Annotated in this window: 59 protein-coding genes and 4 tRNA genes (2 of these 63 running past the window's edge); 13 read left to right on the top strand and 50 right to left on the bottom strand. The window is 60.2% G+C overall.

Annotated elements, in window-relative coordinates; all coding sequences use genetic code 11:
- From AC3WWH_RS07120 to rpsL, 30 genes are all read right to left on the bottom strand, one after another.
- A protein-coding gene (locus AC3WWH_RS07120) for a DNA-directed RNA polymerase subunit alpha (RefSeq protein WP_034795592.1) crosses the window boundary here: on the bottom strand, positions 1–885 show its 5' portion. The gene continues 126 nt to the left of window position 1, outside the view; the window shows 885 of its 1,011 coding nt (coding positions 1–885); its start codon is at positions 883–885; its stop codon lies off the left edge, out of view.
- A 103-nt stretch (positions 886–988) separates the two neighbouring features.
- Positions 989–1,378 (bottom strand): 30S ribosomal protein S11, encoded by a 390-nt coding sequence (gene rpsK / locus AC3WWH_RS07115; protein ID WP_003536496.1) that lies wholly within the window; start codon positions 1,376–1,378, stop codon positions 989–991.
- A 226-nt stretch (positions 1,379–1,604) separates the two neighbouring features.
- The gene (gene rpsM / locus AC3WWH_RS07110; RefSeq protein WP_034795586.1) at positions 1,605–1,973 is read right to left on the bottom strand and encodes a 30S ribosomal protein S13; all 369 of its coding nucleotides are present in this window, start codon (positions 1,971–1,973) and stop codon (positions 1,605–1,607) included.
- A 232-nt stretch (positions 1,974–2,205) separates the two neighbouring features.
- On the bottom strand, positions 2,206–2,784 hold the full coding sequence (locus tag AC3WWH_RS07105; protein WP_057255584.1) for an adenylate kinase: 579 nt from the start codon (positions 2,782–2,784) through the stop codon (positions 2,206–2,208).
- The gene (secY, locus tag AC3WWH_RS07100) at positions 2,781–4,121 is read right to left on the bottom strand and encodes a preprotein translocase subunit SecY (protein ID WP_058324770.1); all 1,341 of its coding nucleotides are present in this window, start codon (positions 4,119–4,121) and stop codon (positions 2,781–2,783) included. The genes AC3WWH_RS07105 and secY overlap by 4 nt, the downstream gene beginning before the upstream one ends.
- A gap of 235 nt (positions 4,122–4,356) precedes the next feature.
- Positions 4,357–4,827 (bottom strand): 50S ribosomal protein L15, encoded by a 471-nt coding sequence (gene rplO / locus AC3WWH_RS07095; RefSeq protein ID WP_057255582.1) that lies wholly within the window; start codon positions 4,825–4,827, stop codon positions 4,357–4,359.
- A 13-nt stretch (positions 4,828–4,840) separates the two neighbouring features.
- On the bottom strand, positions 4,841–5,044 hold the full coding sequence (gene rpmD, locus AC3WWH_RS07090; RefSeq protein WP_057255581.1) for a 50S ribosomal protein L30: 204 nt from the start codon (positions 5,042–5,044) through the stop codon (positions 4,841–4,843).
- A 12-nt stretch (positions 5,045–5,056) separates the two neighbouring features.
- Positions 5,057–5,626, bottom strand: coding sequence for a 30S ribosomal protein S5 (gene rpsE, locus AC3WWH_RS07085; RefSeq protein ID WP_057255580.1), 570 nt, complete (start codon positions 5,624–5,626; stop codon positions 5,057–5,059).
- A 128-nt stretch (positions 5,627–5,754) separates the two neighbouring features.
- Entirely contained in the window at positions 5,755–6,117 is a 363-nt protein-coding gene (gene rplR, locus AC3WWH_RS07080; RefSeq protein ID WP_025426679.1) for a 50S ribosomal protein L18, read from the bottom strand.
- Positions 6,118–6,129: 12 nt separating this feature from the next.
- On the bottom strand, positions 6,130–6,663 hold the full coding sequence (gene rplF / locus AC3WWH_RS07075; protein ID WP_057255579.1) for a 50S ribosomal protein L6: 534 nt from the start codon (positions 6,661–6,663) through the stop codon (positions 6,130–6,132).
- A gap of 40 nt (positions 6,664–6,703) precedes the next feature.
- Positions 6,704–7,102, bottom strand: coding sequence for a 30S ribosomal protein S8 (gene rpsH, locus AC3WWH_RS07070; protein ID WP_025426677.1), 399 nt, complete (start codon positions 7,100–7,102; stop codon positions 6,704–6,706).
- 12 nt (positions 7,103–7,114) lie between these two features.
- Positions 7,115–7,420 (bottom strand): 30S ribosomal protein S14, encoded by a 306-nt coding sequence (gene rpsN, locus AC3WWH_RS07065; RefSeq protein ID WP_057255578.1) that lies wholly within the window; start codon positions 7,418–7,420, stop codon positions 7,115–7,117.
- A 34-nt stretch (positions 7,421–7,454) separates the two neighbouring features.
- Positions 7,455–8,012, bottom strand: a complete 558-nt coding sequence (gene rplE / locus AC3WWH_RS07060) for a 50S ribosomal protein L5 (RefSeq protein ID WP_057255577.1) — start codon at positions 8,010–8,012, stop codon at positions 7,455–7,457.
- Positions 8,005–8,316, bottom strand: a complete 312-nt coding sequence (rplX, locus tag AC3WWH_RS07055) for a 50S ribosomal protein L24 (protein ID WP_025426674.1) — start codon at positions 8,314–8,316, stop codon at positions 8,005–8,007. Before rplX ends, rplE begins: the two co-directional genes overlap by 8 nt.
- A gap of 14 nt (positions 8,317–8,330) precedes the next feature.
- The gene (rplN, locus tag AC3WWH_RS07050) at positions 8,331–8,699 is read right to left on the bottom strand and encodes a 50S ribosomal protein L14 (protein ID WP_034795548.1); all 369 of its coding nucleotides are present in this window, start codon (positions 8,697–8,699) and stop codon (positions 8,331–8,333) included.
- A 178-nt stretch (positions 8,700–8,877) separates the two neighbouring features.
- Positions 8,878–9,114 carry a 30S ribosomal protein S17 gene (gene rpsQ, locus AC3WWH_RS07045; RefSeq protein WP_057255576.1) on the bottom strand — a complete coding sequence of 79 codons (237 nt, stop codon included), beginning with the start codon at positions 9,112–9,114 and terminating at the stop codon, positions 8,878–8,880.
- Positions 9,115–9,126: 12 nt separating this feature from the next.
- Entirely contained in the window at positions 9,127–9,327 is a 201-nt protein-coding gene (gene rpmC / locus AC3WWH_RS07040; protein ID WP_057255575.1) for a 50S ribosomal protein L29, read from the bottom strand.
- A gap of 11 nt (positions 9,328–9,338) precedes the next feature.
- Complete coding sequence (rplP, locus tag AC3WWH_RS07035; RefSeq protein WP_011975175.1) at positions 9,339–9,752, bottom strand: 50S ribosomal protein L16; 414 nt, start codon at positions 9,750–9,752, stop codon at positions 9,339–9,341.
- A 38-nt stretch (positions 9,753–9,790) separates the two neighbouring features.
- Positions 9,791–10,525 (bottom strand): 30S ribosomal protein S3, encoded by a 735-nt coding sequence (gene rpsC, locus AC3WWH_RS07030; RefSeq protein WP_057255574.1) that lies wholly within the window; start codon positions 10,523–10,525, stop codon positions 9,791–9,793.
- Positions 10,525–10,914 (bottom strand): 50S ribosomal protein L22, encoded by a 390-nt coding sequence (gene rplV, locus AC3WWH_RS07025; RefSeq protein ID WP_057255573.1) that lies wholly within the window; start codon positions 10,912–10,914, stop codon positions 10,525–10,527. The genes rpsC and rplV overlap by 1 nt, the downstream gene beginning before the upstream one ends.
- A 2-nt stretch (positions 10,915–10,916) precedes the next feature.
- The gene (rpsS, locus tag AC3WWH_RS07020; protein WP_018239488.1) at positions 10,917–11,195 is read right to left on the bottom strand and encodes a 30S ribosomal protein S19; all 279 of its coding nucleotides are present in this window, start codon (positions 11,193–11,195) and stop codon (positions 10,917–10,919) included.
- A gap of 15 nt (positions 11,196–11,210) precedes the next feature.
- The gene (rplB, locus tag AC3WWH_RS07015; RefSeq protein ID WP_057255572.1) at positions 11,211–12,047 is read right to left on the bottom strand and encodes a 50S ribosomal protein L2; all 837 of its coding nucleotides are present in this window, start codon (positions 12,045–12,047) and stop codon (positions 11,211–11,213) included.
- A gap of 43 nt (positions 12,048–12,090) precedes the next feature.
- Complete coding sequence (locus tag AC3WWH_RS07010) at positions 12,091–12,384, bottom strand: 50S ribosomal protein L23 (RefSeq protein WP_057255571.1); 294 nt, start codon at positions 12,382–12,384, stop codon at positions 12,091–12,093.
- On the bottom strand, positions 12,381–13,001 hold the full coding sequence (gene rplD / locus AC3WWH_RS07005) for a 50S ribosomal protein L4 (protein ID WP_058324771.1): 621 nt from the start codon (positions 12,999–13,001) through the stop codon (positions 12,381–12,383). Before rplD ends, AC3WWH_RS07010 begins: the two co-directional genes overlap by 4 nt.
- A 12-nt stretch (positions 13,002–13,013) precedes the next feature.
- On the bottom strand, positions 13,014–13,700 hold the full coding sequence (gene rplC / locus AC3WWH_RS07000; RefSeq protein ID WP_057255569.1) for a 50S ribosomal protein L3: 687 nt from the start codon (positions 13,698–13,700) through the stop codon (positions 13,014–13,016).
- Positions 13,701–13,838: 138 nt separating this feature from the next.
- A complete protein-coding gene (gene rpsJ / locus AC3WWH_RS06995; protein ID WP_003507767.1) occupies positions 13,839–14,147 on the bottom strand; it encodes a 30S ribosomal protein S10 in 309 nt (102 codons plus the stop codon).
- Between the two features lie 320 nt (positions 14,148–14,467).
- Positions 14,468–15,643: an elongation factor Tu gene (gene tuf, locus AC3WWH_RS06990; protein ID WP_065374644.1), complete on the bottom strand. Its 1,176-nt coding sequence runs from the start codon at positions 15,641–15,643 to the stop codon at positions 14,468–14,470.
- 70 nt (positions 15,644–15,713) lie between these two features.
- On the bottom strand, positions 15,714–17,813 hold the full coding sequence (fusA, locus tag AC3WWH_RS06985) for an elongation factor G (protein ID WP_057252176.1): 2,100 nt from the start codon (positions 17,811–17,813) through the stop codon (positions 15,714–15,716).
- 33 nt (positions 17,814–17,846) lie between these two features.
- A complete protein-coding gene (rpsG, locus tag AC3WWH_RS06980) occupies positions 17,847–18,317 on the bottom strand; it encodes a 30S ribosomal protein S7 (protein WP_057252175.1) in 471 nt (156 codons plus the stop codon).
- A gap of 78 nt (positions 18,318–18,395) precedes the next feature.
- Positions 18,396–18,767: a 30S ribosomal protein S12 gene (gene rpsL / locus AC3WWH_RS06975; RefSeq protein ID WP_003507760.1), complete on the bottom strand. Its 372-nt coding sequence runs from the start codon at positions 18,765–18,767 to the stop codon at positions 18,396–18,398.
- A 564-nt stretch (positions 18,768–19,331) separates the two neighbouring features.
- Between rpsL and AC3WWH_RS06970 the strand changes: the two genes are divergently transcribed.
- Entirely contained in the window at positions 19,332–19,628 is a 297-nt protein-coding gene (locus AC3WWH_RS06970; RefSeq protein ID WP_057252174.1) for a hypothetical protein, read from the top strand.
- Between the two features lie 134 nt (positions 19,629–19,762).
- Here the strand turns inward: AC3WWH_RS06970 and rpoC are convergent, their stop codons facing one another.
- From rpoC to AC3WWH_RS06925, 9 genes are all read right to left on the bottom strand, one after another.
- Entirely contained in the window at positions 19,763–23,968 is a 4,206-nt protein-coding gene (rpoC, locus tag AC3WWH_RS06965; RefSeq protein ID WP_058325124.1) for a DNA-directed RNA polymerase subunit beta', read from the bottom strand.
- A 183-nt stretch (positions 23,969–24,151) separates the two neighbouring features.
- Positions 24,152–28,291, bottom strand: a complete 4,140-nt coding sequence (gene rpoB / locus AC3WWH_RS06960; RefSeq protein ID WP_058325123.1) for a DNA-directed RNA polymerase subunit beta — start codon at positions 28,289–28,291, stop codon at positions 24,152–24,154.
- Positions 28,292–28,558: 267 nt separating this feature from the next.
- Positions 28,559–28,942: a 50S ribosomal protein L7/L12 gene (rplL, locus tag AC3WWH_RS06955; protein WP_057252171.1), complete on the bottom strand. Its 384-nt coding sequence runs from the start codon at positions 28,940–28,942 to the stop codon at positions 28,559–28,561.
- A 58-nt stretch (positions 28,943–29,000) separates the two neighbouring features.
- Complete coding sequence (gene rplJ, locus AC3WWH_RS06950; protein ID WP_057252170.1) at positions 29,001–29,519, bottom strand: 50S ribosomal protein L10; 519 nt, start codon at positions 29,517–29,519, stop codon at positions 29,001–29,003.
- A 331-nt stretch (positions 29,520–29,850) separates the two neighbouring features.
- Entirely contained in the window at positions 29,851–30,549 is a 699-nt protein-coding gene (rplA, locus tag AC3WWH_RS06945) for a 50S ribosomal protein L1 (RefSeq protein WP_057252169.1), read from the bottom strand.
- 4 nt (positions 30,550–30,553) lie between these two features.
- Positions 30,554–30,985, bottom strand: a complete 432-nt coding sequence (gene rplK, locus AC3WWH_RS06940) for a 50S ribosomal protein L11 (protein ID WP_043626293.1) — start codon at positions 30,983–30,985, stop codon at positions 30,554–30,556.
- Between the two features lie 207 nt (positions 30,986–31,192).
- The gene (gene nusG / locus AC3WWH_RS06935) at positions 31,193–31,723 is read right to left on the bottom strand and encodes a transcription termination/antitermination protein NusG (RefSeq protein ID WP_034795476.1); all 531 of its coding nucleotides are present in this window, start codon (positions 31,721–31,723) and stop codon (positions 31,193–31,195) included.
- A 16-nt stretch (positions 31,724–31,739) separates the two neighbouring features.
- A complete protein-coding gene (gene secE / locus AC3WWH_RS06930) occupies positions 31,740–31,940 on the bottom strand; it encodes a preprotein translocase subunit SecE (RefSeq protein ID WP_034795473.1) in 201 nt (66 codons plus the stop codon).
- Positions 31,941–32,138: 198 nt separating this feature from the next.
- Positions 32,139–32,214 (bottom strand) — tRNA-Trp (locus AC3WWH_RS06925).
- Positions 32,215–32,589: 375 nt separating this feature from the next.
- Here AC3WWH_RS06925 and AC3WWH_RS06920 point away from each other — a divergent pair.
- Complete coding sequence (locus AC3WWH_RS06920; protein ID WP_245299309.1) at positions 32,590–33,000, top strand: GrpB family protein; 411 nt, start codon at positions 32,590–32,592, stop codon at positions 32,998–33,000.
- Positions 33,001–33,015: 15 nt separating this feature from the next.
- On the opposite strand, the gene tuf (AC3WWH_RS06915) is transcribed toward AC3WWH_RS06920, so the two are convergent.
- The 3 genes from tuf (AC3WWH_RS06915) to AC3WWH_RS06905 all read right to left on the bottom strand — a co-directional run bounded on the left by tuf (AC3WWH_RS06915) (position 33,016) and on the right by AC3WWH_RS06905 (position 34,646).
- Positions 33,016–34,191, bottom strand: a complete 1,176-nt coding sequence (gene tuf, locus AC3WWH_RS06915; protein WP_065374644.1) for an elongation factor Tu — start codon at positions 34,189–34,191, stop codon at positions 33,016–33,018.
- 273 nt (positions 34,192–34,464) lie between these two features.
- A tRNA-Gly gene (locus tag AC3WWH_RS06910) sits at positions 34,465–34,538 on the bottom strand.
- 23 nt (positions 34,539–34,561) lie between these two features.
- Positions 34,562–34,646: transfer RNA gene (locus tag AC3WWH_RS06905), tRNA-Tyr, on the bottom strand.
- A gap of 218 nt (positions 34,647–34,864) precedes the next feature.
- Between AC3WWH_RS06905 and AC3WWH_RS06900 the strand changes: the two genes are divergently transcribed.
- Positions 34,865–35,740 carry a TrmH family RNA methyltransferase gene (locus AC3WWH_RS06900; protein ID WP_058321459.1) on the top strand — a complete coding sequence of 292 codons (876 nt, stop codon included), beginning with the start codon at positions 34,865–34,867 and terminating at the stop codon, positions 35,738–35,740.
- 132 nt (positions 35,741–35,872) lie between these two features.
- A complete protein-coding gene (locus tag AC3WWH_RS06895; RefSeq protein ID WP_245299082.1) occupies positions 35,873–36,589 on the top strand; it encodes an AprI/Inh family metalloprotease inhibitor in 717 nt (238 codons plus the stop codon).
- Here AC3WWH_RS06895 and AC3WWH_RS06890 read toward each other — a convergent pair.
- Entirely contained in the window at positions 36,579–36,830 is a 252-nt protein-coding gene (locus tag AC3WWH_RS06890) for a hypothetical protein (protein WP_162752544.1), read from the bottom strand. The genes AC3WWH_RS06895 and AC3WWH_RS06890 overlap by 11 nt on opposite strands.
- Before the next feature lie 160 nt (positions 36,831–36,990).
- On the bottom strand, positions 36,991–37,611 hold the full coding sequence (locus AC3WWH_RS06885; RefSeq protein ID WP_058321461.1) for an FMN-dependent NADH-azoreductase: 621 nt from the start codon (positions 37,609–37,611) through the stop codon (positions 36,991–36,993).
- A 137-nt stretch (positions 37,612–37,748) separates the two neighbouring features.
- Here AC3WWH_RS06885 and AC3WWH_RS06880 point away from each other — a divergent pair, with 137 nt between their 5' ends.
- Positions 37,749–38,690, top strand: a complete 942-nt coding sequence (locus tag AC3WWH_RS06880) for a LysR family transcriptional regulator (RefSeq protein ID WP_058321462.1) — start codon at positions 37,749–37,751, stop codon at positions 38,688–38,690.
- A gap of 73 nt (positions 38,691–38,763) precedes the next feature.
- Here the strand turns inward: AC3WWH_RS06880 and AC3WWH_RS06875 are convergent, their stop codons facing one another.
- Positions 38,764–39,027 carry a hypothetical protein gene (locus AC3WWH_RS06875; protein WP_058321463.1) on the bottom strand — a complete coding sequence of 88 codons (264 nt, stop codon included), beginning with the start codon at positions 39,025–39,027 and terminating at the stop codon, positions 38,764–38,766.
- An 80-nt stretch (positions 39,028–39,107) separates the two neighbouring features.
- Positions 39,108–39,183, bottom strand: a tRNA-Thr gene (locus tag AC3WWH_RS06870).
- 157 nt (positions 39,184–39,340) lie between these two features.
- Here AC3WWH_RS06870 and AC3WWH_RS06865 point away from each other — a divergent pair.
- A complete protein-coding gene (locus AC3WWH_RS06865) occupies positions 39,341–40,114 on the top strand; it encodes an NAD kinase (RefSeq protein WP_057252257.1) in 774 nt (257 codons plus the stop codon).
- Between the two features lie 208 nt (positions 40,115–40,322).
- Positions 40,323–40,811, top strand: a complete 489-nt coding sequence (locus tag AC3WWH_RS06860) for a hypothetical protein (RefSeq protein WP_058321464.1) — start codon at positions 40,323–40,325, stop codon at positions 40,809–40,811.
- 64 nt (positions 40,812–40,875) lie between these two features.
- Here the strand turns inward: AC3WWH_RS06860 and prfB are convergent.
- The 3 genes from prfB to AC3WWH_RS06845 all read right to left on the bottom strand — a co-directional run bounded on the left by prfB (position 40,876) and on the right by AC3WWH_RS06845 (position 46,106).
- Positions 40,876–42,007, bottom strand: a protein-coding gene (prfB, locus tag AC3WWH_RS06855; protein ID WP_112995481.1) for a peptide chain release factor 2 whose coding sequence is annotated in 2 segments (ribosomal slippage) — positions 40,876–41,937 and positions 41,939–42,007 — 1,131 coding nt in all. Because the reading frame shifts where the segments join, the coding sequence is not laid out codon by codon here.
- Positions 42,008–42,103: 96 nt separating this feature from the next.
- On the bottom strand, positions 42,104–44,557 hold the full coding sequence (locus AC3WWH_RS06850) for a penicillin-binding protein 1A (RefSeq protein WP_057252260.1): 2,454 nt from the start codon (positions 44,555–44,557) through the stop codon (positions 42,104–42,106).
- Between the two features lie 337 nt (positions 44,558–44,894).
- Positions 44,895–46,106 carry an N-acetylmuramoyl-L-alanine amidase gene (locus AC3WWH_RS06845; RefSeq protein WP_245299083.1) on the bottom strand — a complete coding sequence of 404 codons (1,212 nt, stop codon included), beginning with the start codon at positions 46,104–46,106 and terminating at the stop codon, positions 44,895–44,897.
- 778 nt (positions 46,107–46,884) lie between these two features.
- On the opposite strand from AC3WWH_RS06845, the gene AC3WWH_RS06840 reads away from it, so the two are divergent.
- Complete coding sequence (locus AC3WWH_RS06840) at positions 46,885–49,689, top strand: Rne/Rng family ribonuclease (protein ID WP_058321466.1); 2,805 nt, start codon at positions 46,885–46,887, stop codon at positions 49,687–49,689.
- 169 nt (positions 49,690–49,858) lie between these two features.
- Here the strand turns inward: AC3WWH_RS06840 and AC3WWH_RS06835 are convergent, their stop codons facing one another.
- Positions 49,859–51,016 (bottom strand): pyridoxal phosphate-dependent aminotransferase, encoded by a 1,158-nt coding sequence (locus tag AC3WWH_RS06835; protein WP_093232283.1) that lies wholly within the window; start codon positions 51,014–51,016, stop codon positions 49,859–49,861.
- 234 nt (positions 51,017–51,250) lie between these two features.
- Here AC3WWH_RS06835 and AC3WWH_RS06830 point away from each other — a divergent pair, with 234 nt between their 5' ends.
- The 5 genes from AC3WWH_RS06830 to aat form a co-directional block, all read left to right on the top strand.
- A complete protein-coding gene (locus AC3WWH_RS06830) occupies positions 51,251–52,018 on the top strand; it encodes a DsbA family protein (protein ID WP_057252264.1) in 768 nt (255 codons plus the stop codon).
- A 106-nt stretch (positions 52,019–52,124) separates the two neighbouring features.
- Positions 52,125–52,571 (top strand): type II 3-dehydroquinate dehydratase, encoded by a 447-nt coding sequence (gene aroQ, locus AC3WWH_RS06825; protein WP_058321467.1) that lies wholly within the window; start codon positions 52,125–52,127, stop codon positions 52,569–52,571.
- A gap of 25 nt (positions 52,572–52,596) precedes the next feature.
- Complete coding sequence (accB, locus tag AC3WWH_RS06820; RefSeq protein WP_057252266.1) at positions 52,597–53,082, top strand: acetyl-CoA carboxylase biotin carboxyl carrier protein; 486 nt, start codon at positions 52,597–52,599, stop codon at positions 53,080–53,082.
- A gap of 12 nt (positions 53,083–53,094) precedes the next feature.
- Positions 53,095–54,438, top strand: coding sequence for an acetyl-CoA carboxylase biotin carboxylase subunit (gene accC, locus AC3WWH_RS06815; RefSeq protein ID WP_057252267.1), 1,344 nt, complete (start codon positions 53,095–53,097; stop codon positions 54,436–54,438).
- A 10-nt stretch (positions 54,439–54,448) separates the two neighbouring features.
- A protein-coding gene (aat, locus tag AC3WWH_RS06810) for a leucyl/phenylalanyl-tRNA--protein transferase (RefSeq protein WP_057252268.1) crosses the window boundary here: on the top strand, positions 54,449–55,020 show its 5' portion. 43 nt of this gene lie beyond the right edge of the window; 572 of the gene's 615 nt are visible here — the first part of the coding sequence; the start codon lies at positions 54,449–54,451; its stop codon lies off the right edge, out of view.

Raw genomic sequence — 55,020 nt, 5'->3', positions numbered from 1 at the left:
ACCAAAATTCGGCGTGCGGAGCATTTCTGCTTCGGTCTTCTGAATGAGGTCGCCGATGTAGACGATGTTGTCGTTCTTCAGGCAGTTGGCCGAACGGACCGAAAGTTCCAGTTCGTCGACCTTCTTGAGAAGCGCCGGGTTGAAGGCGAGTTCGGTGACTGCCTCTTCCTCTGCTTCCTTCTGCGGCTCGTCGAAGTTGACGAAAACCGACAGCTGGTCCTGAAGGATGCGGGCCGCAAATGCGATCGCATCTTCACCGGTGACGGAACCGTCCGTCTCGATGGACATCGTCAGCTTGTCGTAGTCAAGAACCTGGCCTTCACGGGTGTTTTCCACCTTGTAGGACACCTTCTTGACCGGCGAGTACAGGCTGTCGACCGGGATCAGGCCGATCGGAGCATCTTCCGAACGGTTGCGATCAGCCGGCACGTAGCCCTTGCCGTTGTTGACGGTGAACTCCATGCGGATCTCGGCGCCCTCGTCGAGGGTGCAGATCACATGGTTCGGGTTGAGGATTTCGATATCGCCAACCGTCTGGATGTCACCGGCGGTTACAACGCCCGGACCCTGCTTGCGCACAACCATGCGCTTTGCGTCGTCGCCATCCATCTTGATGGCGATTTCCTTGATGTTGAGCACGATGTCCGTCACATCTTCCCGGACGCCCGGGATAGAGGAGAACTCGTGCAGGACGCCGTCGATCTGCACTGCGGTGACAGCAGCACCACGCAGCGACGACAGAAGCACGCGGCGAAGCGCGTTGCCGAGGGTCAGACCGAAGCCGCGCTCAAGCGGTTCCGCAACCAGCGTTGCCTTGGTGCGGCCGGAGGAGACGAACTCCACCTTGTTCGGCTTGATCAGTTCCTGCCAATTCTTCTGGATCATGTTTTCTGCCTTCCGTTCGTTGCCACCATCCAATCGTGACAACCGAGCCCCGAAGACCGGGAGAGAGCGGATGCCCCCTCACCGGCATGTTGAACGCAAATGATCAGACGCGGCGCTTCTTGCGCGGGCGGCAACCGTTGTGCGGGATCGGGGTCACATCGCGGATCGAGGTGATCATGAAGCCCGCAGCCTGCAGCGCGCGAAGAGCGGATTCACGGCCGGAACCCGGGCCGCAAACTTCGACTTCCAGCGACTTCATGCCGTGTTCCTGAGCCTTCTTGGCGCAGTCTTCAGCGGCGATCTGAGCGGCAAACGGGGTCGACTTACGCGAACCCTTGAAACCCTTGGCACCGGCAGACGACCAGGCAATCGCGTTGCCCTGTGCGTCGGTGATGGTGATCATGGTGTTGTTGAACGACGAATTGACGTGAGCAACGCCAGACGTGATGTTCTTGCGTTCGCGACGGCGAACGCGGGTGGCTTCCTTGGCCATAGGATCCCTTTCTTAGATCTCTGCACCGCCGTAATTCCAGCGGCTCCACCGGGAAAAGGATTTGTCGTCCCCTGCCCTGCATCTTCATTCTCCCGCCGAGAGGATATCCACTCCGCGGACTTCACACCCGGTCATTGGACCGGACGGCGGTCAGGCAAGCGCCTTTCCAAACTGCAAAAGGAGGCCGGCGCTTGACGCCAGCCTCCCAATCTCCCTTTTCGGGAAATTACTTCTTCTTACCGGCAATCGCCTTCGCCGGACCCTTGCGGGTGCGAGCGTTGGTGTGGGTGCGCTGACCGCGAACCGGCAGGCCACGACGGTGACGCAGGCCGCGGTAGCAGCCGAGGTCCATCAGGCGCTTGATGTTCATCGAGGTCTCGCGACGCAGGTCACCTTCGACCTGGTAGTCACGGTCGATCGTTTCGCGGATCTGCAGGACTTCAGCGTCCGTCAGCTGATGCACGCGACGATCAGCCGGGATACCGACCTTCTCGATGATTTCCTGTGCGAATTTCGGGCCGATCCCGTGAATGTAGGTCAGCGCGATAACTACGCGCTTCGCCGTCGGGATGTTGACGCCAGCGATACGTGCCACGTCTATTCTCCTTGCGTTCCAGTTGCCATCCGGCAATAGGTGCTTCGTTACGCGACCTCGAAGAGCCGCACGTTGATTGAGGTTCGAGACACGTCAAAAACGACCGTACTCGGACTTCATTTTCTTTGAAGACCGCGCCGATCGCTCTCATGTCGCGAGTTGGCGCTGTCTTTGGCGGAATCGGCCGGAAAAGTCAACTCCCCGGCGGTTCCTTTTCGGCAAAGACCAGTGTCTAAGCCAGAATCTTCTCGATCTCGGCAGTAACGGTGTTCACATCCGCCATGCCATCCACCGTTCTCAGCTGCCCCGTACCGGCATAATGCTCCGACAACGGTGCGGTCTTTTCACGATACTCGGTCAGCCGGCGCTTGAACGCCTCCGGATTGTCGTCCGAACGGACCGTGCCTCCCGCAGCGATGGTTTCCGCTACGCGATTCTCCATCCGCTTTACAAGGGCTGCCTCGTCGACCTTCAGCTCGATGACTGCGTCGAGCTTCAGACCTTTGCCCTCGAGCATCTTGCCGAGCGCAATCGCCTGCGGAACGGTACGCGGGTAACCATCAAGGATGAAACCCTTTGCACAATCCGGCTGGTCGATGCGATCCGACACGATTTCGTTGACGATCTCATCGGATACCAGCTGACCGGCATCCATGACGGCCTTGGCACGCTTGCCGACCTCAGTCGCCTGGGCAACGGCCGCCCGCAGCATATCGCCTGTGGAAAGCTGCGGAATGCCGTATCTCTCCGTCAGAAGCTTGGCTTGCGTCCCCTTGCCAGCGCCCGGCGGTCCCAAAAAAATCAGTCTCATCGTCCCCTCTTTCCTCCGCGCAGCTTCGACTTCTTGATCAGCCCCTCATATTGCTGTGCGATGAGGTGGCCCTGGATCTGTGCTACCGTATCAAGGGTCACGCTGACAACAATCAAAAGCGACGTACCACCAAGGTAGAACGGCACGCCGGTCTGCGAAATCAGAACTTCCGGCAGAATGCAGACGAAGATCAGGTAGACCGCACCGATGACGGTGATGCGCGTCAGGACGTAATCGATGTATTCCGCGGTGCGCTCACCCGGACGAATGCCCGGAATGAAGCCGCCGTGCTTCTTGAGATTGTCGGCCGTGTCCTTCGGATTGAAGACGATTGCCGTGTAGAAGAAGGCGAAGAAGGCAATCATCGCACCGTAGAGGACCATGTAGAGCGGCTTGCCGTGAGCAAGTGCGCCAACGATGGTGGTGGCCCAGCCCGGCAGCGCCGCCGTGTTGGCAAAGCCCGCGAGCGTTGCCGGCAAGAGCAGCAGTGAGGATGCGAAGATTGCCGGGATGACGCCCGAAGTGTTGAGCTTCAACGGTAGGTGCGAGGTGTCGCCCTGGAACATGCGGTTGCCGACCTGGCGCTTCGGATACTGGATCAGAAGTCGGCGCTGCGCCCGTTCGACAAAGACGATAAGGGCGATGACGGCAACGACCATGATGATGATCGCAAGGATCAGCGGCGTCGAAAGCGCGCCGGTGCGGCCGAGTTCGAGCGTACCGGCGAGAGCCGTCGGCAGGTGCGCGACAATACCAGCGAAGATGATCAGCGAAATACCGTTGCCGATACCGCGCGAGGTGATCTGCTCACCGAGCCACATCAGGAACATGGTGCCGCCGAGCAGGGAAATGACAGTCGAAATGCGGAAGAACCAGCCCGGATCGTTCACAAGGCCATTGCCGCTCTCGAGGCCGACGGCGATGGCGTAAGCCTGCGCCGTGCCGAGAAGCACCGTGCCGTAGCGGGTGTACTGGTTGATGATCTTGCGTCCCTGCTCACCTTCCTTCTTCAGCTGTTCCAGAGCCGGAACGACCGAGGTCATCAGCTGAACAATGATCGAGGCAGAGATATAGGGCATGATGCCGAGCGCGAAGATCGCCATGCGCTCAACTGCACCGCCCGAAAACATGTTGAAGAGGCCGAGAATGCCGCCGCTCTGGCCGCGGAATGCCTGGGCAAACGCTTCCGGGTTAAGACCGGGCAGCGGAATATAGGTGCCAAGACGGTAAACCAGAAGCGCACCAAGCGTGAACCAAAGCCGTTTCTTCAGATCTTCCGCCTTGGCGAAAGTCGAGAAATTCAGGTTCGAGGCGAGCTGTTCCGCTGCAGAAGCCATGCAATTCTCCGCGTACCAAATCTCGGAATCAGCGGGAACACCCGGTCCGTTCCGGAAGGAGTAACTTTTCGTATTGAAAACCGGACGCGAGGCGATTGTGTCTGCAATCGGATGCCTCACCGTGGTTTCCGCTATGTCCGCTTGCGGCAAGCGATTCGCCGGCTGCGGACGTGAGGCTCACATATGGGAGCAAAACCGCCCGGAGTGAAGCACCCCGGGCGGTTCATCAATAATATTATTCAGCAGCGGCTGCGAGCAGCTTGACCGAACCGCCGGCCTTTTCGATCTTTTCGATCGCCGACTTGGAAGCGCCAGCGACTTCGATCGAAACCTTCGCCTTCAGTTCGCCGTCAGCGAGAACGCGGACGCCGTCCTTTTCGCGACGGATGACGCCGGCAGCCTTGAGGGCAGCCGCATCGACGGTCTTCGAAGCGTCGAGCTTCTTGGCGTCGATTGCCGTCTGGATACGGCCGAGCGACACGACAACAAACTCCGAAGCGAAGATGTTGTTGAAGCCGCGCTTCGGCAGACGACGGTAGATCGGCATCTGGCCGCCTTCGAAGCCGTTGATAGCAACGCCCGAACGAGCCTTCTGACCCTTGACACCGCGGCCGGCCGTCTTGCCGGAACCCGAACCGATACCACGGCCGAGACGCTTACGGCTGTGGGTAGAGCCTTCGTTGTCCTTGATTTCATTCAGTTTCATGAGCTTATCCCCCTCACTTCTCGTCGACGACGCGAACGAGGTGCTGGACAGTCCGGATCATGCCGCGAACAGACGGAGTGTCTTCGAGCGTGCGAACCCGGTGCATCTTGTTGAGGCCCAGACCGATGAGCGTCTGACGCTGTACGGCCGGACGGCGAATGGGGCTACCGATCTGCTCGACGGTAACCGTCTTCTTGGCAACTTCTTTCTTAGCCATCTGTCAGCTCCCTTATTCTTCGGAAGCAGCGCCGGAGGAAACACGACGAGCCTGGAGCGTGGCGTACTTGATGCCGCGCTGAGCTGCGATGTCCTTCGGGTGCATCTGGTTCTTGAGGGCGTCGAAGGTTGCGCGAACCATGTTGTAGGGGTTCGACGAACCGGTCGACTTGGCGACGACGTCATGAACGCCGAGCGTTTCGAAGACGGCGCGCATCGGGCCACCGGCGATGATACCGGTACCGGCCTTGGCCGAACGCAGCAGCACCTTGCCGGCGCCGTGACGGCCATGAACGTCGTGATGCAGGGTACGACCACCACGCAGCGGGACGAAAATCAGGTCGCGCTTGGCAGCTTCGGTCGCCTTGCGGATGGCTTCCGGCACTTCGCGTGCCTTGCCATGGCCGAAGCCGACGCGGCCCTTCTGGTCGCCAACGACGACGAGAGCGGCGAAACCGAAACGACGACCGCCCTTCACCACCTTGGCGACGCGGTTGATTGCTACGAGCTTATCGACAAATTCGCTGTCGCGCTCTTCGCGGTTCTGGCGATCTTCGCGAGAACCCTTTCTTTCTTGTGCCATTGTCCTTTTCCTTTTTCTTTTCCGGGTGCAATCGGCAGATTGACAAAAGTCGCCTCCGTCTTTCCGACTGGAAGCGACCGGAAACCACTGATCGTCCAGGGCGGACTCGAGGCCCGCCCTGTAATCGATCAGAAGTTCAGACCACCTTCACGTGCAGCTTCGGCCAAAGCCTTGATGCGGCCGTGATAGATGAAGGCGCCACGATCAAAGACAACGTCCTTGACGCCAGCCTTTACGGCGCGCTCAGCGATGAGCTTGCCGACGGCAGCAGCAGCTGCCGCGTCAGCGCCCGTCTTCAAAGACGAACGCAGATCGGTATCGAGCGTGGAGGCAGACGCAAGCGTCTTGCCGGCAACGTCATCGATAACCTGTACGTAGATGTTCTTCGACGAGCGATGAACCGACAGGCGCGGACGGCCATTGGCGACCGCCTTGATTTGACGGCGCACGCGGTTGGCGCGACGCACAAGAGTATCTTTCCTGCTAGCCATTTCGCGTGATCCTTACTTCTTCTTGCCTTCTTTGCGGACAATCCGCTCTTCGGCATACTTGACGCCCTTGCCCTTGTAGGGCTCGGGGCCACGGTATTCGCGGATTTCCGCGGCAACCTGGCCGACCTGCTGCTTGTTGATGCCGGACACGATGATTTCGGTCGGCTTCGGAACAGCAATCGTGATGCCTTCCGGCGTCTGGTAGACGACGTCGTGGCTGAAACCGAGCGCCAGTTGCAGGTTCTTGCCCTGCAGCGACGCACGATAACCAACGCCGTTGATTTCGAGCTTGCGCTCGTAACCGTCCTTGACGCCCTTCAAGATGTTCTCGATCATCGTGCGGGACATGCCCCACTTCGAACGAGCATCCTTGCTCTGGCTGAGCGGCTGTACGACAACCGCATTATCTTCGAGCTTTACCGAAACTTCGTCGTTTGCAACAAAGAACAGTTCGCCCTTCGGGCCCTTCGCCGTTACCTTCTGGCCATCAACGCTTGCCGTGACGCCTGCCGGAACCTGAACGGGCTTCTTACCGATACGAGACATTTTTATACCTGTCTGTTCGCTATGGAGAACTTGCTACGCCTTAGAAGACGGAGCAAAGAATCTCGCCACCAACATTCTGTTCGCGTGCCTGGTGATCGGCCATCACACCCTTCGGGGTCGAAAGGATGGTGATGCCGAGGCCGTTCGCGACCTGCGGAATGGACTTAACCGAGACATAAACTCGGCGGCCCGGCTTGGAAACGCGTCCGATCTCACGGATTACGGAAGCGCCTTCGTAGTACTTCAGTTCGATGTTCAGCTCGGCCTTGCCGTTGCCAAACACGACTTCAGAGTATCCACGGATGTAGCCTTCAGCCTGAAGGACATCCAGAACGCGTGCGCGGAGCTTCGAAGCCGGCGTGGAAACGCTCGACTTGCGGCGAGCCGCGCCGTTACGGATACGGGTGAGCATATCGCCCAGCGGATCAGTCATTGCCATGTGCCCGTCTCCTTACCAGCTCGACTTGACGATGCCCGGCACCTTGCCGAGATTGCCCAGTTCGCGAAGCGCAATACGCGACATACGAAGTTTACGATAGTAGGCGCGCGGACGGCCGGTGACTTCGCAGCGGTTGCGAATGCGGGTCTTGGATCCATCGCGCGGCAGACCTGCCAGCTTGATGGTTGCCTTGAACCGCTCTTCGATCGGCAGAGACTGGTTCATGATGATTGCCTTCAGCGCGGCACGCTTTGAAGCTTGCCCGGCAACCAGTTTGCGGCGGCGCTTGTTCTTTTCAACTGCGCTCGTTTTCGCCATAACAGTTATCCTTCTTTACGCTTGTCGTTACGGATTACTGACGGAACGGGAAGTTGAACTCTGTGAGCAGAGCGCGTGCTTCGTCGTCGTTAGTAGCCGTCGTGCAAACGATGATGTCCATGCCCCACATCTGATCAACCTTGTCGTAGTTGATCTCAGGGAACACAATGTGCTCCTTGACGCCCATGGCGAAGTTGCCACGGCCATCGAAGGACTTCGGATTGAGGCCACGGAAGTCGCGAACGCGCGGAAGAGCGATGTTCACGAGACGATCCAGGAACTCATACATCCGAACGCCGCGCAGGGTAACCTTGGCACCAATCGGCATGCCTTCGCGAAGCTTGAAGCCTGCGATGGAGTTGCGAGCGCGGGTGATTACCGGCTTCTGACCAGCAATCGCAGCGAGGTCGGCAGCAGCAACGGTCGGCTTCTTCGAGTCGCCCGTCGATTCGCCAACACCCATGTTGATGACGATCTTGTCGAGGCGCGGGATCTGCATTTCGTTGGCGTAGGAGAACTTCTCCTGCATCGCCTTGCGGATGCGCTCTACGTATTCCTTCTTGAGCCGCGGCTCGTAAGCGGACTTAGCCATCGATCACTACTCCCGAACGCTTGGCCACGCGGACCTTCTTGTCACCGTCGATCTTGAAACCGACGCGAGTCGGCTTGCCGTCCTTCGGATCGGCAATCGCGATGTTCGAAAGATGGATCGAGGCTTCCTTGTTGATGATGCCGGCTTCCTGGCTCTGGGTCTGGCGCTGGTGACGCTTCACCATGTTGACGCCACGCACAACAGCCCGGTCTTCCTTCGGCATAACCTGGACGACTTCGCCGGTACGGCCCTTGTCCTTACCGGTGAGAACGACAACCTTGTCGCCTTTGCGAATCTTTTGCATCTCTCTACGCTCCTTTAGAGTACTTCTGGAGCCAGCGAGATGATCTTCATGTGGTTCTTGGCGCGAAGTTCGCGCGGAACCGGTCCGAAGATACGGGTGCCGATCGGCTCTTTCTTGTTATCGATAAGAACGGCTGCGTTGGTGTCAAAGCGGATGACAGAGCCATCCGGACGGCGGATGTCCTTCGCAGTGCGAACGACAACAGCCTTCATGACATCACCCTTCTTTACGCGGCCGCGCGGAATGGCTTCCTTGATCGAAACGACAATGATGTCGCCGACCGACGCATACTTGCGCTTGGAGCCGCCCAGCACCTTGATGCACATGACACGACGTGCGCCGGAATTATCCGCCACGTCGAGGTTTGTTTGCATCTGAATCATGTCAGGTCGCCTTCTTGTTGTTACCCGGCCGGTTGGGTCGAAACCCCCTCGCCTGGCTTATAGTGCTCATCTCAAAGCAAAAGAACGCCCGGACTCGAGCGTTCCCCTGCTTCAATTGCGTGCTTCATACAGGTATTTGCCCAAGACGCAAGGGTCTTCAGGTCAAAACCTGCAGAAATCAAGCGTGGACGGCTACAACCGTCCAGCGCTTATCCTTCGAGATCGGCGCACATTCCTCAATGGAAACGACGTCACCAACCTTGAACTGGTTGTTTTCGTCGTGCGCCTTGTACTTCTTCGAGCGACGGACAGTCTTCTGGAGGATCGGGTGCGCAAAACGGCGCTCGACCCGGACGACGACGGTCTTGTCGTTCTTGTCGCTGACAACAGTGCCCTGCAGAATGCGTTTCGGCATATTTTCTGGTCCTTAGGCCTTGGCTTCTGCCGCCTTCTGGCGGGCAATGGTTTTGACGCGTGCGATGTCCTTGCGGACTTCGTTGATACGCGAAGACTTCTCGAGCTGGCCGGTTGCCTTCTGGAAGCGCAGGTTGAACTGCTCCTTCTTCAGCTTGGCAAGCTCTTCGTTGAGTTGATCGGCGCTCAGAGCGCGAACTTCTACGGCTTTCATGAGTTCACTCCTTACTCTGCGATACGCTGCACGAAGCGCGTCTTGACAGAGAGCTTGGCAGCGCCAAGACGAAGTGCCTCACGGGCAAGTTCTTCGCTGACACCATCGATCTCAAACATCATACGGCCGGGCTTGACCTTGCATGCCCAGTATTCGACCGAACCCTTACCCTTACCCATGCGGACTTCCGTCGGCTTGGCGGTTACGGGAACGTCGGGGAACACACGGATCCACACGCGGCCGGCGCGCTTCATGTGACGCGTGATCGCGCGGCGGGCCGCTTCGATCTCGCGCGCATTGACGCGGTTCGGCTCTTGAGCCTTCAGGCCGAATTCGCCGAAGGCAAGATCAGAACCGCCCTTGGCTACGCCCTTGATGCGGCCCTTGAACTGCTTGCGATACTTCGTACGCTTTGGCTGCAACATTTTTTTACTTCTCCGATATTGGCTGCCAAACGCGAATGTTACGCGTTTTCACGACGGCGGTCACGATCGCCACGGTCGCGATCACGGCTGCCAGGGCCCTGGTTGTCACTTTCGATCGCACGGCGCTCGGAAGCCATCGGATCGTGCTCAAGGATTTCGCCCTTGAAGATCCAGACCTTGATGCCGCAGATACCGAAAGCGGTTTCCGCTTCGGCCGTGCCGTAGTCGATGTCCGCACGCAGCGTGTGCAGCGGAACGCGACCTTCGCGGTACCATTCGGTACGAGCGATTTCGGCGCCACCGAGACGACCGGCGCAGGTGATCTTGATGCCTTCGGCGCCAAGACGCATGGCCGACTGAACAGCGCGCTTCATCGCACGGCGGAAAGCCACGCGGCGCTCGAGCTGCTGGGCGATCGACTGGGCAACGAGCGTTGCGTCAACTTCCGGCTTGCGCACTTCAACGATGTTGAGGTGCGTTTCGGAGTTGGTCATCTCGGAAAGCTTCTTGCGGAGCTTTTCGATGTCGGCGCCCTTCTTGCCGATGATGAGACCCGGGCGAGCCGAGTGGATCGTGACGCGGCACTTCTTGTGCGGACGCTCGATGACCACCTTGGCGATGCCGGCAGCCTTCAGCTCTTCCATCAGGTAAGCGCGGATCTTCAGGTCTTCATGAAGCAGCTGGCCGTATTCGGCGTTGTCTGCAAACCAACGGCTATCCCAGGTCCGGTTGATACCGAGACGGAAACCGATCGGATTAATCTTCTGACCCATTATGCGGCCTCCCCTTTGGCTTCCACTTCGCGAACGACGATCGTCAAGTGCGAGAACGGCTTTTCGACGCGCGATGCACGGCCGCGACCACGGGCGTGGAAGCGCTTCATGACGATCGACTTGCCAACGTAAGCTTCTGCAACGACGAGCGAATCGACGTCGAGATCGTGGTTGTTCTCTGCGTTTGCGATGGCAGATTCAAGGGTCTTCTTGACCGTTTCCGCAATGCGCTTACGGGAGAACTCCAGTTCGGCCAGAGCGCGGTCGACCTTCTTGCCGCGGATCATCGCGGCAACCAGGTTGAGCTTCTGGGGGCTGACGCGGATCGTGCGCGCAATTGCCTGCGCCTCATTATCCTTCAGCCGGCGTTCGGCTTTTGCCTTGCCCATTGTTACTTCCTCTTTGCCTTCTTGTCCGCGCCATGACCGTAGTAGGTCCGGGTCGGAGAGAATTCGCCAAACTTGTGACCGACCATGTCTTCATTGACGCTGACCGGAACGTGCTTGCTGCCGTTGTAGACGCCGAAGGTGAGGCCGACAAACTGCGGAAGGATCGTGGAGCGGCGGCTCCAAATCTTGATCACTTCGTTACGACCGCCTTCGCGGACCTTCTCAGCCTTCTTGAGAAGATAACCGTCAACGAACGGACCTTTCCATACTGAACGAGTCATTCGAGACTTCCTCTCTTACTTCTTCTTCTGGTGCCGCGAGCGCATGATGAACTTGTCGGTCGACTTGTTCGAGCGCGTACGCTTGCCCTTCGTGGGCTTGCCCCACGGGGTAACCGGGTGACGACCACCCGAGGTACGGCCTTCACCACCGCCGTGCGGGTGGTCAACCGGGTTCATGACGACGCCGCGAACGTGCGGACGCTTGCCGCGCCAACGCGAACGACCAGCCTTACCGTCATTGATGTTGCCGTGATCGGGGTTCGATACGGCGCCGATCGATGCGAGGCAGGAACCGTGCACGAGACGCTGTTCGCCCGAGTTCAGACGAAGGATCGCCATGCCCTGGTCGCGACCGACGAGCTGCGCGTAGGTACCGGCCGAGCGGGCCATCTGGCCGCCCTTGCCCGGCTTCATTTCCACGTTGTGGATGATGGAGCCGACCGGGATGTACTGCAGCGGCATCGTGTTGCCGGGCTTGACGTCAACGGCCTTCTCCGAAGCGATGACCTTGTCGCCGGCAGCGAGGCGCTGCGGAGCGAGGATGTAGGCCTTTTCGCCATCGGCATAGTTGACGAGCGCGATGAACGCGGTGCGGTTCGGGTCGTATTCCAGACGCTCGACCGTGCCTTCAACGTCGAACTTGCGACGCTTGAAGTCGACCAGGCGGTAGGTACGCTTGTGACCGCCGCCCTGGAAGCGAACGGTGATGCGACCGAGGTTGTTGCGACCGCCCTTGGAGGACAGGCCCTCGGTCAGCGCCTTGACCGGCTTGCCCTTGTAGAGGCCAGCCCGGTCAACGATGACCAGCTGGCGCTGGCTCGGGGTCGTCGGATTGAAACTTTTCAATGCCATTTTCTTGTTCCCTTTTGGGTTTTTACCCTAATGGGCCTATCCGTTAGAGACCGGTGGAGACGTCGATGGACTGACCGTCGGCGAGCGTAATGATCGCCTTCTTCACGTCCTTCTGCTTTCCGGCAAAGCCGCGGAAACGCTTCGTCTTGCCTTTGCGGACGAGCGTGTTCACGGCCGTAACCTTGACGCCGAACAGAGCTTCGACAGCAGCCTTGATTTCAGGCTTCGAAGCGTCCTTGGCGACGTTGAAGACGACCTGGTTCTGCTCGGAAACCAGCGTCGACTTTTCAGTGATCGAGGGAGACACGATCACGTCGTAGTGGCGAAGATCCGTCATTTGAACCGCTCCTCCAGAGCTTCCACGGCAGCCTTGGAAAGCACGAGCTTGCCACGGCGCAGAATGTCGTAAACGTTGATGCCCTGAACCGGCAGAACGTCCACGTTCGGGATGTTCTGGGCTGCGAGCTTGAAATTGTTCTCGATCTCGGCGCCGCCGATGATGAGAGCGTTGGTGAGGCCGAGCGATGCGAATACGCCGGCGAGAGCCTTGGTCTTGGCTTCCTTGGCAACGAGATCGTCGATGACGATGATCTCTGCAGCCTTCAGCTTGGCCGACAGTGCATGACGCAGGCCGAGGGCGCGAACCTTCTTCGGCAGATCATGCTCGTGGCTGCGGACGACCGGGCCATGGGCCTTGCCACCGCCGCGGAACTGCGGAGCGCGAGCGGAGTGGTGGCGGGCGCGGCCCGTACCCTTCTGCTTGTACATCTTGGCGCCGGTGCGCGAAACTTCTGCGCGGCCCTTGGCCTTGTGCGTGCCCTGCTGCTTCTTGGCGAGCTGCCAGCGAACGACGCGGGCAATGATGTCTTCACGGGGTTCGAGGCCGAAAATGGCGTCAGAAAGGGAAACCTTTCCCGCGTCCTTGCCCTCGAGGGTTTTGACGTTGAGATCCATTACTCGGCTCCCTTACTTCGATGCTTCGGCGCGCACAGCGGCCGGGCGCGGAGCGCCTTCCGGGGTGCCCGACTTGATGGCGTCACGAACGACGATCCAGGCACCCTTGGAGCCGGGGACTGCGCCCTTGACCAGGATCAGACCGCGGTCTTCATCGGTCGATACGACTTCGAGGTTCTGGGTGGTGACGCGGGTTTGACCCATGTGACCAGCCATGCGCTTGCCCTTCCAAACGCGGCCCGGATCCTGGTTGGAACCGGTAGAACCATGCGAACGGTGCGATACGGAAACGCCGTGCGTTGCACGCAGACCACCGAAGTTGTGGCGCTTGATCGCACCAGCAAAGCCCTTGCCGATCGTGGTACCGGTGACGTCAACGAGCTGGCCGGCAACGAAATGGTTGGCCGTCAGTTCTGCACCGATGTCGATCAGGTTGTCCGCGGAAACGCGGAACTCGACGAGCTTCGCCTTCGGCTCGACGTTGGCAGCAGCAAAATGGCCGCGCATTGCCTTCGGCGTGTTCTTGACCTTCGAACGGCCGGCGCCCAGCTGGACAGCCACGTAGCCGTTCTTCTCTTCCGTACGCTGGGCTACCACCTGGCAGTTCTCCAGCTTCAATACTGTAACCGGGATATGCTCACCGGCGTCGTTATAGACGCGGGTCATTCCCACTTTCTGTGCAATCACACCTGAACGCATCGGTTCATTCCTCTTGAGAGTTAGTGATGGGGCGAGCCCCCTCACATCTCTGGTTTAAGGTTTCCTTGAGATCATCCGATCTTGAGGTCGCCCGTTTTCGGAAGCCGTTGGACCGGGGTCCACGTACCTTCCTTGTTATTAAAGCTTGATTTCCACGTCGACGCCGGCAGCCAGGTCGAGCTTCATCAGCGCGTCAACGGTCTGCGGGGTCGGGTCTACGATATCGAGAAGGCGCTTATGGGTGCGCATTTCGAACTGTTCACGGCTCTTCTTGTCGACGTGCGGCGAGCGGTTGACCGTAAACTTTTCAATGCGCGTCGGCAGCGGTACGGGACCGCGCACGCTTGCACCGGTACGCTTTGCCGTCGACACGATTTCGCGCGTCGAGGCGTCGAGGATCCGGTGATCAAACGCCTTGAGGCGGATGCGGATGTTCTGGCCGTTCATACGACTTATCCTTGTTCATGTTGTCTGCGGTTTCCGTGGAAAAACACGCATTGAACTTCGTTTAATGTTCGGCCAGTCCGCTAATTTTCAAAGATCGGAGGGACAGGGTTTCCCCTGCCCCTTCCTATTTGAGCGGCCGTGGCCGGCCTGTCTTTTTGTGAGCGCACAACGTCGAAGCACCGTGCAAATCACGCGTGGGCGCCATTTGCACTATTTCGTCGTCTTCGGCAAGCCGTGCGACCAACTAATTCTTTCGGGGCGGGTATGTTCGAGGCGCATAGCACATGCGCCTCGCATTTCTCCGCCCTCAGTCTCGTCGATTACTCGACGATCGAGGCAACGATGCCTGCGCCGACGGTACGGCCACCTTCGCGGATCGCGAAGCGCAGCTTTTCTTCCATCGCGATCGGAACGATCAGCTCGACGGCAACGGTGACGTTGTCGCCCGGCATGACCATTTCCGTGCCTTCCGGCAGCGTCACGATGCCCGTCACGTCCGTCGTGCGGAAGTAGAACTGCGGACGGTAGTTCGTGAAGAACGGCGTATGACGGCCGCCTTCTTCCTTCGTCAGGATGTAGGCTTCAGCCATGAACTTCTTGTGCGGCTTGACCGAACCCGGCTTGCACAGGATTTGGCCACGCTCAACGCCGTCACGGTTAACACCACGGATCAGCGCGCCGATGTTGTCGCCGGCCTGGCCCTGGTCGAGCAGCTTGCGGAACATTTCAACGCCCGTAACCGTCGTCTTCGACGTGTCGCGGATGCCGACGATTTCAACTTCTTCGCCGACCTTGACGATACCGCGCTCAACGCGACCGGTCACAACCGTACCACGGCCCGAGATCGAGAACACGTCTTCGATCGGCATCAGGAACGGCTGGTCGATCGGACGCTCCGGCGTCGGGATGTAGGCGTCAACAGCAGCCATCAGCTCGCGGATCGCGTCTTCGCCGATCTTCTTGTCCGAATCTTCCAGAGCAGCAAGAGCCGAGCCCTTGATGATCGGAATGTCGTCGCCCGGGAATTCGTAGGACGACAGAAGTTCGCGAACTTCGAGTTCGACGAGCTCGAGAAGCTCGGCGTCGTCAACCTGGTCGACCTTGTTGAGGAACACGACGATTGCCGGAACGCCAACCTGGCGAGCGAGCAGGATGTGCTCGCGGGTCTGCGGCATCGGGCCGTCAGCGGCCGAGCAAACCAGGATCGCGCCGTCCATCTGCGCAGCACCGGTGATCATGTTCTTGACGTAGTCGGCGTGGCCGGGGCAGTCAACGTGAGCGTAGTGACGGTTCGCCGTCTCATACTCAACGTGGGCCGTCGAAATGGTGATACCACGGGCCTTTTCTTCCGGCGCAGCGTCGATCTGGTCATACGCCTTGAACTCGCCGAAGTACTTCGTGATCGCTGCGGTCAGCGACGTCTTGCCATGGTCAACGTGGCCAATCGTGCCAATGTTAACGTGCGGCTTGTTGCGCTCAAATTTGCTCTTTGCCATTTCCGGCTCTCCGTTTTCTATCCCCTACCGGGGAAAACTTTTAACTTCTGTCAGCGAAAGGGTATTCCGGTCACTTCTGACCGGAATACTTCGCCTGGATTTCCTGTGCGACGTTCGACGGAACCGGCGCGTAGTGATCGAAGGTCATCGTGTACTGTGCGCGACCCTGAGACATCGAACGCAGGTTGTCGACGTACTTGAACATGTTCGCGAGCGGCACGTTTGCGGCGATCACGACAGCAACGCCACGCGATTCCTGGCCCTGGATCTGGCCACGACGAGAATTCAGGTCGCCGATAACGTCACCGACATAGTCTTCCGGCGTTACGACTTCGACCTTCATCATCGGCTCGAGAAGCTGTGCGCCAGCCTTCTTGGCCGCTTCACGGAAGCAAGCACGCGATGCGATTTCGAAGGCCAGGACCGACGAGTCGACGTCGTGGAATGCGCCGTCGATGAGCGTCGCCTTGACGCCCAGCATCGGGAAGCCAGCGAGCGGACCCGAAGACAGAACGCTTTCGATACCCTTCTGAACGCCCGGGATGTATTCCTTCGGAACAGCACCGCCGACGATCTTGGATTCGAACTTGAAGTCTTCGCCTTCCGGGTTCGGTTCGAAGACGATCTTGACGCGCGCGAACTGACCGGTACCACCGGACTGCTTCTTGTGCGTGTAATCTTCTTCGTGCTGGCGCGTGATGGTTTCGCGGTAAGCAACCTGCGGCGCGCCGACGTTTGCTTCAACCTTGAACTCGCGACGCATGCGGTCGACGATGATGTCGAGGTGAAGTTCGCCCATGCCGGCGATGATCGTCTGACCGGATTCCTGGTCAGTCTTGACGCGGAAGGACGGGTCTTCGGCAGCCAGACGGTTGAGCGCGAGGCCCATCTTTTCCTGGTCGCCCTTGGACTTCGGCTCGATCGCGATCTGGATGACCGGCTCGGGGAACTCCATGCGCTCGAGGATAACCGGCTTCAGCGGGTCACAGAGCGTATCACCCGTCGTGGTTTCCTTGAGACCAGCCAGAGCAACGATGTCGCCAGCAAATGCTTCTTCGATGTCTTCACGGCTGTTGGAGTGCATCTGCAGCATGCGGCCGACGCGCTCGCGCTTGTCCTTGACCGTGTTCATGACCGACGAGCCCTTTTCGAGCTTGCCCGAGTAGATGCGCGCAAAGGTCAGCGAACCGACGAAGGGGTCGTTCATGATCTTGAACGCGAGCATCGAAAGCGGCTCGGCATCATCAGCGTGACGCTCGATCTCTGCTTCGGTCTTGGCGTCGATACCCTTGATCGCCGGAATGTCGAGCGGCGACGGCAGGTAGTCAACGACGGCGTCGAGAAGCGGCTGAACGCCCTTGTTCTTGAACGCGGTACCGCAGAACATCGGGTGGAACTTCACGTCGATGGTGCCGCGGCGAACGAGTTCGCGGATCTTGTCATTCGAGGGCATGTTGCCTTCGAGGTAGGCTTCCATCGCAGCTTCGTCGATCTCGACAACGGTCTCGATCAGCTTTTCGCGATATTCTTCGGCCTTGTCCTTCAGGTCGTCCGGGATTTCGACAACGTCCCACTGAGCGCCGAGGGACTCGTCGCGCCAGACGAGAGCGTTCATCTCGATCAGATCGATAACGCCCTTGAATTCGGTTTCAGCACCGATCGGCAGCTGCATGACGACAGCCGTTGCACCGAGACGGGTCTTGATCATCTCGACCGAGCGGTAGAAGTCGGCGCCGGTCTTGTCCATCTTGTTGCAGAAGATCATGCGCGGAACATTGTACTTCTCAGCCTGACGCCAGACGGTTTCCGTCTGCGGCTCAACACCGGCGTTGGCGTCGAGAAGCGCGATAGCACCGTCGAGAACGCGCAGCGAACGCTCGACTTCGATGGTGAAGTCAACGTGGCCGGGGGTGTCGATGATGTTGAAGCGGCGGGTCTTGCCGTCACGGCCCTTCCAGAAGGTGGTAGTGGCGGCAGAGGTGATGGTGATGCCGCGTTCCTGCTCCTGCTCCATCCAGTCCATGGTCGCAGCGCCGTCGTGGACTTCGCCGATCTTGTGGGACTTGCCGGTGTAGTACAGGATGCGCTCAGTCGTCGTGGTCTTGCCAGCGTCGATGTGCGCCATAATACCGAAATTACGGTAGTCTTCGATTTTGTATTCGCGTGCCATAGTGGACTGCCTCTTGAGACGTTCGCGCCAGAATTACCAGCGATAATGCGAGAACGCACGGTTGGCATCAGCCATCTTGTGCGTGTCTTCGCGCTTCTTCACGGCGCTACCACGGTTGTTCGCTGCGTCCATGAGTTCGCCGCACAGGCGATCAACCATGGTCGTTTCGTTACGCTTGCGTGCGGCCGCAATCAGCCAACGGATGGCGAGGGCCTGGCGACGCTCCGGACGAACATCGACCGGAACCTGGTAAGTTGCACCACCGACGCGGCGCGAACGCACTTCAACGTGCGGCGCGATGTTGTCGAGCGCAGAGTGGAATACGGTGATCGGCTCTTGCTTCAGCTTGACCTGAACCGCATCGAACGCGCCATAGACAATGCTTTCCGCAACAGACTTCTTGCCGTGCAGCATGATGGCGTTCATGAACTTCGTGACAACCAGATCACCGAACTTCGGATCCGGATTGATCTCGCGCTTTTCTGCTTTATGACGTCGGGACATACTTCTCGTCTCTTCAAACTGTTTCAGCGCTTTACCACGCGGAGGACCTCGCGCAGCGCTGGGATTTTCAAAACCGAATTACTTCGGACGCTTCGCACCGTACTTCGAACGACGCTGCTTGCGGTTCTTGACGCCCTGCGTATCGAGAACACCACGGATGATGTGGTAACGAACGCCCGGAAGGTCCTTAACGCGGCCGCCGCGGATCATGACAACCGAGTGCTCCTGAAGGTTGTGACCTTCACCCGGAATGTAGCCGATGACTTCGAAGCCGTTCGTCAGACGAATCTTGGCAACCTTACGGAGAGCCGAGTTCGGCTTCTTCGGGGTCGTCGTGTAAACGCGGGTGCAAACGCCACGCTTCTGCGGGTTTTCCTGCAGAGCAGGAACCTTATTGCGCTTTACCTGTGCCTGACGAGGCTTGCGGATCAGCTGGTTTACGGTAGGCATATACCCATCCCTTGCAAAATCTTATCACGTTACCCTTGCGGGCGGATCGTTGCCGTCGCCGGCAGTTTCGAACGCCTCATGAAATGCGCAAAACAGGGGCCGATCCGCCTTTCCGCAGATGGCCCCAAATAAAGCAGAGGACGCACTATCGTGCGCGTCTTGCGTGCAGCATTGTAGTCGTCGGCGTGCGTTTCGAACCTTGTTTGAGGCGAACTCCAGAACGCGACGTTCCGAACCAGCCAGCCTCACATGGGCTCCGATGCGGCGGGGTGTACTGATTTCAAGGCCAACAGTCAAGGGCAATTAAGAAATATTCTATCGCGCGCAGGCCTGACATGCCTGCAAAACAAGGCTTTTGCACATGGTTTCGAACCTGGTGCCCGCCTCTTTGGCCCTTCGACAGGCGGAGTGTCGGATAGGGTTAAGGAATCGGCAACCACTTTGTGGGGGTTTTCCACCATCTTCGAGTCGGTCGCTGCAGAAGCATTCGAGGCGCGATGCATTTCCATCGCGCCGGACAAAAAAGGGCGCTAAGGTCGCGCCAGCCAATCGAAAGGAAACAATATGGCCGTCACCCCAGACAACGACAATGCCCCGGACGAACCGATGGTGTTCATCATCATCGGCAAGGCCTATGAGACCGACGGCGACGAAGACGGCGTGGACATTCACGTGATGCTCAAGGCGCCCGACGACGATACCGCTGTTCGCGAAGCACTGAACGCCCTTGCCGAAGAGGGTTTTCTCGAGGCTGATCTGGACCAGATCGGCACACTGACCGAGATCCCGAGCGACGAACCCCACGCCTCCGCCTACCAGGGCGCACTCGAAGGCGAAGTGGCGATCATCCGCTTTAGCTAATCTTTGCAGTCAAGTGACCTTCGCCCTCGCCGTTGCCGCGCGGGGCGACCGCCCAAAAGAAGAAGCCGCCGAGATCGCTCTCGGCGGCTTCTTCTTTGTGTGGGTCAGAGGGCGGAATAACCCGCCCTCCCCGCTTATTCGGCTGCAGCGTTCTCGTTGGCGAGATCGGCAAGCATTGGCGTTGCTGCCTCGGCGCCCGTGCCACGACGACGTTCTTCCAGGATCATTTCGTCGCGCGCGGTTGCGATGCGGCGGATCTGGGTCATCGTGCCACCGGTACCGGCCGGGATCAGACGGCCGACGATGACGTTTTCCTTCAGGCCCTGCAGGCCGTCCGTCTTACCAGCGATCGCCGCTTCGGTCAGGACCTTGGTGGTTTCCTGGAACGAAGCCGCCGAGATGAAGGACGGTGTCTGCAGCGACGCCTTGGTGATGCCGAGCAGGACCGGATCGCCGTATGCCGGCTTCTTGCCCTGTTCGATCAGGCCGTCGTTGACGTCTTCGAGCTCGATCCGGTCGACATTGTCACCGACGATGTAGGTCGAGTCGCCGGCATCGGTGATTTCCACCTTCTGCAGCATCTGGCGAACGATGACTTCGATGTGCTTGTCGTTGATGACAACGCCCTGCAGTCGGTAGACTTCCTGGATTTCGTTGACCAGGTAGGAAGCAAGCGCTTCCACGCCCTTGATCGCCAGGATGTCGTGCGGCGCCGGGTTGCCGTCGAGGATGTAATCGCCCTTTTCGATGTAGTCGCCATCCTGAAGATGGAAGGGCTTGCCCTTCGGGATCAGGTACTCGACCGGCTCGACACCGTCTTCCGCCGGCTCGATCAGAACGCGACGCTTGTTCTTGTAGTCGCGGCCGAAGCGAACGGTGCCATCGATCTCAGCGATGATGGCGTGATCCTTCGGACGACGGGCTTCGAACAGTTCGGCAACACGCGGCAGACCACCGGTGATGTCCTTGGTCTTGGCGCTTTCGAGCGGCGAACGAGCGAGAACGTCACCCTGGCTGACCTTCTGGCCGGGTTCGACCGAGAGGATCGCGTCGACCGAGAGCAAGAAGCGGGCTTCGCCGCCGCGCGACAGCTTGGCAACTGCGCCGTTCTTGTCCTTGATGACGATCGCCGGCTTGAGGTCCGTACCACGCGGGGTCGAACGCCAGTCGATAACCTGGCGCTTGGTGATACCGGTCGACTCGTCGGTCGCTTCGAGCACCGAGATGCCGTCGACGACGTCTTCGAAGTGAACGGTACCTTCTACTTCCGTCATCATCGGACGGGTGTAGGGGTCCCACTCGGCGAGACGCTGGCCGCGCTTCACCTTGTCGCCATCGTCGACGAGGATCTTCGAACCATAGGCAACACGCTGCGACGAACGCTCGACGCCACGCTCGTCCAGGATCTGGACCGCCATGTTACGGCCCATCGCGACGAGAACGCCGTCCGAGTTGCGCAGCATGTTGCGGTTCTTGATCTGGACCGTACCTTCGTAGGACGCTTCCAGGAACGACTGGTCGACCACGGTCGCCGTACCACCCAGGTGGAAGGTACGCATGGTGAGCTGGGTGCCCGGTTCACCGATCGACTGTGCAGCGATAACGCCAACCGCTTCGCCCATGTTGACCGGCGTACCACGAGCCAGGTCGCGGCCGTAGCAGACGCCGCAAACGCCCGTCTGGATTTCGCAGGTCAGTGCAGAACGGATGCGGATCGACTGGATACCAGCCTTCTCGATCTCGATGACGTCGGGTTCCAGGATCATCCGGCCGGCATCGACGATGCGAGCGCCCGTGACCGGGTGATCGATGTCGTCCAGAGCCGTACGGCCAAGAATACGAGCGCCAAGCGAGGCCACAACCTGACCGGCGTCGACGATCGCCGTCATTGTGAGACCGTTTTCGGTGCCGCAATCGACGGAGTTGACGATGCAATCCTGCGCGACGTCGACGAGACGACGGGTCAGGTAACCGGAGTTCGCGGTCTTCAAGGCGGTGTCGGCCAGACCCTTACGGGCACCGTGGGTCGAGTTGAAGTACTCGTTAACGGTGAGGCCTTCCTTGAAGTTCGAGATGATCGGCGTCTCGATGATTTCGCCCGACGGCTTGGCCATCAGGCCGCGCATGCCGCCCAGCTGACGCATCTGGTTCGGAGAACCACGGGCGCCGGAGTGCGACATCATGTAGATCGAGTTCATCGGCTTCTGACGACCGTTTTCGTCGAACTCCACCGCCTTAATGCGGGCCATCATTTCGTCGGCGACCTTTTCGGTCGCCTTGCCCCAGGCGTCGACAACCTTGTTGTACTTTTCGCCCTGGGTGATGAGGCCGTCGTTGTACTGCTGCTCGTATTCCTTCACGAGCGCTTCAGTGTCGCCGACGATCTTCACCTTGGTGTCCGGGATGACCATGTCGTCCTTGCCGAACGAAATGCCGGCGCGGCAGGCATGGGCAAAGCCGAGCTGCATGATGCGGTCGCAGAAGATGACCGTGTCCTTCTGGCCGCAGTGACGGTAGACCGCGTCGATCATCTTGGAGATGTTCTTCTTGGTCATTTCCTGGTTGCAGATGTCGAACGGCACGTTGACGTTGCGCGGCAGCAGCTCGCCGATGATCATGCGGCCAGGCGTGGTTTCGTAGATCTTCGAAACCGGGTTGCCCTCGGCATCGACGGTCTTGAAGCGGCCACGGATCTTGGCATGCAGGGTCACGGCCTTGGTTTCGAGCGCGTGATGCAGTTCGCCCATGTCCGAGAACGCCATGCCTTCGCCCGGCTCGTTCTGGTTCAGGATCGACAAGTAGTAGAGACCGAGAACCATGTCCTGCGACGGAACGATGATCGGCGCGCCGTTTGCCGGGTGCAGAATGTTGTTCGTCGACATCATCAGCACGCGTGCTTCGAGCTGGGCTTCGAGCGACAGCGGCACGTGAACGGCCATCTGGTCACCGTCGAAGTCGGCGTTGAAGGCCGTGCAGACGAGCGGATGCAGCTGGATCGCCTTGCCTTCGACCAGGGTCGGTTCGAAGGCCTGGATGCCCAGGCGGTGCAGCGTCGGCGCGCGGTTCAGGAGAACCGGATGCTCGCGGATGACCTCGTCGAGGATATCCCAGACTTCCGGCTTTTCCTTTTCAACGAGCTTCTTGGCCTGCTTGACGGTCGAGGAGTAACCCTTGGCGTCGAGGCGGGCGTAGATGAACGGCTTGAACAACTCGAGCGCCATCTTCTTCGGAAGACCGCACTGGTGCAGCTTCAGTTCCGGACCGGTCACGATAACCGAGCGGCCGGAATAGTCGACGCGCTTGCCGAGCAGGTTCTGACGGAAGCGGCCCTGCTTGCCCTTCAGCATGTCGGACAACGACTTCAGCGGACGCTTGTTGGCACCGGTGATGACGCGGCCACGACGGCCGTTATCGAACAGCGCGTCCACAGATTCCTGCAGCATGCGCTTTTCGTTACGGATGATGATGCCCGGAGCACGCAGTTCGATCAGGCGCTTCAGACGGTTGTTACGGTTGATCACGCGGCGGTAGAGATCGTTCAGATCCGACGTCGCGAAACGGCCGCCGTCAAGCGGCACGAGCGGGCGCAGATCCGGCGGGATCACCGGAACGACCTTCATGATCATCCATTCCGGCCGGTTGCCGGATTCCATGAAGTTCTCGACGATCTTCAGCCGCTTCATCAGCTTCTTCTGCTTCAGATCCGAGGTCGTCTCGGCAAGTTCTGCACGCAGATCGCCGGCGATCTTTTCCAGGTTCATCGAAGCGAGCATCTCGTAGATCGCTTCGGCGCCGATCATGGCGGTGAACTGGTCTTCGCCGAACTCATCGACGGCGAGCATGTAGTCTTCTTCGCTGAGGAGCTGGTTTTCCTTCAGCGACGTCAGACCCGGCTCGGTCACGATGTAGTTTTCGAAGTACAGAACGCGTTCGACATCCTTCAGCGTCATGTCGAGCAGCGTCGAAATGCGTGAAGGCAACGACTTCAGGAACCAGATGTGGGCGACGGGAGCGGCGAGCTCGATGTGGCCCATGCGCTCACGGCGAACGCGCGACAGCGTGACTTCGACGCCGCACTTTTCGCAGATGATGCCCTTGTACTTCATGCGCTTGTACTTGCCGCACAGGCACTCGTAGTCCTTGATCGGGCCAAAGATGCGCGCGCAGAACAGACCGTCGCGTTCCGGCTTGAACGTACGGTAGTTGATCGTCTCCGGCTTCTTGATCTCACCGTAAGACCAGGAAAGAATCTTCTCCGGCGAGGCGATCGAAATCCGGATGGAATCGAAGGTCTGTGCAGGCACCTGCGGATTGAAAAGATTCATGACCTCTTGGTTCATGCCTGTCTCCTTTACGGGCTTTACGCCCTGAGCTTGGCGAGGGTGCCGACAAATCCCGGGCGCCGGCCCCTGCCCCTTAAACAGCTAAAACCGCATTGGCTGCGGCTCTGTTCCTGCCGAAAACGTCAGCGTCTTCAGGCGGAAACGGTGCGCGCCGCATCGCGGCACGCACCTTGGGTCTCTTTACTCGGCTGCGTCCGGCAACTGTGCCGCGCCAGCCTCGTCGACCTTCGAGTTTTCGAGCTCGACCGAAAGGCCCAGCGAGCGCATTTCCTTGACGAGAACGTTGAAGCTCTCCGGAATGCCCGCTTCGAAGGTATCGTCGCCACGGACGATCGCTTCGTAGACCTTGGTACGACCGGCAACGTCGTCCGACTTGACCGTCAGCATTTCCTGCAGGGTGTAGGCCGCGCCGTAAGCTTCCAGCGCCCAGACCTCCATTTCCCCGAAGCGCTGACCGCCGAACTGCGCCTTACCGCCCAGCGGCTGCTGGGTGACGAGCGAGTACGGACCGATCGAACGGGCGTGGATCTTGTCGTCGACCAAGTGGTTGAGCTTGAGCATGTAGATGTAGCCCACGGTCACCTGACGGTCGAACTGATCGCCGGTACGGCCATCGTAAAGCGTCGACTGACCGGTTACCTTCAGGCCCGCCTGCTCCAGCATCTCGTTGACGTCGGCTTCGACAGCACCGTCGAAGACCGGCGTCGCGATCGAAACGCCGCGACGGGTCTGCTCGGCCAGGCGCACGATCGACTCGTCGTCGTACTGCTTGATCGGCTCGCCCTTCGGGCCCGACCCGATGACGCTGTCGATGGTGTCGCGCAGCGGCTGGATGTCGGCGCCTGCCTTGTAGGCATCGAGCATCGCGCCGATCTTCTTGCCCATGCCGGCGCAAGCCCAGCCGAGATGGGTTTCGAGGATCTGGCCGACGTTCATGCGCGAAGGCACGCCGAGCGGGTTCAGAACGACGTCGACATGCGTGCCGTCTTCCAGGAACGGCATGTCTTCGATCGGCACGATACGCGACACGACACCCTTGTTGCCGTGACGGCCGGCCATCTTGTCGCCCGGCTGGATCTTGCGCTTCACAGCGACGAAGACCTTGACCATCTTCATGACGCCCGGAGGCATTTCGTCGCCGCGCTGGACCTTCTCGACCTTGTCCATGAAGCGCTGTTCAAGGCGCGACTTGGATTCGTCGTACTGGGCGCGCAGAGCTTCGATCTCGCCCTGAGCCTTTTCGTCTTCGACGGCGAACATCCACCACTGCGAGCGGGGGTATTCGCTGACGACGAGGTTCGAAAGCTCGGTGCCCTTCTTGAAGCCCTTCGGGCCGGCAACGGCCGTGTGGCCACGCAGCATGTCGACGAGACGTGCGTAGACGTTACGATCGAGGATCGCCTGTTCGTCGTCGCGGTCCTTGGCGAGGCGTTCGATTTCCTCGCGCTCGATCGCCATCGCGCGTTCGTCCTTCTCAACGCCGTGGCGGTTGAAGACGCGAACTTCGACGACGGTACCGAAGGTGCCCGGGGGCATGCGCATCGAGGTGTCGCGAACGTCGGAAGCCTTTTCACCGAAGATGGCGCGCAGAAGCTTTTCTTCCGGCGTCATCGGGCTTTCGCCCTTCGGCGTGATCTTGCCGACGAGGATGTCACCCGGCTGAACCTCAGCACCGATATAAACGATACCGGCTTCGTCGAGGTTACGCAGCGCTTCTTCCGAAACGTTCGGAATGTCGCGGGTGATTTCTTCCGGACCCAGCTTCGTGTCACGCGCCATCACTTCGAATTCTTCGATGTGGATGGAGGTGAACACGTCGTCGCGCACGATCCGCTCGGAGAGCAGGATCGAGTCTTCGTAGTTGTAGCCGTTCCACGGCATGAACGCGACGAGCGCGTTGCGGCCGAGCGCCAGGTCACCGAGGTCGGTCGACGGACCGTCGGCGATGATGTCGCCCTTGTTCAGAACGTCACCGACGGTAACCAGCGGACGCTGGTTGACGCAGGTGTTCTGGTTCGAACGCTGGAACTTCTGCAGACGATAGATATCGACGCCCGACTTCGACGGATCGAGGTCTTCGGTGGCGCGGATAACGATACGGGTCGCGTCAACCTGGTCGACGACACCGCCACGACGGGCAGCGATTGCTGCGCCGGAGTCGCGGGCAACGACCGGCTCCATGCCGGTACCGACGAACGGCGCTTCGGCGCGCAGCAGCGGCACGGCCTGACGCTGCATGTTCGAGCCCATCAGTGCGCGGTTCGCGTCGTCGTTCTCAAGGAACGGGATGAGCGCGGCCGCGACCGAAACGAGCTGCTTCGGCGAAACGTCCATCAGGTTGATGTTGTCGCGCGGTGCCAGCATAACTTCGCCGGCATGACGGCAAACGACGAATTCTTCCGAGAACGAACCATCGCTCTCGAGAACCGAGTTGGCCTGGGCGACGTGATACTTCGCTTCTTCCATCGCCGAGAGATAGACGACGTCGTTCGTCACCTTGCCGTCAACGATCTTGCGGTACGGGCTTTCGATGAAGCCGTACTTGTTGACGCGGGCGAAGGTTGCGAGCGAGTTGATCAGACCGATGTTCGGGCCTTCCGGCGTTTCGATCGGGCAAATACGGCCGTAGTGCGTCGGGTGAACGTCGCGGACTTCGAAGCCGGCGCGCTCGCGGGTCAGACCACCCGGGCCAAGTGCCGAAAGGCGGCGCTTGTGGGTGATTTCCGAAAGCGGGTTCACCTGGTCCATGAACTGCGACAGCTGCGAGGAGCCGAAGAATTCGCGGACGGCTGCGGCAGCCGGCTTGGCGTTGATCAGGTCCTGCGGCATGACGGTGTCGATCTCGATCGACGACATGCGTTCCTTGATCGCGCGCTCCATGCGCAACAGACCCAGGCGGTACTGGTTTTCCATCAACTCGCCGACCGAACGAACACGGCGGTTGCCGAGGTTGTCGATGTCGTCGATTTCGCCCTTACCGTCGCGCAGTTCGACGAGCATCTTGACGACAGCCAGGATGTCTTCCTTGCGCAGGGTACGGACGGTATCCGCAACTTCAAGGTCGAGGCGCATGTTCATCTTGACGCGGCCGACGGCCGAGAGGTCGTAGCGCTCGGCGTCGAAGAACAGCGTGTTGAACATGGCTTCCGCAGAATCCATGGTCGGCGGCTCGCCCGGACGCATGACGCGGTAGATATCGAACAGAGCGTCCTGACGGTTCTCGTTCTTGTCTACGGTCAGCGTATTGCGGATGTAGGCGCCGACATTGATATGGTCGATGTCGAGAACCGGGATTTCGTCGAAGCCGGCCGACAGAATGACGGGAAGCGTCTTCTCGTCGATCTCGTCGCCTGCTTCGAGGTAGATTTCACCGGTTGCGAAGTTGACGACGTCTTCGGCAAGATAGTTGCCGTAGAGGTCATCATTGGTCGCCTTGAGCGCCTTCAGACCCTTGTCCTGCAACTGACGAAGCAGGCGCGGGGTCAGCTTCTTGCCAGCCTCGACAACGACTTCACCGGTGTCGGCGTCGACCATCTCGGTGATGGCCTTCTGACCCTTCAGGGCATCCGGCTGGAACGGCACGCGCCAGCCTTCGCCGTCGCGCTGGTAAAGCGACTTCGTGTAGAAGGTGTCGAGGATTTCCTCGCCGTCCATGCCGAGCGCCATCAGCAGCGACGACACCGGAATCTTGCGGCGGCGGTCGATACGGGCATGCACGATGTCCTTGGCGTCGAACTCGATGTCGAGCCAGGAACCGCGGTAAGGAATGACGCGTGCTGCGAAGAGCAGCTTGCCCGACGAATGGCTCTTGCCCTTGTCGTGGTCGAAGAACACGCCCGGCGACCGGTGCATCTGCGAAACGATAACGCGCTCGGTACCATTGACGATGAAGGTACCGTTGTCGGTCATGAGCGGCATGTCGCCCATGTAGACGTTCTGTTCCTTGATGTCCTTGATCGACTTCGCGCCGGTATCCTCGTCGATATCGAATACGATGAGGCGCAGCGTCACCTTGAGCGGCGCTGCGTAGGTCAGATCGCGCTGACGGCATTCCTCGACGTCGAACTTCGGCGGCTCGAATTCGTAGGACACGAACTCAAGCATCGATGCGCCCGAGAAATCCTTGATCGGGAAAACGGACTTGAAAACAGCTTGGAGCCCCTCGTCAGGGCGACCGCCCTTGGGCTCTTCAACCATCAGAAACTGGTCGTAGGATGCCTTCTGAACCTCGATGAGGTTCGGCATTTCTGCGACTTCTGGAATTTTACCAAAAAACTTGCGTACGCGCCTGCGACCGTTAAACGAAAGGGTCTGAGCCATCGTCGCTCCTTGTCAATCTTGCATCCGGGCCTGCAACGGACGGGAACCGATGGCCAGTCGACCCCGTCAATCAATGAGTAGTCCAATCTCGTCCAGCTAACGGAAAACGCTCAGCGCGGATTGCTGTGCTGCCTTCCGTTCGAGACCATCCTCTTGAAGAACCCATTACCCAAAAGCCGTTTTTCGACAGGCTTTTGGGTAATATGTTCCAAAAACGGTCAAAGAGAGGCGGCCTGAAAAGGCCACCTCCCCTTGCATGTAGCCGAATTACTTGACGTCAACCTTGGCGCCAGCGTCTTCGAGCTTCTTCTTGAGGTCAGCAGCTTCAGCCTTGGAAACTGCTTCCTTAACCGGCTTAGGAGCGCCTTCGACGAGGTCCTTGGCTTCCTTGAGGCCGAGACCGGTGATGGCGCGGACTTCCTTGATGACGTTGATCTTGTTGGCACCAGCGTCAACGAGGATAACGTCAAATTCGGTCTTTTCTTCTTCAGCAGCAGCAGCAGCACCGCCGGCAGCGCCGCCAGCAACAGCAACAGCTACCGGAGCAGCAGCCGAAACGCCCCACTTCTCTTCGAGCAGCTTGGAAAGCTCAGCAGCTTCCAGAACGGTCAGCGAGGAGAGGTCTTCAACGATCTTTGCGAGATCAGCCATTTTACTTTTCCTTTTGTTCGGTTCGAACTGGTTTTAAATACAACAGCGAAAATCCGCCTTAGGCGGCTTCGTCCTTCTTGGCATAGGCCGAGAACACGCGAGCAAGCTGGCTTGCCGGTGCTGCAACAACCGTTGCGACGCGGGTTGCCGGGGCATTGAGAAGGCCCAGCAGCTTTGCGCGCAGCTCGTCGAGCGAAGGCAGGGTCGCGAGCGACTTGACTGCTTCGGCGTTGAGCGTGGTTGTGCCCATGGCGCCACCGAGAACAACGAGCTTGTCGTTGGTCTTGGCGAAATCCATGACGACCTTAGGAGCCGTGATCGGGTCTTCGCTGTATGCGATCAGCGTCTGACCCTTGAAGAGATTGCTCATCCCTTCCGACTCGGTGCCCTGAAGAGCGATCTTGGCCAGGCGGTTTTTCGCGACTTTGACGGTGCCGCCAGCAGCGCGCATCTTCGAACGGAAGTCGTTCATCTGCGCAACTGTGACACCAGCATAGTGGGCCACGACAACCGAACCGGAAGCCTTGAAGACTTCGTTCAGCTCCGTGACGAATTCGCGTTTTTCCGCTCTTTCCACTGTCTGTCTCCAGTAGGCAGGGTTGCAATACTGCAGCCCCGCCGGGTTTGCCTTTGTCACCCGAGATCGAGCTCGATCCCACGTAACGCTTAAGGATCCTGTCCCTTGGCGTTCCCGGAAGAGCCGGGTCTGACACAAGGCAAGCGAGGTTCGAACCGAATTTCGACGCCTCCGGCGCCATAGCGAAATTCAGATCTTACCCGTCTCATGCAGGCCGAAGTGATTAAGGTAAAACCACCCGCAATCTCGGACAGGAGTTCCGGACTTGACGTCCGGAATTCCCGGCCCCGAAAGGCCGGGAATTTGGTACCGGGCCGAAGCCCGAAAACGATTAAGCGACGCTGAGCGTGGCCGGGTCGATCTTGAGGCCTGGGCCCATGGTCGACGAAATAGCGACGCGCTTGACGTAGTTGCCCTTGGCGCCGGTCGGCTTTGCCTTGATCACTGCGTCTGCGAAGGCACGGATGTTTTCTTCCAGTGCCTTGGCATCGAAGGATGCCTTGCCGATGCCGGCGTGAACAATACCGGCCTTTTCGACGCGGAACTCGACGGCGCCGCCCTTGGATGCCTTGACGGCACCAGCGACGTCCATCGTGACGGTGCCGACCTTCGGGTTCGGCATCATGCCACGCGGGCCGAGAACCTTACCGAGGCGACCGACGAGCGGCATCATGTCCGGGGTTGCGATGCAGCGATCGAAATCGATCTTGCCGCCCTGAACGATTTCGACGAGTTCTTCCGCGCCAACGACGTCAGCACCGGCAGCCTTGGCTTCGTCAGCCTTGGCGCCACGTGCGAAAACGGCGACGCGAACCGAGCGGCCGGTGCCGTTCGGCAGGTTGACGACGCCGCGGACCATCTGGTCGGCGTGGCGCGGGTCAACGCCGAGGTTCATCGCAACTTCGATGGTCTCGTCGAACTTGGCAGTTGCACGTTCCTTGACCATCGAAACGGCCTCGGTGAGACCGTAGATCTTCGTCGGATCGACGCCCTCGCGGGACTTCTGTACACGCTTTGCAATCTTCGCCATGGTCTTAGCCTACCACTTCCAGGCCCATAGCGCGGGCAGAGCCCTCGATCATGGCCATTGCGCCTTCGATATCGGCAGCATTGAGATCCTTCATCTTGGCTTCGGCGATCGACTTGATCTGAGCCTTGGTGAGCTTGCCGGCCGAGCCGCCCTTGCCGGGGGTCTTCGAACCGGACTGGATCTTTGCTTCCTTCTTCAGGAAGTAGCTGACCGGCGGCTGCTTCATGACGAAAGTGAAGGACTTGTCCTGGTAATAGGTGATGACGACCGGGATCGGCATACCCTTTTCCATTTCCTGCGTGGCGGCATTGAACGCCTTGCAGAATTCCATGATGTTAATGCCACGCTGACCGAGCGCAGGACCGATCGGCGGGGACGGATTGGCCGACCCAGCCTTCACCTGCAGCTTGAGCTGGCCTGCAACTTTCTTAGCCATTTCTCTCTGCCTTTCTGAAATCCCCTTGCGACGGATCGCACCGGGATCTGTTACGCCGGTTGCCCGGCTTGTTGCCGATCACGGGGATCGGCGGCTGCGGTTGCGTGGTACGGACGATCCGACCCGGCTAAGGTCGCTCCCCTTCCACGCGCATGCGGATTTCTCCGCCAGAACGGGTCGTAACCCGCCCTATCTCTTGAGATCTTCTCAGACCTTCTCGACCTGACCGTATTCCAGTTCGACCGGCGTCGCGCGACCGAAGATCGAAACCTCGACCTTGAGGCGCGAACGCTCTTCGTCGACGTCCTGAACGACGCCGTTGAACGAGGCAAACGGACCATCCGAAACGCGGACCTGCTCGCCGATCTCGAACGAGACCGACGGCTTCGGACGCTCGACGCCATCCTGGACCTGACCAAGGATGCGCTCAGCCTCATGGTCCGGAATCGGAACCGGCTTGCTGTCGGTACCGAGGAAACCCGTTACTTTCGGCGTATTCTTGATGAGATGGAAAGCCTCATCCGTCAGATTGGCGCGAACCAGAACGTAGCCCGGGAAGAACTTGCGCTCGGCGTCGACCTTGCGGCCACGACGCACTTCGACAACCTTCTCGGTCGGCACGAGAATCTTCTCGAACAAATGCTCGAGACCCTTCTGCTTGGCCTTTTCTTCGATCGATTCAGCGACCTTCTTTTCGAAGTTCGAATAGGCGTGAACAATATACCAGCGCGCAGCCATACTACCCTCCACCCAATCAAGCGCCAACGTTGAGGATGAGGCCGATCGCCCAACCCATCAACTGGTCCGCAGCAAAGAAGAAGGCAGCGGCAAAAAAGACCATGACAAAGACCATCAGCGTCGAGATCATCGTCTCGCGCCGAGAAGGCCAAGTCACTTTCGACGTCTCCGAGCGAACCTGCTGCAGAAACGTTACCGGATTCGTTTTGGATGCCATGTAATGCTCACGCCATTACGGCGCGTAAAGCCGATGATTCAGCCCCACGCACCGCGTGTCTGTTTGGACCCTACATAAAGACCGATTCTGAAAACCACAAGAGCCAATCAGTCTTTTTTGTGAATTTCGTCGACCGGGTCACCGGTCCTTAAGCTTTAGTTTGCCGTCCCCTCAGCCTTTATGCAAGCGCGAGAGAAATGGCAGGGGCAGAGGGGCTCGAACCCCCGACCTGCGGTTTTGGAGACCGCCGCTCTACCAACTGAGCTATACCCCTATTCAGCTGCGCCTTCGTCTAACGACGCGTCGCCGCCTCAAGTCAGCGGCTTAATATTCAGTTTGCCGGAGGATGACAAGCACCTTTCACCGAAGAAGCGAAAAAATCCTCATCGAATTGCAACAACCCCCTGCCCTGCCGCCTCCGGCGTCACGAACGGGCGCAAGTCATTGTCGAGCCTGCCGTAATTCCCGCGGCGCGCGAAGTCGGGAATCCGCTATCCTGCCGGCAATTGCCGGGAGCCGAATCATACGTCGCGCATCACGCTGGCCGAATACGGTCCCTGCTGGCTTTGTTGTTTGAAGAGCGAGCCTCAGAGATCGCGACGCTGCTTCACCCTTCGTCCGCGAGGTCCATCACATCGGCAGCACCGCAGTGCCCGGATTGCCGGCGAAGCCGAAGATCGATATCGATGCGGTCATCGCGAATCTGAGAAGGCTGCCGGAGCTGACTGCGCGCCTTCGCAGCATCGGCTACACCTTTCACCGCGATCCGCACGCAAGCGGCCTCTGGACCTTCACCACCGATACGCGCCCCTACGGCACGCGCCTCTATCTTTGCTCTGGCGACAACGCCGCTCATGCGGCACGCCTCCTCTTCCGCGACCAGTTGCGTGAACGGCTGGACTATGCCGAGCGATACGAGACGCTGAAAAAGCGGCTTGCCACAGACGCCAATGGCGATTGGGATATCTACACCCACGGCAAGCGCGACTTTATCGATGAAGTCCTGGCAGCTCCTGCAACGAAAAAGGCCCCGCCGTTGCCAGCGGGGCCTCTCTACTGATCTGAAACCAGCAGATTACTCGACGATCGAGGCTACGATGCCTGCGCCGACGGTACGGCCGCCTTCGCGGATCGCGAAGCGCAGCTTTTCTTCCATCGCGATCGGAACGATCAGCTCGACGGCAACGGTGACGTTGTCGCCCGGCATGACCATTTCCGTGCCTTCCGGCAGCGTCACGATGCCCGTCACGTCCGTCGTGCGGAAGTAGAACTGCGGACGGTAGTTCGTGAAGAACGGCGTATGACGGCCGCCTTCTTCCTTCGTCAGGATGTAGGCTTCGGCCATGAACTTCTTGTGCGGCTTGACCGAACCCGGCTTGCACAGGATCTGGCCACGCTCGACACCGTCACGGTTAACACCACGGATCAGCGCGCCGATGTTGTCGCCGGCCTGGCCCTGGTCGAGCAGCTTGCGGAACATTTCAACGCCCGTAACCGTCGTCTTCGACGTGTCGCGGATGCCGACGATTTCAACTTCTTCGCCGACCTTGACGATACCGCGCTCAACGCGACCGGTCACAACCGTACCACGGCCCGAGATCGAGAACACGTCTTCGATCGGCATCAGGAACGGCTGGTCGATCGGACGCTCAGGCGTCGGGATGTAGGCGTCAACAGCAGCCATCAGCTCGCGGATCGCGTCTTCGCCGATCTTCTTGTCCGAATCTTCAAGTGCAGCAAGAGCCGAGCCCTTGATGATCGGAATGTCGTCGCCCGGGAATTCGTAGGACGACAGCAGTTCGCGAACTTCAAGCTCGACGAGCTCGAGAAGCTCGGCGTCGTCAACCTGGTCGACCTTGTTGAGGAACACGACGATTGCCGGAACGCCAACCTGGCGAGCGAGCAGGATGTGCTCGCGGGTCTGCGGCATCGGGCCGTCAGCGGCCGAGCAAACCAGGATCGCGCCGTCCATCTGCGCAGCACCGGTGATCATGTTCTTGACGTAGTCGGCGTGGCCGGGGCAGTCAACGTGAGCGTAGTGACGGTTCGCCGTCTCATACTCAACGTGGGCCGTCGAAATGGTGATACCACGGGCCTTTTCTTCCGGCGCAGCGTCGATCTGGTCATACGCCTTGAACTCGCCGAAGTACTTCGTGATCGCTGCGGTCAGCGACGTCTTGCCATGGTCAACGTGGCCAATCGTGCCAATGTTAACGTGCGGCTTGTTGCGCTCAAATTTGCTCTTTGCCATGGGTACGTTTCCTGTGGTCAAGTATGAATGATCAGCCGGCAGGGCCGGTTTGTGGAGCCGTTTAAGGGTTTCAGGGGATTTGCGCAAGACTTAATTGCGTACGCCCGGACCGGTCGCCGACGGCCTTTTCCTGCCGATATGTAAGAACGCTGAAGCGCCGACACAAGGGCAGGCATGCGCGAATCACGGATCGCTCCGCAAGCAAGACAAACAATGACTTACCGCGAAGCGTTGGAGCATCGGATTAATTCGGATAAGGAGGCTGTTCGCTGCTGGAGCGGGTAGCGGGAATCGAACCCGCGTATTCAGCTTGGAAGGCTGCTGCTCTACCATTGAGCTATACCCGCGGGCCTTCGATCCAGAAGCAGAATGGTGGAGGGAGTTGGATTTGAACCAACGTAGGCTGAGCCAACGGATTTACAGTCCGTCCCCTTTAACCACTCGGGCATCCCTCCATTATTCTGTCGGGATCTTTCGACCAAGCATTTGAGATCGTGAGACAACCAGCGACGCGTCGTTGCCGCCTCTCGATCTGTGGCCGGGTATATGACCGCCCTCTTTCCTCCTGTCAACACGGGTCAGTGGAAAATTTCCGAATTTCTCCACAGCGACAATTCCGGACCGCTCATCGAAAACCATTTCGCCACGCCTGCAACCCCTCTATAAGACCCCCATGAGCAAAGATCGCACCGGCGACAAGAGCGCCAAGGACACCCATTACGCCAACCTCAGGCGCGCCCACCGCGACGCCAAGCGGGAACGCGGCGAAATCCCGACGCCAAAACAGGAGAAGCGCCGCAAGGCGCCGGCCGACTGGAAGCCGACGCAGCTCGCGCCCGAGCAGGTTCTACTCTACGGCCTGCATACGGTTCGCGCCGCCCTCGACAATCCGGCGCGCCAGGTCGTTCGCCTCAGCGTGACGCCGAACGCCGCTGCAAGATTGGAGCTCGACGAGCTTTCGGCCCTACCCTTCCCGGTCGAAACCGTGACGCCGCAGGATCTCGACAAGATCCTCGGCCCCGATGCGATCCACCAGGGCGTGATGCTCGAGACGCGCCCCTTGCCGCATCGCAAGCTCGAAGCGCTTCGCGACTGCCCGCTGATTCTGGTGCTCGACCAGGTGACCGATCCGCACAATGTCGGCGCCATCATGCGTTCCGCCGTCGCCTTCGACGCCGGCGCGCTGATCACCACCATGCGCCACAGCCCGACCGAATCGGGCGTTCTCGCCAAATCCGCCTCGGGCGCGCTGGAAATGATTCCCTATATCCAGATCACCAATCTTGCGGATGCCATCGAAGAACTCCACCGGCTGGGCTTCCAGACGATCGGCCTCGATTCGGAAGGACCGCAGCCGCTTGAAGGAACATTCAGCGGTGAGAAGATTGCGCTCGTTCTCGGCTCCGAGGGCAAAGGACTGCGGCAGAAGACCCGTTCGATCGTGACGGACCTCGCTCGCCTCGACATGCCGGGTGCAATCAAGTCGCTGAACGTATCGAATGCGGCAGCAATCGCCATGTACGCAGCGCGCCAGTTCCTGAACCGCTGACATCCACGCGCAGCCGGCCGCCCGTGGCGATCAAGCGGACGGCGGCGTCACCCCACACTGCTGCAAGAGCCGGCGCATTGACGCGAAAATGTGCCTGTGGAAATCTCCGCGTCGTTGGGATCGGAGAGCTCCATGGTCGTCGCTGTTGCGTCACGCGTTCCTATGTTTCGGCTGCTGGTCTTGAGTGCAGCCTGCCTCGGTCCACTCACCGCCTTCGCCGCGGGCGACATCGATCCCGGGATCATCGCGGCGCAGACGGGCGACTATCTGGTCGCGCCGCTCGATGGTGCCGATGGATGCAAGCTCACCCTCACCGCCGATGAGACGATCGGCGGCTACGCGGTTACCGGAGCCGAGGGTTGCGCCAAGAGCCTGCCAACCCTTGCCGACGTCGCCGCCTGGAATTTCGACGGGAGCGGCGGCCTGTTGCTGATCGACGTCCTGCGAAAAGTCCGCGCCCGCTTTGAAGAGAGCGAGGGATCCCCGCTCCTGACGAAGGGCGAGGAAGGGCCTCGACTGGCGCTCGTACCCGCGGCGGACGGCATCTCGCATCTGCCGGCGCCGGCAAATATGAAAGGCGCGTGGCAGATGAAACGACCCGGCGGAACCGCCATCTGCCATGTGCGCTTTGCGGAGGCTGCCGACAGTGACGGCAATCTCGCACTGTCCGTCGAAGAGCCATGCGATAGCGCCGTCAGAAAATTGAAACTGAAGAGCTGGACGGCGAACGGCCTTGGCATAACCCTGCTCGGCGAAGACGGCAGCTCGCTCGCTTTCACCGCCACACCTTCCGGCTTCGAGAAAGACCGTAATGAGGGCGGCAAGCCGCTGCTCCTCGTCAGAAACTGACCAATTGCCCCGTAGGGCTCAGCGGCGTGCTCATGCCGGCCGCCGTCGGGCAGCCGTCGCGCAGCTTCTTCCAGGTGGAGACGTTGAGGTTCATTTCGCAGCGCGCCATATAGACGTTGCCGTCGACCCTTAGGCAGGCGATCTGTCCGAGCTCATATTTCGAACCGTCGCGGTTGCGGCACGTGCAATTGTGTGCGCGCGCCGCGTCGGCGGCGAACAGTGCAGCCACCGCAGCGGTCATGCCCAACAGAATTGTCCGCCGGTCCACCATCGATGCATTATAAAGCAGATTGTGAAATCCCAAAACGGACAATGCCGGCTGCGTTTGCAACCGGCACCGTCCGCACGCAGGGCCTGGGCCCCTCCACCGGATCACGTCAGTGACCCGCTGAACCTATATGTTAGCTCGCCAGGCGAAGGACGTTGCCTTCCGCGATGGTCTTTTCAGCCTCAGCGATCGCAAACTGCTTGGAATCGGCGCTGAGGTTGAGACCTTCGGCACGGACAAATTCCACATCTGTGACGCCCAGGAAGCCGAAGACCGTCTTCAGGTAGGATTCCTGGTGGTCCATGACGGCGGCCGGGCCGGCGGAGTAGTGACCGCCGCGGGTCGAGGCGACGATGATCTTCTTGCCCTTGGCGAGGCCTTCCGGACCATTTTCGGTGTAGCGGAACGTCTTGCCGGAGACGGCGATGCGGTCGATCCAGGCTTTCAGCTGGCTCGGGATGCCAAAGTTGTACATCGGGGCACCGATGACGACCGTGTCGGCCGCCAGGAATTCTTCGAGCATGTCGCGGCCAAGCTTGACGTCGGCGGCAAGGTCGGCATCCACGCCTGCGAGATCGGCGGGAGCCATGATCTGGGCGCCGGTCAAATGCGGGAGCGAGCTGGCGGCGAGGTCACGATAGTTTACGGTGGCATCCGGGCGGTCAGCCTTGATCTGAGCGGCGAGTGCCGCCGTCAGGCGACGGGAAACCGAGTGATCGCCGAGGATACCAGAGTCGATATGAAGAACGTTCATGGGAACACCTTTGTGTTTGCGTTGCGGTGCTCCACATATGAGGGGAAAACAATCGACCGATAAGCCAGCGGATATTTGACATACTGTTTCCAGACGGAAACAATCGGGCAAAGCATCCGGACCTCGGAGACAGGACAATGCAGGATCTGAACGATCTCGGGCTCTTTGCCGCCGTCGTGCGCAACAACGGCTTCAGCGCTGCCGCACGCGATCTCAATATACCCAAATCCAAACTCAGCAAACATGTGGCCCGCCTCGAGGAACAGCTCGGCGTGCGGTTGCTTGAACGTTCGACCCGCAAGCTGCGTGTCACCGACATCGGCCGGGTTTTCTATGAACATTGCCAGGGGCTGCTCGACGGCGTCGCGGCCGCCGAAGCCGAAATTGCGGCGGTGCGGGCTGAACCTTCGGGCACCGTCAGGCTCGCCTGCCCACTCGGCTTCACCCCGATGCTCGCGGATATCCTGCCGGCGTTTCACCGGCGTTATCCCGGCGTGCGGCTCTTGATCACCGCCACGAACCGGCGCATCGACCTGATAGAAGAACGGATCGACGTGGCGCTCCGCGCCCGCGGCCAGCTCGATACCGACAATCAGCTGATCATCCGCAAGTTCGGCGAGGTTCGCGAGCGGCTCGCCGCCAGCCCGACGTTCCTTGCCCGCTCGGGCGACATCACCATCGACAACCTCAGTCAGCAGGCGACGCTGTCGATGAACGAACAACACCCGACCGACGTCTGGCGGCTCGTCTCAGCCGACGGAAACACCACGGAGATCTCCCATCGTCCGATCATCGGCTGCAGCGACTTCCTGATCCTCGAACGCGCCGCGATCGAAGGCATGGGCGTGGCGCTGTTGCCGGACCATATCTGCGAGCGTGCCTTCCGCGCCGGCGTGCTCGTGCCAGTGCTTCCGGAATGGACCTCGAACGACGTCGTCGTTCACCTCGTCTTCCCGTCTCGCCAGGGCATGCTGCCAGCGACCCGGGCACTGATCGACTATCTCGCCGAAAACCTTCTCAACGCCCTGCAGAAATGCAGGGAGGTTCCGATGCGCATGGCCCCCTCGTTCGACATCTGACATCGCGAGGCAGTCCCGCTCAGCGCCGGCAAATCATCAAGACATTGCCGTCGGGGTCGCGGATCGTGAACCATCACTCGAATTGCACCGGCGTGACGATCTCGACACCGAGGGCGACCGCGTGATGATGTGCTGCCGCCACGTCTTCGGTATCGAAATGAAAAAGTGGCGCATCCTGTGGCCGCTCGAGAGCGAATATTCTCGCATCGGGAATCAACCGCGCGCCGTTGCCCTTCGGAAAGACCGCAAGATGGTCGTGCACGGTTTCCGGTTCGTCGACCTGGATCGGCTCGCCCGTTTTTATGGCGATCCTTGCTGAACGTGATTGACTGCTCAATTCGCAGCTTCGCCCCGCGTCTCAAATCCGAATGCGGTTAAAGCTTCAAAAAATGCGCGATTTCAGCAGAAAAAGGCAGATGGTGCCCCCAGAGAGACTCGAACTCCCGACCTACTGATTACAAATCAGCCGCTCTACCAACTGAGCTATAAGGGCACTTGTTGCGGTGGGAGTTACCATAATCTCATCCGGTGTAAAGCAAAATTGCGAATTCTCCCAATTTTTCAGATGCGTTCGGCTTCGGGCCATGCCAGAAACGATGGACAGAGATCGCCGCTAGCGGCATGCAACGCATCGAACGGACCACTGTTTCATGGCCAGAACGTTCAACTCCTTCGCCTTCCTTGCCTCTTCTGCGGAGGAGGCGCAAAAGGCCGCGGCCGATCTCAAGGCTATCTATGGCGACAACGATCCGGCGAAGGCCGATGTGATCGTGGCGCTCGGCGGCGATGGCTTCATGCTGCAGACGCTGCACCAGACCATGAACAGCGGCAAACTGGTCTACGGCATGAACCGCGGCTCCGTCGGCTTCCTGATGAACCGCTACAGCACCGAGAACCTGACGGACCGCATCTGCCAGGCAGTCGAGAACGCGTTCCATCCGCTGGAGATGCAGACGACCGACGTCTACGGCGAGAGCTTCACGGCGCTTGCGATCAACGAAGTCTACCTCTTCCGCCAGTCCTATCAGGCTGCAAAGCTTCGCGTCCTCATCGACGGAAAGACAAGGCTCCAGGAGCTGACCTGCGACGGCCTGCTGGTGGCGACACCAGCCGGTTCCACCGCCTACAATCTCTCCGCCCATGGGCCGATCCTGCCACTTGAAGCACCGCTTCTGGCCATGACGCCGGTCAGCGCCTTCCGTCCACGCCGCTGGCGCGGCGCGCTCTTGCCGAACCATGTCACGGTCGAGATCGAGATCCTGGAAGCCGACAAGCGGCCGGTGAACGCCGTGGCGGATCATCAGGAAGTAAAGTCGGTGGTCAAGGTGCGGATCGCCGAATCGGAGAACATGACGGCGCGCATCCTCTCGGATCCCGATCATTCCTGGTCTGACCGCATCCTGGCCGAGCAATTTTCGAACTGAACGCACGTTCTCCGCGCGATATGTTATGATCCTCCACGGCTCGTTTTCCGACGGCTACTGCATGTTTCCTTTAATCGTACCCGATTAAAGGACAAAAACATGCAGCAATTCAAAGTGCTACAGCGACCTTTACGCGTCTGATAAGACGCGCGGCGCTGTAGGAGCGAAGCGGCAGCGGAGCTGCGGTTTGAAAGGACGACAATCCCCAATGCAAAGATCCGCCCTCCTCGCGCTTCTCCTGTTCGTGAGCACCGCCGGCGCCAGGGCCGAGGACGCCAACGTCGTGCCGCCGCAGGCTACCTTTGTAACGAGCACCGGCTACTGGGAGGAAAGCGGAGCGCCGCTTTCATCACTGGACCCCAATGCGGCCGCCCAGAAGCAAAGCGACGCCCGCCGCGGCTACTACAAGCTGATCGCGCTTCGCCAGACGGATGGCACCGCACAGGTCCATCTGCAGCAGATCGAAGCGACGCCAGCCGGACCGGTGGTGGTTTCCTCGGCGGAGCTCGAAGAGTTCTCGGCGCTCAAGGCCTACGTCACCGACATTCGCCCGGAGACCTCAACCGGCGTCACCGCGCAGCCGGGCATGTTCGCGACCGTCTATCTGAAGACAGATCCGACCGCCCGCGAACCGGAGACCTGGACCGTGCTCATCGATGATCTCGGCGACATCAAGGTCGAGCGCGCCTCGAACTGAGCAAAAGAAAGGGCCGGATGCGAACACCCGGCCTTCTTCAATTCAAGAACTCTCGCAGCGACGCTTAGTTCAAATCGTCGACGACTGCATCCGCGCCACCGCTGACACGGTGCGCAAGCGCCGCCTCCATGAACTCGTTGAGCTCGCCGTCGAGAACGTCGCCCGGTGCCGTGCTCTCGACCCCGGTGCGCATGTCCTTGACGAGCTGGTAAGGTTGCAGAACGTAGGAGCGGATCTGGTGGCCCCAGCCGATATCCGTCTTTGACGCAGCCTCGGCGTTTGCCGCCTCTTCGCGCTTCTTCAACTCCGACTCGTAGAGACGCGCACGCAGCATGTCCCAGGCCTTGGCCCGGTTCTTGTGCTGTGAGCGCTCCTGCTGGCACTGCACGACGATACCGGACGGCATATGCGTAATACGCACGGCCGAGTCGGTCGTGTTGACGTGCTGGCCACCGGCACCAGACGAGCGGTAGGTGTCGATGCGGCAGTCACTCTCGTTGATGTCGATCTGGATCGAATCGTCGACCACCGGGTAGACCCAGATCGACGAGAACGAGGTGTGGCGGCGCGCATTGCTGTCATAGGGCGAAATGCGAACGAGGCGATGCACGCCCGATTCGGTCTTCAGCCAACCATAGGCATTGTGGCCCTTGACCAGCAGCGTCGCAGACTTGATGCCGGCTTCTTCACCGTCCTGGATTTCAAGAAGCTCGACCTTATATCCCTGGCGCTCGGACCAACGGGTGTACATGCGCAGAAGCATGTTGGCCCAGTCCTGGCTTTCGGTACCGCCGGCGCCGGAATGCACTTCGAGATAGGTGTCGTTCTGATCGGCCTCGCCAGAAAGCATGGCCTCGACCTGCTTCTTGGCCGCTTCGTTGCGCAGTTCACGCAGCGCCTGTTCGGCATCCGCGATGATCGCCGCGTCGCCCTCTTCCTCGCCGAGCTCGATGAGTTCGATGTTGTCGTTGAGCTGCTGCTCGAAACGACGCAGGCCATTGATGCCGTCGTCGAGTTGCTGGCGCTCGCGCATCAGCTTCTGTGCTTCCGAAGCATCGTTCCACAAGGTCGGATCTTCCGCCTTGTTGTTCAACCAGTCCAGTCGTCTTACCGCCTGATCCCAGTCAAAGATGCCTCCTCAGCAGGCTTATGGCCTGCTTGATTTCGTCGACAATGTTCTCGATTTCGCTGCGCATAATCCTGCTTCTTGTGAACCCGATATGAAATTGAGCGTCAAATAGCGATGCCCGCCGCTGATGTAAAGGCGGCGGGCATCGCGAGAGGGGAAAGGCTTAGAACAGACCGTTGGAGCCCGAGGTCACCGCCTGGTTCGCCTGCGGCGAGTTCTTCAGGATTTCCTCCGGCGGCACGTATTGATCGAGCCCGCCGATGACCGAGAAGGTGTCGGCCGGGCCGGTGCCGGGCTTGAAGGCCTCGATGATCGTGTCCGGCTCACCCTCTTGGGCGGCCATGCCGGTCTTGCGGTTGACGGCGACCATGCTCATGCCCTCGGGCACAACGAACTTGCTCGGGCGGGTGTCCTTGACGGCTTCCTGCATGAAGTCGTTGAAGATCGGCACCGCGAGGCTGCCGCCGGTGGCACCGCGGCCGAGCGGGGCCGGATTGTCGAAGCCGAGGTAGAGGCCGGCAACCATGTCGGGCGTGTAGCCGACGAACCAGGCGTCCTTTTCGTCATTTGTCGTGCCGGTCTTGCCGGCAACCGGACGATCGAGCTTGATCTTGCCGGCGGCCGTGCCGCGCAGCACCACGCCCTCCATCATCGACGTGATCTGGTAGGAGGTCATGGGGTCGAGCACCTGCTCGCGATTGTCGGTCAGGACGGGTTCTTCCTGGCTCTGCCAGTCGCCCGCGTTGCAGTTGTCGCAGGTGCGGTCCTCATGCCGGAAAATCGTCTTGCCATAGCGGTCCTGAATACGGTCGATCAGCGACGGCTTGATCTGCTTGCCGCCGTTGGCGAGCACCGAATAGGCCGAGACCATACGCAGAACCGTCGTTTCGCCGGAGCCCAGCGACATCGCGAGCAGCGGCGGCATCTTGTCGTAAATGCCGAAGCGTTCGGCATATTCGGCGACCAGATTCATGCCCATGTCGTTGGCGAGGCGAACCGTCATCAGGTTGCGCGATTTCTCGATGCCGAGGCGCAGCGTCGACGGACCGGCGGAGCCGCCGCCATAGTTTTCAGGACGCCAGACCTGACCGCCCGCGACGATTTCGATCGGGGCATCGAGAATGACCGATGCCGGCGTGTAGCCGTTGTCGAGTGCTGCGGCGTAGACGAAGGGCTTGAAGGACGAACCCGGCTGACGCATCGCCTGCGTCGCGCGGTTGAATTCCGACTGGCCATAGGAGAAGCCACCGACCATCGCCAGGACGCGGCCGGTCTTCGGATCCATCGCGACGAGACCACCCTGCACCTTCGGCGGCTGGCGCAGGCGATATTCGCCCTTTTCGGCGAGCGGCTCAACGTAGACAACGTCGCCGGCGCCGAAGACGCCTTCGGGGGATTTCGCCGACTTGCGGTCGCCAGTCGCCGAACGGTAGGCCCACTGCATGTTCTTGGCGGAGATGTGTCCGGTGACGCGCTCGGCCACGATTTTGCCCGATGCTTCCTTCTCCGGCTGGATGCCGATCTCGGCGCCCTGTGCGTCGACAGAGAGAACAACGGCGAGCTTCCACTCCGGCACGTCGCTGAAGGCGACGACGGCACCAAGCGGCTCACCCCAATCGCCACCGATCTCGATCGACTTCACCGGGCCATGGAAGCCGCGGCGCTCGTCGTAGGTCAGCAGACCCGCCTGCAGCGCCTTGCGGGCCGCGATCTGCAGACGCGGATCGAGCGAGGTGCGAACCGACAGGCCGCCCTCATAGAGCGCGTTGTCGCCGTATTTCTGAATGATCTGCCGGCGGACTTCCTCGGCGAAGAAATCGGAGGCGAAGAGATGCGCGCCGCCGCGGCGCGGGTTGACACCGAGCGGCTGCTTCTTGGCTTCTTCGCCGTCGGCCTTGGTGACGTAGCCGTTCTCGACCATGCGGTCGATCACCCAGTTGCGGCGTTCGATGGCGGCTTCGGTCTTGCGGAACGGATGGTAGTTGGCCGGTCCCTTCGGGAGCGCTGCGAGATAGGCGGTCTCGGCAATGGTAAGCTCGGTTACCGACTTGTCGAAATAGGTCAGCGCCGCACCGGCAATACCGTAGGAATTCAGGCCGAAGAAGATCTCGTTGAGATAGAGTTCAAGGATCCGGTCCTTGCTGTAGGCCTGCTCGATGCGGAACGAAAGGATTGCTTCCTTGACCTTGCGGTCGATCGTCTGGTCCGAGCTCAGCAGGAAGTTCTTTGCCACCTGCTGCGTGATCGTCGATGCGCCAACCGGGCGACGGCCGGAACCGAAGTTCTGCAGGTTCACCGCGATAGCGCGGGCGAGACCTGTGATATCGACACCCGGATGCTGGTAGAAGTTTTTGTCTTCGGCGGAGATGAAGGCTGCCTTGACGCGATCAGGAATCGCCTGGATCGGCAGATAGAGACGCCGCTCACGGGCATATTCCGCCATCAGCGCGCCATTGCCGGCATGAAAGCGCGTCGTTACAGGCGGCGAGTATTTCGCCAGCACCTCGTAGTCCGGTAGATCCTTGGTGACGACGCCCAGATAAAGCGCCACGGCTCCAGCCACGCCAAGCAGCAGAAACGCACCAATCCCGAAGAAATATCCAATCAGCCTGATCATCAGTCAGATACCGGTACCTTAATTATCGTTCAATTGCCGGACCGCCGAGCGACAGTCCATTGCTCTGTCCCGCCGGCTTAATTGCGTCGGTCCGACCAAACTCTTCCGTCAGAAATCGTCTGGCTTCGCAGCAACCCGCTAAGCCCGGCTCCTCATATGGCGAGGAACCCCGGGCTTCAACTCGTTTCTCAACAAATCCGGGCGCAATTCCGGTTAGGTCCCGGAATGTGCGTAAAATAGGGCTGTTTCCGATTATCGCGTGCGCATCCAGTTGAAAAGCATAACGCTGTTACCAAGGCGACACAAATCACTTCGTTCCTGGGCATGCCTTCAAACGTCAGCCGCCGCTGGCAACCGCCTGCTCGCGATAACGCTGAACCGCGACGGCAAGACGCTCCGAAACCTTCTTGCGCCATTCCGGATCCAGCAGCAATTTCTCATCCTCCTTGTTCGACAGGAAGCCCAGTTCCAGCAGGATCGACGGCACGTCGGGTGCCTGCAACACGCGGAACCCGGCGAAGCGGTGCGGGTTGTTGATGAGATTGATCTGGCCCTCGAAGGAAGAAACCACCGCGCGCGCCATGTTGACGGAAAAGGCCTGCGTCTCGCGGCGGGTCAAATCGATCAGGATATCGGCGACCTCCGCGGGCTCGCTCTGAAGCGGTACGCCGGCGATTTCGTCCGAAAGGTTTTCGCGAGCGGCAAGGCTTGCGGCCAGATGGTCCGACGCCTTGTCGGAGATAGTATAGACCGTAGCGCCGCGGATGTCCTTCTGGCGGAGCGCATCGGCATGGAGCGAAATGAAAAGATTGGCGCCCTTGTTCCGGGCAATCTGCACGCGCTGCGGCAGCGAGAGAAAAACATCCTTGTCGCGGGTGAGAAAAGCCTCGATCCCGGCACCCTTGTTCAGGGCCTCGACGAGATCCTTGGCAAAGGCCAGCGTGACGTGTTTCTCTTCCGTCTTCGTCTCGGCGGCAAGCGCACCGGTGTCGATGCCGCCGTGGCCGGCATCGATCGCGATGATGAAGGGGCCGCCGTCTTTCGTGGGCGCAACGGCCACAGGTCTGTCGGTTTTCGTCGCAGCGACGGAACCGGTCCATTGCTGTTCGCCGAGAAGTGCATCGAAGCGCGTCTGGTCGACCCGTTCGGCGTCGATAACCAGGCGGTAGCCCTTGCCCCCCTCCTCCGCGATCACCTCCGCATGGGTTACCGCAACAGGCCCCTTCGCGGAAAGAACGATACGGGAATTACCCGCGCCCATGCCGCCGTAGCGGATCGCGTCGAACAGGCCGCGCGGTTGGAGGCTATCCGCCTTCAGGCCGAAGGCTGTTTCCGGCAGGTCGACGACTACGCGAACGGGGTCGGCCACGTAATGAACGGAAAAATCCGGCTTGCGGTCGAACTCGACGACGACCCGGGTGCGCGCGTCGTCGCCGGCGATCCGCGCGCCAAAGGCGAGCAACGGGCCCGGCTCGGCAGCACGAGCGGCCGGCACGCTCAGGAGGAGACCGCCGACGAGCACCGAAGCACCGAGCAAACGCCAACCCATCCGCGACATCAACGACAACAGCGAACCGCGCATACAAACCGCCAAAGGCTTCACCTTGGGCTCCCCGCCACTTTCTCAAAACCAGACGGCGGCCGATGCGGCCACCAAACGCATACCTTGATCAATGAACCCTTATGGTTAACCAAAGCTTGACAAAGGTCATCTTCCGCCTCGCACCGGCGCCATCGATTCATCATTTGCCGGCCTACTCCACGTGGACAAGCGAATCGATCATTATTGTGGCGGCACGGGCTTTTCCCTTGCCAATGTGACATAGAAAACATAAAAGCGTCACAAGGAGAAAGTGTTGACGGGATAGAACAGTCGACCGGGCAGCCGGAGCTTCTCCAAAGCTTGGCGCCAGGGAGTGGTCGAACCGGATCAACCGGTTAAACGCATCGCACTTCCGCGGTCGCAAGGTGTTCATCCGCCGTCGCTGCATTTCCTCCTCGTACACTGGATCGCAAATTTCCGGCGGTGGCCGGAGTTCTTGATGGTGATTTTTCACCAACGCCCGCAAGCGGGCGAATTCATTGGGTCTTCATGAGACCTTGGACATTGGCATTCTTGTTTGGTCATTGATGTTGACTCAGCAGTATCGGTCAGAAGTAGAGCGGCCCCGGGACACAGGTGTTCCGGCTGTCGTCTGGCTGCTGCACCATCGCCTGCACCAAACAGGAACTTTCATATCCGGCGCACCTTCCGACGTGTTTGGCAGTCTTCCCAAGGAAGCAGGTCTGTCTCCCGTTCCGCTGGTGCGCCGAGGAGCACAGCTTAGATGGCAGAGAAAATGCTTATCGATGCGTCTCACTCCGAGGAGACGCGCGTCGTTGTCGTACGCGGAAACCGCATAGAAGAGTTCGACTTCGAGTCGGAACATAAGAAGCAAATCCGCGGCAATATCTATCTGGCGAAGGTCACCAGAGTGGAGCCTTCGCTGCAGGCCGCCTTCGTCGACTACGGCGGTAACCGCCACGGATTTCTGGCCTTTGCCGAAATTCACCCCGACTACTACCAGATTCCGCTTGCCGACCGTCAGGCACTGCTGAAGGCCGAAGCCGAAGAAGCGCGACGCGACGACGACATCGAACATGTCGAAACCGCCCCGGCGCCGGCGAGCGAACTTTCCGTTCCCGTCGACCTCGAGGTCGTAGCGGAGACCGAAGTCGAGGCGCAGCCGGCAGAAGCCGTCGCCGCCGAACCGGTGGTCGAAGAGGAAGTGCCGGCCGAAAAGCCCAAGGCAAAGCCGAAGCGCACCCGCAAGACCAAGGCCAAGGCTGCGGAAGAAGCGGCTGCCGCTTCCGTCGATGGCGACGAAAGCAACGGCGGCGAAATGGCCGCGATGGTCGATACCGACGCGATCTCCGAAGACGTCGACAGCCGCCGTCGCCATGACGACGACGACGATGATGACGACAGCCACGATGGCGAAAAGGAAATCATCGAATCCGTCGGCGCCGAAGACGCCATGGAAGAGGTTCCGGATCGCCAGGTCCGCAAGCCGCGCAAGCAGTACCGCATTCAGGAAGTCATCAAGCGTCGCCAGATCCTGCTCGTCCAGGTTGCCAAGGAAGAGCGCGGCAATAAGGGCGCGGCGCTGACGACCTACCTGTCGCTGGCCGGCCGCTACTCTGTCCTGATGCCGAACACGGCACGCGGCGGCGGCATCTCCCGCAAGATCACCAACCTGCAGGACCGCAAGCGCCTGAAGGAAATCGCGCGCGGCCTCGAAGTGCCGCAGGGCATGGGCGTCATCCTGCGTACCGCGGGTGCGAATCGCACCAAGGTCGAGATCAAGCGCGACTTCGAATACCTGATGCGCCTGTGGGAAAACGTCCGCACGCTGACGCTGAACTCCACGGCCCCCTGCCTCGTCTATGAGGAAGGCAGCCTGATCAAGCGCTCGATCCGCGATCTCTACAACAAGGATATCGGCGAGATCATCGTTTCCGGCGAGGAAGGTTACAAGGAAGCCAAGGGCTTCATGAAGATGCTGATGCCGAGCCACGCCAAGGTGGTTCAGCCCTATCGCGACGTGCATCCGATCTTCTCGCGCTCCGGTATCGAAGCGCAGCTCGACCGCATGCTGCAGCCGCAGGTGACGTTGAAGTCCGGTGGCTACATCATCATCAATCAGACCGAAGCGCTGGTTTCGATCGACGTCAACTCCGGCCGTTCGACGCGCGAGCACTCGATCGAAGACACGGCGCTGCAGACGAACCTGGAGGCTGCCGAAGAAGTGGCGCGCCAGCTGCGCCTGCGCGACCTTGCCGGCCTCGTCGTCATCGACTTCATCGACATGGAAGAAAAGCGCAACAACCGCGCCGTCGAGAAGAAGCTGAAGGACTGCCTGAAGAACGATCGCGCCCGCATCCAGGTCGGCCGCATCTCGCATTTCGGCCTGCTCGAAATGTCGCGTCAGCGCATTCGCGCCTCGGTGCTCGAATCGACGATGCAGACGTGCCCGCACTGCAACGGCACTGGTCATGTTCGCTCGCAGTCCTCCGTCGCCCTGCACGTGCTGCGCGGCGTCGAGGAACATCTGCTGAAGAACACCACGCACGACATTACCGTGCGCACCATCCCGGATATCGCGCTCTACCTGCTCAACCAGAAGCGCGGCACGATCATGGACTACGAAGCCCGCTTCGGCGTCTCGATCATCATCGAGGCTGACGCCCATGTCGGCGCGCAGCACTTCGCGATCGATCGCGGCGAACCGGTCGAAAACCCGGTCAAGATCGAGCAGCTCCTGCACTTCCAGCCGGAGCCGGAAGAAGAAGAAGACGTCGTGATCGAAGAGGATCTCGACGAAGAAGAAGCCGAAGTAGTCGTCAGCGAGCCGCGCCAGGAGCAGCCGAAGGCTGCCCAATCCTCCGACGACCAGAGTGGACGCAAGCGCAAGCGCCGTCGCCGCCGTCGCGGCAAGGGTGGCCAGCAGGCCGAAGGTGCCGTCGGCCAGGCGTCCGAAGCGGCAGGCGATGTCGATGACGACGCCGACGAAGGTGATGCGGACGACGAGGGTGTCGATGCCGAAGCCACAACCGCTGACGGCGAGCAGAAGCGCAAGCGTCGCCGCCGCGGCAAGCGCGGTGGCCGCCGCAATCGTCCGGAGGGCGAAGGTGAAGGCGAAGGCCAGATCGAGGCCGATGCCGAAGGTGACGACGCCGACGAGCCCGAAGCCGTAGACGCGCCGGCCGTTGCCGCAGAGATCGAAGTAGCCGTCGCCGTCGAGGAAACCGCGGCAGTCGTCGCGGAAGCCGAGGCTGTCGAGGCCAAGCCGGCCAAGCCGAAGCGGACCCGCAAGAAGGCGGTAAAGGCCGAAGAACCGGTCGCAACCGTCGATGAAGTCGCTCAGGCGGTTATCGAAGACCAGCCGGCAGGCGTCGATGTCGCCGCCGAGGCGGTGGAAGAGGCTGCGGCCGACCTCGCGGAAACCAAGCCGGCACGCGCGAACCGCGACCTTTCGAAGATCGCCTCGGAGCCTGTCGTGACCTCGAGCTCTCCGAAGGCCGAAGGCGAAGAAGAAGACCCGACCAAGCCCAAGAAGGGCGGCTGGTGGCAGCGCCGCGGCTTCTTCTAAGAAGAAGCTTCTGGTCCCGGCTCGAAGCCGAACCGGGATCCTGACGCCGAAGCGTTGGACGCGAAAGATCATAAATAGAAAGGCCCGGATCGCTCCGGGCCTTTTCTTTTACGGGTGATAGTCACAGCAGACGGGGCGTCTTCGCTCCCCTGCCCATTCCGCCGGGCAATCAGGCAAGCCAGCGCGCTATCCGCTCCATTGCCTCGACCATGTCAGCCTCCGCGCCGGCATAGGAAAAGCGCATGGTGCGATGCCCTTCCAACGGATCGAAGTCGAATCCCGGCGTTGCCGCGACATTGATCTCGGCGAGCATCCGCCGGGCAAAGGCCATGCTGTCATTGGTAAAGCGGCTGACATCCGCATAGGCATAGAAGGCACCGTCCATCGGCGAAGCGATCGAGAAGCCGATCTCCGGTAGGCGCTTCAGCAGCATGTCCCGATTGACCGCATAGGCAGCCTTGTAGCGGTCGAGTTCCTCATGCGCGTCAAGCGCCGCTTCAGCGGCGATCTGCGACAGTTCCGGCGGCGAAATGTAAAGGCTCTGGGCGATGCGCTCGAAGCCCCGCACCTTATCGGCCGGCAACACCATCCAGCCGATGCGCCAGCCGGTCATGCAGTAATATTTCGAGAAGGAGTTGATGACGATCACTTCGTCGGCAACCTCCAGCGTGCTCGCCTCTTCGCCGGCAAAGGTCAGCCCGTGATAGATCTCGTCCGAAATGAACGCGATCTTCTCCGCGCGGCAATAGTCGGCCAGCGCTTTGAGGCCGGCCCTCCCCGTCACGGTGCCGGTCGGGTTCGCTGGGCTTGCCAGCAATACGCCCTTCAGCGGCCGGCCGACCTTTGCAGCGGCCCGCTTCAGGCTTTCCGGCGTCAGCGTGAAGCCGGTCTCGGCATTGGCCTCGACCTCGACCACTGTCAGGCCGAGAGCGGCGAGGATGTTGCGGTAGGCCGGATAGCCGGGCCGCGCGATGGCGACGCAATCGCCAGGATCAAAGAGCGCAAGGAAGGCGAGATTGAAGCCGGCGGACGATCCCGTGGTGACTGCCACCCGCTGCGGATCGAGCGCGATACCGTGGCGCTTCTCGTAGTGGCGGGCGATCGCGGTTCGCAGCGACAGAGTGCCGAGTGCGTCGGTATAGCCAAGGCGCCCATGTTGGAGTGCGTTGCGCGCAGCTTCGAGAGCCGCCTGCGGCGCCGGGTGGGCAGGCTGCCCGACGGCCATCGAGATCACCGGGTGGCCGGCATCACGGCGGCGGGTCGCCTCCGCCAGCACATCCATCGCGTGAAAAGGTTCGACGGCGCTGCGTTTTGACAAGTCTACCAACGGAAAATCCTCGATAAGCGGCTGTTCTCCAGCCCCTTTGCCCGATGAAATTGACCTTCACAAGTCCGCGAGTGCCGTATTTCCGCCGATTTTGCCGTTTCGTTTCCGCGGCACCCACCCTATGCTGCCAGCATATTGCGGATACGAGGAATCCTGTTGTCTTTCAGAACTGCCGGTTGACGTGACGACGGGGGATGAACGACACACAGGACACGCAAGGACAACGAGGTAGAAATGAATTTCAGCACCAAGATGATTGCCGCCGGGACGCTCGCAGCGCTCGTGGCCGGGGTCAGCCTGCCGCAAAGCGCGTTTGCGCTCGACGCGAAGCAGAAGGAAGAGATCGGCGCCTTCATCAAGGAGTACCTGATCGCCAATCCGGAGATCATGCTTGAAGTCCAGGAGGCGCTGACGACGAAACAGCGCGCCAAACAGCAGGAAGCTGCCGAGAGCGCGATCACCGAGAACAAGAAGGCGATCTTCAACTCCGACTATGACATGGTCCTTGGCAATCCCAAGGGCGACGTCACCATCGTCGAGTTCTATGACTACAATTGCGGCTATTGCAAACGCGCCCTCTCCGACATGGATGACATCCTCGCCAAGGACAAGAACGTCCGTTTCGTGCTGAAGGAACTGCCGATCCTCGGTCCGGATTCGCTTGCCGCCCACAAGGTGAGCGCCGCCTTCCGCCTGGTCGCTCCGGAAAAGTACGGCGACTTCCATCGTGCGCTGCTCGGCGGCGAAGATCGTGCCACGGAAGAGACCGCAATTGCAGTTGCCGCAAAGCTTGGCGTCTCGGAGAAGGACCTGCGCGCCAAGATGGAAAAGGAGCCGCATGATGCGGCCGTGCGCGAGGCCTATGGGCTTGCCAACGACCTCGGCATCACCGGCACACCGTCCTATGTCATCGGTAACGAAGCGGTCTTTGGTGCCGTCGGCGCCGAAGAGATCGAGGGCAAGGTCTCCAATATGCGCGAATGCGGCAAGACGGCCTGCTGACAAACCTTCCCATGACTGTGGACAAATCCCGCGGGGGCCCAAAGGGCTTTTCCTCGCGGGACCATCAGTCTATAGGTAACCCTCCATCACCGGACCGGAATCCCTTATGCCATCGACCATTTTCGTGCTGAACGGCCCCAACCTGAATGCGCTGGGCAAGCGCGAACCGGGTATTTATGGCGGCCAGACGCTCGCCGATATCGAGGCCATGTGCAAGGCGGAGGGCAAGACGCTCGGTTTCGAGGTCGATTTCCGCCAATCGAACCATGAGGGCACGCTGGTCGACTGGCTGCATGAAGCCGGCAGCGTCGCCGCCGGCGTGGCGATCAATCCGGCGGCATACGGCCATACGTCGATCGCACTTCACGACGCCATCCGCGCCATCGGCATTCCAGTCGTCGAACTCCACCTCTCGAACATCCATGCGCGCGAGGAATTCCGTCACAAGTCGATGATCGCGCCGGCTGTCAAAGGCGTCATCTGCGGCTTCGGTGCCCAGAGTTACATTCTTGCGCTGCATGCGCTAAAGAACCTGACACATCCGTCGAAATAAAAAGAACACAAGAGGCTCATATTCCATGGCTGACAAGAAACCAGGTATCGACCAGGCGCTGATCCGCGATCTCGCCAACATTCTCAAGGACACCGATCTGACCGAGATCGAAGTCGAGCAGGACGACTTGCGCATTCGCGTCTCGCGCAACGGCACGCCGGTTGCAATGCCGATGGCCATGCCGCAGATGCCGGCCTACCAGTTCCCTGCCGCAGCCGCAGCGGTTGCCCCTGCAAACGCTGTCGCCGCTCCCGCCGCCGAGAGCGCCCGCGCATCGAAGAACGCCGTGACCGCACCGATGGTCGGCACCGCCTATCTGTCTCCGGCACCGGGCGCCCGCCCCTTCGTTGAAGTCGGCGCCACCGTCAAGGAAGGCCAGACGATCCTGATCATCGAAGCCATGAAGACGATGAACCAGATCCCGGCTCCGCGCTCGGGCAAGGTCACCGAGATCTTCGTCCAGGACGCAGCCCCCGTCGAATATGGCGAACCGCTGATCGTAATCGAATAAGGCGGCGTGGCGATGATCTCGAAAATTCTCATTGCCAATCGCGGCGAAATCGCCCTTCGCGTGCTCAGAGCCTGCAAGGAGCTCGGCATTGCTACGGTTGCCGTTCATTCCACGGCCGACGCTGACGCCATGCATGTGCGCCTCGCCGACGAGAGCGTCTGCATTGGCCCGCCGCCTTCGCGCGATAGCTATCTGAACATTCACCAGATCGTCGCTGCCTGCGAAATCACCGGCGCCGATGCCGTGCACCCGGGCTACGGCTTCCTGTCGGAAAACGCCAAGTTCGCCGAAATCCTGGAAGCGCACGACATCACCTTCATCGGCCCGACGGCGGAGCACATCCGCATCATGGGCGACAAGATCACCGCCAAGAAGACGGCGCAGGAGCTTGGCATCCCGGTCGTTCCGGGTTCCGATGGCGAAGTGAAGCCGGAAAACGCGCTTGAAGTCGCCCGCAAGATCGGCTTCCCGGTGCTGATCAAGGCAACAGCCGGCGGCGGTGGCCGCGGCATGAAGGTCGCTCGCTCCGAGGCTGACCTCGAAGAAGCCGTCTCGACTGCCCGCGCCGAGGCGCTTGCTGCCTTCGGCAACGACGCCGTCTACATGGAAAAGTACCTCGGCAAGCCGCGCCACATCGAGATCCAGATCGTTGGCGATGGTGCCGGCAACGCGGTGCACCTCGGCGAACGCGATTGCTCGCTGCAGCGTCGTCACCAGAAGGTTTGGGAAGAAGCAAACTCCCCAGCCCTCAACGTCGACCAGCGCATGAAGATCGGCCAGGTCTGCGCCGACGCGATGAAGAAGCTGAAGTACCGCGGCGCCGGCACGATCGAGTTCCTCTACGAAAACGGCGAGTTCTATTTCATCGAAATGAACACCCGTCTTCAGGTCGAGCATCCGATCACCGAAGCGATCACCGGCATCGACCTCGTGCATGAGCAGATCCGCGTCGCCTCCGGCGGCGGTCTTTCGGTCAAGCAGGAAGACATCGTGTTCTCCGGACACGCCATCGAGTGCCGCATCAACGCCGAGGACCCGCGCACCTTCGTCCCCTCCCCGGGCACGATCACGCATTTCCATGCTCCGGGCGGTCTTGGCGTACGTGTCGATTCGGGCGCCTATCAGGGCTACCGCATCCCGCCGTACTACGACAGCTTGATCGGCAAGCTGATCGTGCACGGGCGTACCCGCGTCGAATGCATGATGCGTCTGCGCCGTGTGCTTGATGAATTTGTCATCGATGGCATCAAGACCACGCTTCCGTTGTTCCAGGACCTGATCAATAATCAGGATATTGCCAACGGCGACTACGATATCCATTGGCTGGAAAAGCATCTGGCCGCCACGTCCGAGTAAGGACCGTACATTGAAAGGGACGCGCAGCAAGCAGCCCGACATTACACCGGACATGCTGCTGCGCGCCTATTCGATCGGCCTGTTCCCTATGGCCGATTCGGCCGATGACCCCGAGCTTTTCTGGGTCGAGCCCGAAATTCGCGGCGTTATCCCGCTCACGGACTTTCACGTCTCCCGCAGCCTCGCCAAGACGATCCGCCGAAAACCCTTCGACATCCGCTTCAACACCGCCTTCGAGGCGGTGATGGAAGGCTGCGCCGCCCCGGCCCCTGACCGCCCGACGACCTGGATCAACAACAAGATCCGCACCCTCTACGCAACGCTGCACACGATGGGTTACGCCCACAGCGTCGAGGCCTGGGAGGACGACCTGTTGGTCGGCGGCCTCTACGGTGTCTCGCTCGGCTCGGCATTTTTCGGCGAAAGCATGTTTTCAAGGCGCACCGACGCCTCAAAGATCTGCCTTGTGCATCTGGTGCAGCGCCTGCGTGCCCGAGGCTTTGAGCTGCTGGACACCCAGTTCACGACCGAGCATCTGAAATCCTTCGGTGCGGTCGACGTGCCGAAAGCCGAGTACGAGAT

Source organism: Ensifer sp. EB106-03-01-XG145 (assembly GCF_058792075.1).
The sequence above is the reverse complement of the archived record's forward strand: the minus strand, read 5'-3'. Positions and strand labels throughout refer to the sequence as shown.

Excerpts from the sequence above, each read along its gene's own strand:
- nusG (WP_034795476.1), bottom strand. The coding sequence starts at position 31,723 with ATGGCTGCGCGCTGGTATATTGTTCACGCCTATTCGAACTTCGAAAAG.
- rplR (WP_025426679.1), bottom strand. The coding sequence starts at position 6,117 with ATGGCTAGCAGGAAAGATACTCTTGTGCGTCGCGCCAACCGCGTGCGC.
- rpsQ (WP_057255576.1), bottom strand. The coding sequence starts at position 9,114 with ATGCCGAAACGCATTCTGCAGGGCACTGTTGTCAGCGACAAGAACGAC.
- rplD (WP_058324771.1), bottom strand. The coding sequence starts at position 13,001 with ATGGATCTCAACGTCAAAACCCTCGAGGGCAAGGACGCGGGAAAGGTT.
- AC3WWH_RS06890 (WP_162752544.1), bottom strand. The coding sequence starts at position 36,830 with ATGACCGCTGCGGTGGCTGCACTGTTCGCCGCCGACGCGGCGCGCGCA.
- rpsS (WP_018239488.1), bottom strand. The coding sequence starts at position 11,195 with ATGACTCGTTCAGTATGGAAAGGTCCGTTCGTTGACGGTTATCTTCTC.
- rplC (WP_057255569.1), bottom strand. The coding sequence starts at position 13,700 with ATGCGTTCAGGTGTGATTGCACAGAAAGTGGGAATGACCCGCGTCTAT.
- fusA (WP_057252176.1), bottom strand. The coding sequence starts at position 17,813 with ATGGCACGCGAATACAAAATCGAAGACTACCGTAATTTCGGTATTATG.
- rplN (WP_034795548.1), bottom strand. The coding sequence starts at position 8,699 with ATGATTCAGATGCAAACAAACCTCGACGTGGCGGATAATTCCGGCGCA.
- AC3WWH_RS06900 (WP_058321459.1), top strand. The coding sequence starts at position 34,865 with ATGAGCAAAGATCGCACCGGCGACAAGAGCGCCAAGGACACCCATTAC.
- AC3WWH_RS06830 (WP_057252264.1), top strand. The coding sequence starts at position 51,251 with ATGAATTTCAGCACCAAGATGATTGCCGCCGGGACGCTCGCAGCGCTC.
- rplV (WP_057255573.1), bottom strand. The coding sequence starts at position 10,914 with ATGGGCAAGGCAAAAGCCGAACGCCGGCTGAAGGATAATGAGGCGCAG.
- rplA (WP_057252169.1), bottom strand. The coding sequence starts at position 30,549 with ATGGCGAAGATTGCAAAGCGTGTACAGAAGTCCCGCGAGGGCGTCGAT.
- rplE (WP_057255577.1), bottom strand. The coding sequence starts at position 8,012 with ATGGCTAAGTCCGCTTACGAGCCGCGGCTCAAGAAGGAATACGTAGAG.
- rpoB (WP_058325123.1), bottom strand. The coding sequence starts at position 28,291 with ATGGCTCAGACCCTTTCGTTTAACGGTCGCAGGCGCGTACGCAAGTTT.
- AC3WWH_RS06860 (WP_058321464.1), top strand. The coding sequence starts at position 40,323 with ATGCAAAGATCCGCCCTCCTCGCGCTTCTCCTGTTCGTGAGCACCGCC.
- rplX (WP_025426674.1), bottom strand. The coding sequence starts at position 8,316 with ATGCAAAAGATTCGCAAAGGCGACAAGGTTGTCGTTCTCACCGGTAAG.
- rplO (WP_057255582.1), bottom strand. The coding sequence starts at position 4,827 with ATGAAACTGAATGAAATCAAGGACAACGAAGGCTCTACCCACAGCCGT.
- rpsK (WP_003536496.1), bottom strand. The coding sequence starts at position 1,378 with ATGGCCAAGGAAGCCACCCGCGTTCGCCGTCGCGAACGCAAGAACATC.
- secE (WP_034795473.1), bottom strand. The coding sequence starts at position 31,940 with ATGGCATCCAAAACGAATCCGGTAACGTTTCTGCAGCAGGTTCGCTCG.
- secY (WP_058324770.1), bottom strand. The coding sequence starts at position 4,121 with ATGGCTTCTGCAGCGGAACAGCTCGCCTCGAACCTGAATTTCTCGACT.
- rplP (WP_011975175.1), bottom strand. The coding sequence starts at position 9,752 with ATGTTGCAGCCAAAGCGTACGAAGTATCGCAAGCAGTTCAAGGGCCGC.
- AC3WWH_RS06970 (WP_057252174.1), top strand. The coding sequence starts at position 19,332 with ATGGCCGTCACCCCAGACAACGACAATGCCCCGGACGAACCGATGGTG.
- AC3WWH_RS06850 (WP_057252260.1), bottom strand. The coding sequence starts at position 44,557 with ATGATCAGGCTGATTGGATATTTCTTCGGGATTGGTGCGTTTCTGCTG.
- AC3WWH_RS06895 (WP_245299082.1), top strand. The coding sequence starts at position 35,873 with ATGGTCGTCGCTGTTGCGTCACGCGTTCCTATGTTTCGGCTGCTGGTC.
- rplB (WP_057255572.1), bottom strand. The coding sequence starts at position 12,047 with ATGGCATTGAAAAGTTTCAATCCGACGACCCCGAGCCAGCGCCAGCTG.
- rpoC (WP_058325124.1), bottom strand. The coding sequence starts at position 23,968 with ATGAACCAAGAGGTCATGAATCTTTTCAATCCGCAGGTGCCTGCACAG.
- rpsE (WP_057255580.1), bottom strand. The coding sequence starts at position 5,626 with ATGGCACAAGAAAGAAAGGGTTCTCGCGAAGATCGCCAGAACCGCGAA.
- rplL (WP_057252171.1), bottom strand. The coding sequence starts at position 28,942 with ATGGCTGATCTCGCAAAGATCGTTGAAGACCTCTCCTCGCTGACCGTT.
- AC3WWH_RS06845 (WP_245299083.1), bottom strand. The coding sequence starts at position 46,106 with ATGGGTTGGCGTTTGCTCGGTGCTTCGGTGCTCGTCGGCGGTCTCCTC.
- rpsC (WP_057255574.1), bottom strand. The coding sequence starts at position 10,525 with ATGGGTCAGAAGATTAATCCGATCGGTTTCCGTCTCGGTATCAACCGG.
- AC3WWH_RS07010 (WP_057255571.1), bottom strand. The coding sequence starts at position 12,384 with ATGACGGATCTTCGCCACTACGACGTGATCGTGTCTCCCTCGATCACT.
- AC3WWH_RS06880 (WP_058321462.1), top strand. The coding sequence starts at position 37,749 with ATGCAGGATCTGAACGATCTCGGGCTCTTTGCCGCCGTCGTGCGCAAC.
- AC3WWH_RS06840 (WP_058321466.1), top strand. The coding sequence starts at position 46,885 with ATGGCAGAGAAAATGCTTATCGATGCGTCTCACTCCGAGGAGACGCGC.
- rplF (WP_057255579.1), bottom strand. The coding sequence starts at position 6,663 with ATGTCTCGTATCGGTAAGAAGCCCGTTCAGGTTCCGGCAGGCGTCACG.
- rpsH (WP_025426677.1), bottom strand. The coding sequence starts at position 7,102 with ATGGCAATGACTGATCCGCTGGGCGATATGCTCACCCGTATCCGTAAC.
- rplK (WP_043626293.1), bottom strand. The coding sequence starts at position 30,985 with ATGGCTAAGAAAGTTGCAGGCCAGCTCAAGCTGCAGGTGAAGGCTGGG.
- AC3WWH_RS06865 (WP_057252257.1), top strand. The coding sequence starts at position 39,341 with ATGGCCAGAACGTTCAACTCCTTCGCCTTCCTTGCCTCTTCTGCGGAG.
- accC (WP_057252267.1), top strand. The coding sequence starts at position 53,095 with ATGATCTCGAAAATTCTCATTGCCAATCGCGGCGAAATCGCCCTTCGC.
- rpsL (WP_003507760.1), bottom strand. The coding sequence starts at position 18,767 with ATGCCTACCGTAAACCAGCTGATCCGCAAGCCTCGTCAGGCACAGGTA.
- rpsJ (WP_003507767.1), bottom strand. The coding sequence starts at position 14,147 with ATGAACGGCCAGAACATCCGCATCCGCCTCAAGGCGTTTGATCACCGG.
- tuf (WP_065374644.1), bottom strand. The coding sequence starts at position 34,191 with ATGGCAAAGAGCAAATTTGAGCGCAACAAGCCGCACGTTAACATTGGC.
- rpsN (WP_057255578.1), bottom strand. The coding sequence starts at position 7,420 with ATGGCGAAAACGAGCGCAGTTGAAAAGAACAAGCGCCGCCGCAAACTG.
- rpsG (WP_057252175.1), bottom strand. The coding sequence starts at position 18,317 with ATGTCCCGACGTCATAAAGCAGAAAAGCGCGAGATCAATCCGGATCCG.
- tuf (WP_065374644.1), bottom strand. The coding sequence starts at position 15,643 with ATGGCAAAGAGCAAATTTGAGCGCAACAAGCCGCACGTTAACATTGGC.
- AC3WWH_RS07105 (WP_057255584.1), bottom strand. The coding sequence starts at position 2,784 with ATGAGACTGATTTTTTTGGGACCGCCGGGCGCTGGCAAGGGGACGCAA.
- accB (WP_057252266.1), top strand. The coding sequence starts at position 52,597 with ATGGCTGACAAGAAACCAGGTATCGACCAGGCGCTGATCCGCGATCTC.
- rpmC (WP_057255575.1), bottom strand. The coding sequence starts at position 9,327 with ATGAAAGCCGTAGAAGTTCGCGCTCTGAGCGCCGATCAACTCAACGAA.
- aroQ (WP_058321467.1), top strand. The coding sequence starts at position 52,125 with ATGCCATCGACCATTTTCGTGCTGAACGGCCCCAACCTGAATGCGCTG.
- AC3WWH_RS06885 (WP_058321461.1), bottom strand. The coding sequence starts at position 37,611 with ATGAACGTTCTTCATATCGACTCTGGTATCCTCGGCGATCACTCGGTT.
- rpmD (WP_057255581.1), bottom strand. The coding sequence starts at position 5,044 with ATGGCTAAGAAAGAAGTTGCCAAGAAGACGGTTACCGTCGAGCAGATC.